Genomic DNA, 57,671 nt, shown 5'->3' with positions numbered 1-57,671 from the left:
CCAGATATTATTCATGTTCATGGTTGGTTGGCATCGTTATTGCCATTGTATTTAAAGGAATATTTTAAAGATGAGCCACTGTTTAACGAAAGTAAAATTGTTACTTCGGTTTATGATCAGGGTTTTGAGGGGACGTTAAATGAAGAAATGTACAATAAAGTATTGTTTGATAATGTTGATGAAAAAGCCATTGCGCCTTTGAAGGTTCCTTCATATAACAATATAATGAAAGTTGCAATCGATTTTTCAGATGCATTGATTGTAGGTTCTGAAACTATTCCTGTAGAATTACAAGAGCACCTGAAAGGGTGTGAAAAACCTGTTTTGGAATACAAAAATAAAGAGGAGTTTGGAGAGGCTTACGCTGAGTTTTATAATACAAAAGTTCTGAGCTAACTGTCCTAAAAACATTTTATGAGAAAAATTGCTGAAGCCCTAAAATTTATCGCTACTGCCCTATGTGTAACAGCTTTTTTGGTAAGCTGTAATGATGATTACAATACCATAGGAAGTGAAATAGTAGGAGACGCTACTACACATTTTGGAGAAGATAGTACCGTTGTAGATGTCACTGCTTATTCAAAGGCGATAGGACCTGTTCAAACCAATTTGTTGTCATCTTATCAACTAGGGGTGTATAATCATCCTTTTTATGGTCAAACGGTGGCGAGCCTGGTTTCTCAAATGACATTGTCTGCTTACAGTCCAGAATTTGGGACAGACCCAGTAGTGGATTCTGTGGTTTTGAATATCCCTTATTACAGTAAATTGTCTGACGAATCTCCAGATGAAAATGGTGTTCCTCAATATACAATCTCTGATTCTTTATATACAAAAGCGGGGACTTTAGAAAATGTTACTGGTTATAAGCTTTTGGTGTATCGCAACAATTATTTTTTAAGAGATTTTGATCCCGGTTCTGATTTTTCAGACCCTAAGAAGTACTATTCCAATGGAAACGAGACTATTAATTTTGATAGTTTTTCAGGGGAATTGCTTTACGAGTCGGACAATGATGAGCTGTTTGTGCCAAATGATGAGGCTGTAAAGATCAGAACATATGATGAGTCTACTGGTGATGTTGATGAAACATTAGAATATCTTTCTCCTGCTTTAAGAGTGAAATTAGATAAAGATGTGTTCACGCAATTGATAATCGATAAGGAAGGTGATTCGGAGTTAAGTACTGCAGAGGCTTTTGAAGATTACTTTAGAGGGATTTATATAAAAGTTGAATCCCAGGGCGGTGAAAACGAAAGTTTAGTATTGTTGGATTTGCTGAATACTAATTCAAATATCACAATATACTATCATAATCCAATTGAAAATGATGATAGTGAAGAGTCAGGAACTCTGAAGGAGACTTTTGTGATCAATTTTTCAGGAAATGCAGTAAACTTAATGGAGAACAGTTATGATTTTCAGAATGGAAATAACCAAACAGGTGATCCAAAACTGTTCTTAAGAGGTGGGGCAGGAAGTATGGCTGTAATTGATGTGTTTGACGAAGATGATGCCGACGGGAATGATGTGCCAGATGCTTTAGAAGAGCTCAGAGCTGAATTTGTTGATGAGAATGGTAAGCCCACAAAGCTGATAAATGAAGTGCAGTTGGTGGTTTATGAGGATGTAAATACTACTTCAAATGATGGTGAAGATTTTCATGATTCAGATAGGTTATATTTATACGACTTAAAGAATAATTCTGCCATATTGGATTATGCGATCGACCCTAGCGGAACTACTACTAATCCTATTAACTCTAAAGCAATTTTCTCTAGTAGAAGAGTTGAGGATGGAAATAATGCTAGATATAAAATAAGAATCACCGAGTACTTTAAAAGATTGATTATAGATGATTCTACAAATACAAAATTGGGTCTCGTAATTACAAATAATATTAATAGCATTGGAAATTATGCTATCTTAGATGCCCAAGAAAATGAGGAGGCAGACGCCTCTAACGTTCCAGGTGGGGCTGTAGTATCCCCTAAAGGAACTGTTTTGTATGGAAGTAATTACACTTCGGATGACAACAGGCGTTTGCGTGTTGTAGTGTATTATAGTGAACCTGAATAAAAAAAATGCTATTGACTTATGTGTGGAATAGTTGGATATATAGGATATAGAGAGGCTTATCCCATTGTGATGAATGGGCTTAAGCGTTTAGAGTATCGCGGATATGATAGTGCAGGTATTGCACTGTATGATGGTGCTAACCTTTGTGTGGCAAAAACGAAAGGTAAGGTAGCTGACTTAGAGAAGCGCGCTGAGAAAGAAATTTCAACCAGTGGAACCGTTGGTTTGGGTCATACGCGTTGGGCTACACATGGAGTGCCAAATGATGTGAATTCACATCCACATTATTCAAACTCTGGGGATTTGGTTATAATCCATAATGGGATTATCGAGAATTACGGAGCATTGAAAAAGGAGTTGACTGCTCGCGGTTATACATTCAAATCAGATACTGATACAGAGGTTTTGGTGAACCTTATAGAAGATGTTAAGAAGAATGAGAATGTAAAGCTAGGTAGAGCTGTTCAGATAGCATTAAACCAAGTTGTTGGTGCCTATGCTATTGCTGTGTTCGATAAGAGTAAGCCGGACGAAGTTGTTATTGCTCGCTTGGGAAGTCCTTTAGCTGTTGGTATTGGCGAGGGTGAATTCTTTATAGCAAGTGATGCATCGCCATTTATAGAGTTTACCAAAAATGCAATTTACCTTGAGGATGAAGAAATGGCTATTATCCGTTTGGGTAGAGAGATTAAAGTAAGAAACATAAAGAAAGACGGTTGGTTAAATCCATATGTTCAGGAATTGCAACTTAACCTTGAACAAATAGAAAAAGGTGGTTACGACCATTTTATGTTAAAGGAAATCTATGAGCAGCCTGAAGCGATAAAAGACACCTATAGAGGTAGGTTGTTGGCAGACGAAGGAATTATTAGAATGGCTGGAATAGATAACCATATAGATAGGTTCCTGAATGCTAACCGTATTATTGTTGTTGCTTGTGGTACTTCTTGGCATGCCGGATTGGTAGCTGAGTATATCTTTGAGGATATGGCAAGGATCCCTGTGGAAGTCGAATATGCTTCAGAGTTCAGATACCGAAATCCAATAATTACCGAGAAGGATGTTGTGATTGCTATTTCACAATCAGGGGAGACAGCAGATACTTTGGCAGCTATTAAACTTGCAAAATCAAAGGGAGCTTTTGTGTTTGGTGTATGTAATGTTGTGGGGTCCTCAATCGCAAGGGAAACAGATGCAGGGGCCTATACACATGCTGGTCCGGAAATTGGAGTAGCTTCAACAAAGGCATTTACAACTCAAATTACAGTATTAACTCTAATCGCTCTTAAGTTGGCGAAGGCTAATGGTAATATGTCTACTTCGGACTACCATATGCATTTGCAGGAACTTGAATTGATTCCGGAGAAAGTAGAACGCGCGCTTAAATCGGATAGCCACATTAAGATGGTTGCCGATATCTATAAAGATGCCAAGAACTGTTTGTATTTGGGAAGAGGGTTTAATTTTCCAGTAGCATTAGAAGGTGCTTTAAAATTAAAGGAGATATCATATATCCACGCTGAAGGGTATCCTGCTGCTGAAATGAAACACGGTCCAATCGCTCTTATCGACGAATCTATGCCGGTAATTGTTATTGCTACCAAAAATGGTCATTACGACAAGGTTGTAAGTAATATTGAGGAGATAAAATCCAGAAAAGGAAAGATTATTGGAATCGTAATGGAAGGTGATACCCATGTGACGGATTTGGCTGATCACGTTATCAGCGTTCCAGAAACTTTGGAGTCGTTGTCGCCATTGTTAACAACAATTCCATTGCAGCTATTGTCATATCATATTGCTGTAATGTTAGATAAAAATGTTGACCAGCCAAGAAACTTGGCTAAATCGGTTACGGTAGAATAATTATACCATATTATGCTATCTGAGCCCTTGTAGTTTCTACAAGGGCTTTTTTTGTTTTTATAGTGAAAGTATAAAGCGCATATTAGATGCCGTTAGTAGGTCTTGAAATACATCGTTTTAAGTGTAAATCTTTTTGTTTTTGAAAAAAAAGCTTGAAAAACCAATGGTTTTTTTAGGAATTTCGTTAAAAAACGTATATTGGCTAATATTAAACCAACTAACTAAATCTTCAAAATGAGAACAATCCTTTCTATTGTTTTGCTGTTTGTTTGTGCTTTTACGTTTGCCCAAACAACGGTTACAGGAACAGTTGTGGACGATAGTGATCTTCCCATTCCAGGGGCCAATATCATTGTGGTAGGAATGGCTAAGGGAACGGTAACCGATTTCGATGGGAACTTCACCTTAACCATTGATCAAGCGCCACCTTTTGTTATTCAGGCCAGTAGTGTAGGCTTTGATTCGGCAACACAGGAAATTACACAAAATAACCAAAACGTTAAATTTATCCTTAAGGAAGGTACTGAGCTTGATGAAATTGTAATTTCAGCTTCTCGTACCCCTGAACGTATTTTTGAATCTCCTGTAACAGTAGAGCGTTTTGGGTTGACTCAAATTAAAAATACTGCTTCAGCTGATTTTTACGATGGATTGGAGAACTTAAAAGGTGTTGACATCAATACAAACAGCCTTACGTTTAAGTCGATTAACACTCGTGGTTTTGCCACTTTTGCCAATACGCGCTTTATGCAGTTGGTTGATGGCATGGATAACTCTGCACCAGCACTAAACTTTCCATTAGGTAACCTTTTGGGAATGATCGAGACAGATGTACAGAGTGTAGAGTTGCTTCCGGGAGCGGCTTCCGCACTTTACGGGGCTAATGCTTTTAACGGGATTTTATTTATGAGAAGCAAGAGCCCATTCGATGTTCAGGGTATTAGCGGCTATATTAAACAAGGCTTAACGTCTCAAGAGGCTGCTGGAGATAATTCATATACCGATTTCGGGATTAGATTGGCAACTAAGTTCAGTGAAAAATTTGCTGCTAAAGTGAATTTTGGATATTTAAATGGTACAGATTGGTACGCTGTAAACGATGCTGATAAATTTTCAAGAGGATATACTCGTGCAGATTTAGATTACGATGGAATAAATGTGTATGGAGATGAGGTATCTACTAATATTCGTGCAGCTTCTGGTGGTCTGGGTATTGTTCCTGATGTTGAGGTAAGTAGGACAGGTTATAACGAGCGCGACTTAACAGATTATAAAGCAGAAAGTATTAAGGCCGATTGGGGGTTGTATTTCCGCCCTTGGGCTAACGATTTTGAAATCGCTTATGTAGGTAAAATTGGATCCGGGTCTACGATTTATCAAGGAGCTAACCGCTACCGCATAGATGGTTTCTTTTTACAACAGCACAAGTTAGAGGTGCGTAACGACAACTTCTTTGTGAGAGGTTATGTGACTGAAGATAAGGCGGGAGATTCATATGATATGGTGTTTACGGGGATTAATATTAACCGTAAGTGGAAAAGCGATGAGCAATGGTTTGGAGAGTATATTCAAACATTTGCAGCAGCCACTTTAAGTGGAGCTACAGAGTCAGAAGCGCATGCTGCAGCCCGAGCACAGGCAGAGAGTGGTAGGTATGAACCAGGTTCTTCAGAATTTAAACAAGCATTTAATCAGGTTACTAGTGAGCCAGATTTGACTTCTGGGTCAAAATTCCAAGATAATTCTAGAATCTATCATGCCGATGCCAATTATAACTTTGGTCATCTGTGGGATGTGGTAGAAATTCAATTAGGTGGATCTTATAGAAGATACCGTTTGAATTCTTTTGGGACTATTTATACTGATTATGATGGGCCTATTGATTATTCTGAACTAGGGTTCTATACTCAAGGACAAAAGACATTGGAGTTTAGCGAGGATCTCATGCTTAAATTAACAGGTTCTGTTCGTTACGATAAATCGGAGTTGTTCGATGGTTTCTTCTCCCCAAGGCTTTCAGCAGGTTTAACACTAAATCAGGATCATAATATCCGAGCCTCTTTCCAAACGGGATTTAGAAATCCAACCACTCAGGACCTATACATCGGTCTTGACGTTGGGCGCGCTATCCTTGTTGGAGGAGCGAATGACAACCCAGAGCGAGATGTGCGTAATTACTCGTTGAGTCCTCAAGGGGCGGCTATTGTTGGTCAGTCTAGTTTAGATGTTTCTGGTGTTGGTGCTTATGAAAATTCATTTTTTGCTAATTCAGTACAAGGATTTGCTGAGTCACAAAACCCGGCGGATTTAAGTGTCGCAAATTCAAACTATTGTGATCCAGAACAAGTTACTTCTTTTGAAGTAGGATATAGAGGTAAGTTAAAAGAAAATCTTACTTTAGATTTTAGTGCTTATTACAATAGTTATAAAGATTTCTTGGCAAACGAAAACGTAATTTCTCCATTTTATGGTGATGTAGCATTGCAGGAAACATTGCCTGATGGAACTCCATTGGCAGTAGCAGCAATTGCAAATGGGGATTATCAAGTATATCAAACCTACACGAATTCAGATGTAAAAGTAAATTCCTACGGAGCTGCATTAGAAGTTTCAACAAAAGTATTTGGTGACTATGATTTGATAGCAAACTATACTTATGCAAAATTAGATTACAACGAAAAGGCAAATACAGATTTTGAGACCAGCTTCAATACCCCAGAAAATAAAGTGAAAGTTGTTTTTGGAAACAATAACCTGTTTACCAACTTTGGGTTTAATGTGGCATGGAGATGGAGTGACGCTTACTATTGGGAAGCTTCCTTTGCAGACGGAAATATTCCTTCATACCATACATTAGATGCCCAAATTAATTACAAGTTCCCAAAGTTAAAATCTACGTTTAAATTGGGAGGGACTAATCTGATTGGTAATGAATATTATACAGCGATAGGAACAGGTTATATAGGGTCTCAGTACTATCTGTCATGGACAATCAATAACTTATAATAGCTGCAACTAAAAACTGAATTCAATATGAAAACAAAATATATATGGATGGCGTTTCTAGCTTTAGGTTTAACGGCCTGTGATAGCGATGACGATTCAACATCTTCAGGTAACAATTTACCAGAGCTTACGGCTGGAGAAGCTGACTTTTCTAATTACGTGTCTTTGGGGAATTCTTTAACAGCAGGATTTACTGATGGAGGGCTTTTTATAGCGTCTCAACAGAACTCTTTGCCAAATATTTTATCACAGCAGTTTGCATTAGCTGGCGGTGGAAATTTTGTTCAGCCACTTATGAACGATAATTATGGAGGGCTTGCAGTGGCAGGTACTAGAATTCAAGATCCAAGATTGGTTTTTGATGGTTCTGGACCAACTTCTTTAGAGTCCGTTATAGGTCCTGTTACAGTTTCAACAGATATAGCCTTAAACAACCCTTCGGGGCCTTTTAATAATCTTGGTGTACCAGGAGCAAAGAGTTATCACTTGCTTGCAAATGGCTATGGGAATATTGCAAATCTTCAAGCAGGCCTTGCGAATCCATACTTTGTTAGGATGACAGGAAGTACACCAGATGCTTCGGTATTGGAATTGGCAATGGTTCAAAATCCTACCTTTTTTACACTTTGGCCAGGGGAAAATGATGTCCTAGGGTATGCGCTTTCTGGTGGAGAGAGTAATCCAGATTCAAGTAATTACGATCCAATAACAGATCAGGCTCTTTTTGATACTGCAGTGACTACATTGGTAACAGCATTGGCTTCGACTGGAGCTAAAGGAGTAGTTGCTAATATTCCAGATGTAACTACCATAGCAAACTTAAATACAGTTCCTCACAATCCATTAGATCCTTCTAACCCACAGTTTGGTCCTCAAATTCCAACTTTGAATATGATTTTTGGAGCGCTAAACCAAGTTTATGTTGCATTAGGAGCTCCAGAGCGAACAGTTATTTTTTCTGCTGATGAGGCTAGTGCAGTAGTTATTATAGATGAAAGCCTGACTGATATAGCAGCTCAAATAACAGGAGCTTTAAATGCGAGTCCAACGTTTCCTGCCTTCATAGAACAATTTGGGTTGCCAGCAGAGGCTGCCCCGGCGGTTGCTAACCTGTTAGGGGTAACATATGGGCAAACACGTCAGGCTACAGAAGAGGATTTGTTGGTTTTAACTAGCAGTCAAATTATAGGCACGGTTAATACTGATTATGTAGGCTTTTTAATGTCTCAAGGTTTACCTCAGGATTTGGCCGGTCAGTTTTCTGTAGAAGGAATTACTTTACCGTTAGCAGATAAATGGGTGCTAATACCTTCTGAACAAGACGAAATAGCATCTGCAACATCTATGTTTAATTCAACATTAGAAACTGCGGCAGCTCAAGCTGGTTTGGCTTACGTTGATACACATGCTTTATTGAATCAGTTGGCTAATGGAGGAATACCTGCTAATAATTTTATCTTGACATCGGATTTAGTTACAGGAGGTGCATTTTCAGTAGATGGTGTACACCCTACAGCAAGAGGGTATGCGCTAATTGCAAACGAGTTTATGAGAGCTATTGATTTGACTTATGGTTCCAACTTTGAAGAATCTGGTAACTTGGTTGATGTAGGAGATTATCCAACAAACTATTCGCCATTGTTACAATAACTTACAATTAATATCATTGATAAAAACACCTTCAGATTGGAGGTGTTTTTTTATATCCAAAAAAGCTTTGAAAAAGCTGTTTTATTTTAAATTAAAACATATATCTTTGCAGCGCGAAAACCAAAAGTGTTTTCTTTCAATTAAATAGCATAATATTAAACATATTAAGTAATGTCAAAAGTTACAGGTAAAGTTGCACAAGTAGTTGGTCCAGTTATCGATGTAGAATTCGGTGCGGGTGTAGAGCTACCAAAAATTTACGATTCATTAGAAATTACAAGACCTGATGGCTCTACTTTAGTATTGGAGGTTCAATCACATATTGGTGAGGATACTGTTCGTACTATTGCGATGGATTCATCAGATGGTTTAAGTAGAGGAACAGAAGTTGTTGCTACTGGTGCTCCTATTCAAATGCCGATTGGTGATGATGTATATGGACGTTTATTCAATGTAATTGGAGATGCTATTGACGGTTTAGGTGATTTACCTAAAACAAATGAAAATGGACTTCCTATTCACAGAGAAGCTCCTAAATTCGAAGATTTATCAACTTCTACAGAAGTATTATTTACAGGTATTAAAGTAATCGACCTTATTGAGCCTTATGCAAAAGGAGGTAAGATTGGATTATTTGGTGGTGCCGGGGTAGGTAAAACGGTATTGATTCAGGAGTTGATTAACAATATTGCAAAAGGTCACGGTGGACTTTCGGTATTCGCCGGTGTAGGTGAACGTACTCGTGAAGGAAACGACCTTTTGAGAGAGATGCTTGAGTCTGGTATTATTAAGTACGGAGATGACTTTATGCACTCAATGGAAGAAGGTGGATGGGATCTTCAAAAAGTAGATAAAGCTGCTATGAAAGATTCTAAAGCTACTTTCGTTTTCGGACAGATGAACGAGCCACCAGGAGCGCGTGCACGTGTTGCCCTTTCAGGATTGACTATTGCTGAGTACTTCCGTGATGGAGCTGGAGACGGTCAAGGAAAAGACGTACTTTTCTTCGTAGATAACATCTTCCGTTTTACACAGGCTGGTTCTGAGGTGTCTGCACTTCTTGGACGTATGCCATCTGCGGTAGGTTACCAACCAACATTGGCAACAGAAATGGGTGCGATGCAGGAGCGTATTACTTCTACCAAAAAAGGATCTATTACATCTGTACAAGCGGTTTACGTGCCTGCAGATGACTTGACAGATCCTGCACCAGCGACAACTTTCGCTCACTTGGATGCAACAACGGTATTGTCTCGTAAAATTGCCGAGCTTGGTATTTACCCAGCAGTAGACCCATTAGATTCTACATCTCGTATTTTAACTGCAGATATCTTAGGTAACGAGCATTATGCTTGTGCGCAAAGAGTAAAAGAGTTATTACAACGTTATAAAGAACTTCAGGATATTATTGCCATCTTAGGTATGGAAGAATTGAGTGAAGAGGATAAATTGGCTGTATCTCGTGCAAGACGTGTACAACGTTTCCTTTCTCAACCATTCCACGTAGCTGAGCAGTTTACAGGTATTCCTGGGGTGTTGGTAGATATTAAAGATACCATCAAAGGATTTAACATGATTATGGACGGTGAATTAGATCACCTACCAGAAGCTGCCTTCAACCTTAAAGGAACTATCGAAGAAGCTATCGAGGCAGGAGAGAAAATGTTAGCCGAAGCGTAATCGATTAATAATTGTCAATTGTCAATTGTTAATTTTTAACTGAAAACACTATGCAATTAGAAATAGTATCACCAGAAGCAACTTTGTTCAGCGGGGCAGTAACCTCAATAGCTGTACCTGGCGTTAATGGTGAGTTCGAAATGTTGAATAACCACGCGCCTATAGTGTCTATCCTAAAAGCAGGATACATTAAGATTCATGGTAACGTTCAATTGGATGAAGCTGTTCAGGATAAGTTTAGAAAAGAAGGTAATGTAACCCTTTTGGCCATAAGTTCTGGGACGCTTGAGATGAAGGACAATAAAGTTATTATTTTGGCTGACTAAGTCAAGTTTTGTTCATAATAAAAAACGCGAAGTAGCAATACTTCGCGTTTTTTTGTTTGTCTTATTTTGTAATTTACTGTACACGATATTTGTTTTTCTATGACTAATAAAATTATACTTAGAAGGGCTACTCTTAATGATATGAACGAACTTCACGAGCTATTTGTTGATACTATAAAACAAACATGCAAGTCAGACTATGGTTCTGAGCAAATTAGGGTTTGGACAGCTTCAGTTAAGAATACCTCAAGATGGACTCAGGCTATTTCTGAGCAGTATTTTATTGTCGCTGAAATCAATGGTGTTATCGCTGGTTTTGGTTCTTTAAAAGACGGGAATTATATCGATTTTATGTATGTGCATAAAGATTATCAAGGTAAAGGTGTAGCCAATTGTATTTATAGTGACTTAGAATCGGAAAGTAAACGTTTTAAGACCAAAACATTAACTTCAGATGTTAGTAAAACAGCTCAACCATTTTTTGAGAAAAAAGGATTTGAAGTAGTCCTTGAGAATATCAATATTAGGGATGGTGTGGAAATTAATAATTATCTCATGAGGAAGTATATTACATTTTAAGTAAAATCATCAAAAGATTTCTTTGCATAGAGTATTCTATGTAGTATTGACTGTTAACTAATTAACAAATCCCCAGTACACAACTACTATTTCTTTAAAAATCATTAATTTCGCAAACTTATTGGAACGACTAATATTATGAGTATGCGATTTCCTGAATACAAAGGACTTAACCTACCAGTAGTGGCCGAAGAAATTCTAAACTATTGGCAAGAGAATAATATCTTCGAAAAAAGTGTTTCTACCCGTGAGGGCAACGAACCGTTTGTGTTTTTTGAAGGGCCACCTTCAGCTAATGGATTACCTGGGATTCACCACGTAATGGCACGTGCCATTAAAGATATTTTCTGTCGCTATAAAACCCAAAAAGGGTATCAGGTTAAGCGTAAAGCAGGATGGGATACTCATGGTCTGCCGGTAGAGTTAGGTGTAGAAAAGGAATTGGGTATTACCAAAGAAGATATTGGTAAAACCATTACCGTAGAGGAGTATAACGAAGCTTGTAAAAAGGCAGTAATGCGTTATACTGATGTATGGAATAACCTAACGGAGAAGATGGGATACTGGGTAGATATGGAAGACCCATACATCACCTACGAGCCTAAATACATGGAAAGTGTTTGGTGGTTGCTTAAGAAGATTTACGATAAGGATTTGTTATATAAAGGTTACACCATTCAGCCATACTCTCCAAAAGCGGGAACTGGTTTAAGTTCCCACGAGTTAAACCAACCAGGGACGTATCAAGATGTAACCGATACTACTGTGGTGGCACAGTTTAAAGCTGTTAGAGAAACATTACCGGAGTTTCTTCAAAACCTTGGGGATATCCATTTCTTGGCTTGGACAACTACACCTTGGACTTTACCTAGTAACACGGCATTGACTGTTGGTCCAAAAATCAACTACGTTTTGGTTGAAAGTTTTAACCAATATACGTTTGAGCCAATAAAAGTTGTTTTGGCCAAAAACTTAGTGGGAAGTCAGTTTTCTGGTAAATTCATAAAAGCTGAAGACCGTTCTGAGTTAGAGGCATACTCACAAGGGGATAAAAAAATCCCTTTTTTAGTTGCTAATGAATTTAAAGGAGCGGATTTAGTTGGTATCCGTTATGAACAGTTGTTACCATTTGCACAACCGTTTGAAAATCCTGAAAATGCCTTTAGAGTAATTTCTGGGGATTTCGTAACTACCGAAGATGGTACCGGTATTGTTCACACAGCGCCTACTTTTGGTGCAGACGATGCCTTGGTAGCCAAACAAGCTACACCAGAAGTGCCGCCAATGTTGGTGAAAGATGAGAATGGAAATCTTGTTCCTCTAGTAGATTTACAAGGGCGTTTTCGTTCAGAAATGGGTGAGTACGCTGGTAAATATGTAAAGAAAGAGTATTATAACGATGGTGAAGCTCCAGAGAAATCTGTTGATGTTGAATTGGCTATCCAACTAAAAGAAGAAAATAAAGCATTTAAGGTTGAAAAATACAAGCACAGTTACCCTAACTGTTGGAGAACTGATAAGCCAATCCTTTACTACCCATTGGATTCTTGGTTTATCAAGGTTACCGATGTTAAGGAGCGTATGCACGAATTGAACCAAACCATTAACTGGAAGCCTAAAGCTACAGGTGAAGGACGCTTTGGCAACTGGTTGGCAAATGCCAACGACTGGAACCTATCTCGATCAAGATATTGGGGAATCCCACTGCCTATCTGGAGAACAGAAGATGGTAGTGAAGTAATTTGTATAGGATCGGTTGAAGAGCTTAAGACAGAAATGCAAAAAGCTGTTGATGCTGGTGTAATGCAAGCCGATATTTTTGCTGATTTTGAAGTGGGTAACATGAGTGAGGATAACTACGATAAAATCGACTTGCACAAGAATGTGGTTGATGGCATTACTCTAGTGTCGCCGTCTGGAAAGCCTATGAAGCGTGAAAGTGACTTAATAGATGTGTGGTTCGATTCGGGAAGTATGCCTTATGCACAGTGGCACTATCCGTTTGAAAATAAAGAACTGATTGATGAAGGGAAGAGTTTCCCAGCCGATTTTATAGCAGAAGGAGTAGATCAAACTCGTGGATGGTTCTACACTTTGCATGCTATCGGAACTATGGTATTCGATTCTGTAGCGTATAAAAATGTTGTTTCCAACGGATTGGTATTGGATAAAAACGGGCAGAAAATGTCTAAACGTTTGGGTAATGCCACAGATCCTTTTGATACCTTGGCTACTTATGGTCCTGATGCGACACGTTGGTACATGATCAGTAACGCAAACCCATGGGATAACCTTAAGTTTGACGTTGAGGGAATAGATGAAGTGAAACGTAAGTTCTTTGGAACTCTTTACAATACCTATTCGTTCTTTGCTCTTTATACCAATTTGGATAATTTCAATTATTCGGAAGCTGAAATCCCGATGGAAGAACGTCCTGAATTGGATCGTTGGATTCTTTCAGAATTAAATACCTTGATAAAAAAGGTTGATGAATATTTTGCCAATTACGAGCCAACTAGAGCGGCAAGAGATATATCTGAGTTTACCCAGGAGTATTTAAGTAACTGGTATGTTCGTTTAAGCAGAAGACGTTTCTGGAAAGGTGATTACCAAAAGGATAAGATTTCGGCGTACCAAACGTTGTATACCTGTATGTTAACAATAGCGAAACTTGGCGCGCCAATTGCTCCATTCTTTATGGATAAGCTTTACAGAGACTTAACATCTGTAGCACAAAAAGAAAACTTTGAGAGTGTACATTTGGCCGAGTTTCCAAAGTATAATGAAGCATTTATAGACAAGGCTTTGGAGCGTAAAATGGAACGTGCACAGAAAATATCTTCTTTGGTGTTATCGTTAAGAGCTAAAGAGAAGATTAAAGTACGTCAGCCATTACAAAAGATTATGATTCCTATAGACAACACTACTCAAAAAGAGGAAATCGTTGCTGTGTCAGATTTAATCAAACACGAGGTAAACGTGAAGGAAATTGAACTTTTGGAAGACGCATCAGACATTCTTGTTAAACAAATTAAGCCAAATTTCAAAACTTTAGGGCCTAGATTTGGTAAGGACATGAAATTGATTGCCAATGAAATAAGGAATTTTACCGCAACCGATATCAAAAAAATCGAACAAAATGGAGCCTTAGACGTTGAAATTAGCGGAAAATATATTACTTTAGAACTAGAGGATGTAGAGATTACATCGCAGGATATAGAAGGCTGGTTAGTGGCCAATGAAGGAGCTTTAACAGTTGCTCTCGATATTACGATCACAGATGATTTAAGAAGAGAAGGAATAGCAAGAGAGCTTGTTAACAGGATACAAAACTTAAGGAAAGACTCAGGATTTGAGGTAACCGATAGAATAGATATTAAACTCCAAAAAGACGATCAAGTCGTAAAGGCTGTTGATTCTAATTTAGAATACATAAAAGCAGAAACACTGACCGCCGATCTTGAAATAATGGATCAACTTGACAGCGGTATCGATATTGTTTTCGATGACATCAATACTAAGCTGTACATTAAAAAACATTAGTTATGGCAACAGTAGAAACAAACAACAGGTATTCTGATGCGGATTTGGCGGAATTCAAAATGCTTATCAAAGATAAGATTGAAAAAGCAAAGCATGATTTAGAGCTTATTAAAAGTGCTTACATGAATGATCTTAATAACGGTACAGATGACACATCACCAACGTTTAAGGCGTTCGAGGAAGGTAGCGAAACAATGAGTAAAGAAGCGAACTCGCAATTGGCTATCCGTCAGGAGAAGTTTATTCGTGATTTAAAGAATGCTTTAATCCGAATTGAGAACAAAACTTATGGTATTTGCCGGGTTACTGGTAAACTTATAAGTAAGGAGCGTTTAAAGTTAGTGCCCCATGCTACATTAAGTATTGAAGCTAAAAATTTACAAAAGTAATTTGTTTCTAAATAATAAAAATTACGCCTCTACAAGTAGTAGGGGCGTTTTTGTTTATTTGTTGAAGCTATTCTTTATGGTGGTTTCGTTGTTTTCTGTCTGTAATGTTTTTGCACAAAAACATATGGAAAAGAAATTGGATGCTTACGGACTTGAACAAATAGATATTAATGCCAATGCCGTTTCTGAAATTAGCGTTTCTACAGCCGATATAAATGAAATAGCTGTTAAGGCTTATGTTGAGGGTGAGTACAATGAAAACATTGTTTTAAATGTGGTTAGGGAGTCTGAAAAGATAAGTTTGAACTGCCAGTTTCAGCCCATGTTTACTATGCCAGACGATAAGTTGGCCGCACATAAAGTTACAGCTATTGTAATGGAAATTGTATTGCCAGAATCCCTTTCAATTTATCTGATAAGTGATATCTCCCATGTCACTCTTAGTGGAGTTTACAACTCATGTATGGTTGAATTGATAAATGGCTATTTGGAAGTTGATGACTTTGAAGGAGAGTTATTAGCCAATACAATTAGGGCAAATATGTTGATTAAGACGAAGCTAGGTCAGATAGAAGCATCAACCAAAACAGGGGTTGTAGAGCTGGGACTGTTGAAAAAAGGTTCTTCAAAATTCGTGTTAAATTCTATAGATGGTAATATCACAGTTTTAAAAATCGAATAATATTCTATTTTTGCCTAAACACATGAATTAATGACCTTAAAGAAAGCCTCACTTATTATCCTGCTGATTATTCTGTTAGATCAAATCAGTAAGGTTTACATCAAGACCAACTTTGTAATAGGTGAAGATGTAACCATTTTCAATTGGTTTAAAATCTATTTTGTAGAGAACGATGGGATGGCATGGGGGACTAAATTAAGCGATTTGTTGCCTTTTATCTCAGACCGTGTGGCAAAGGTGTTCTTAACGGTTTTTCGTTTGGTTGCAATAGTCGGTATTGGTTATTGGTTATACGATTCTGTTAAGAAAAAAGGCAGTACAATTTTGATAACTGCGATTGCCCTTATTTTTGCAGGCGCTATGGGAAATATTATTGATTCTGTTTTTTATGGTGTTGTATTCAGTGATAGTTTTGGTCAGGTAGCTAGCTTTCTGCCAGAAGGAGGTGGTTACGATTCTGTTTTGCATGGTCGTGTTGTGGATATGCTTTATTTTCCAATATGGAAAGGCTATTTGCCTGAATGGTTGCCTGTGTGGGGAGGAAAATACTTCACGTTTTTCCAGCCTGTTTTTAATGTAGCAGATGTGGCTATTAGCGTAGGTTTTGGTTTATTGATTGTTTTCAATAAAAAAGCTTTTGCTAAAAACTCACCAACCAACTAAAAATTATAAACTTTATTTGGAGTAACACAATAATCCAATGTAATATCGCCCTCATAAGCATCTTTAATTTTGGTTTCTGCCTCGAAAAACGATAATCCAATTTTGATAGCTTCAGCTTTGCATTGCGATAAAAATCTATCGTAAAACCCTTTTCCGTATCCAACTCGATGACCAAATTCATCAAAAGCTAAAAGAGGAACGAATACAACATCGATAATTTCGTTGGGAATAGGAACGCCGTCTACTGGTTCAGGGATATTGTATGTGTTCTTTTTTATTAAAGTGCTGTCTGTAAGTAAAATATGCTGCATGGTCATGGTTGTAAAATCACTTTTTGAAAGCACGATATTTTTGTCCTTACCCGCCAAAACATTCAGAATGTATTCAGTGTTTACTTCATGTTGCTCAGAAATAGATAGATAAATATGGAAAAAGGAAGCATTCCAAATGTTTAATTTAAGCAGTTGGTTGGCTATTTCAATGCTTAAATCATCAATTTGTTCCTGAGTTAAGCTTTTGCGTTTTTTCTTGTACTTGATTCGAAGTTCCGTTTTTGTCATGGCTTAAAAGGGCTTTCAGTTTTGTCGTAATATGAAATAAAGCATCACCTTGATATACAATTGGCGATTCATTTACATTGATAATATAACCGGAATACTCTGCCTTTACAAAGTGATTGAACTTTCCATAGGGATCAGTAATGTTTCCAATAATTTCGCCTTTTTTAACCTTAGAGCTTATTATAGCCGAAGGTTTAAACATCCCAGAGAAATTAGCTCGTTGCCATCTGCTTTCTCTAATATAAACCGATTGTTTTTTAGGGATTGATGCCTTAAATCTTGAAGACAACATGCCTAAATGCTTTAAAATACGTTTAGCACCATTAACTCCTGTGTTGGTAACGCTAGAGTCGATATGGAATGATTTTCCACCTTCAAATAATAAAATTGGTTTACCTAGTTTAAAACAAGTATTTCTAAATGACTTATTGATATTCTTGGTGTACAGGACAAAGGGGGCTCCAAAAGCGTGAGCGAGACTGTCAAGGTTTGGGTCGTTTTTCACAATACGTATCTGTGGCGCATTAAAACGACCAGCTCCTCCAGTATGGAAATCGACTATAAGGTCAACTTCAGGAATAACTTCGTTAATAAGCTTGTAGGCTACTCGGCTAGCCAAAGACCCATTTTCTTTACCAGGGAAAACCCTGTTTAAATCCCTTCCATCAGGGAAGTCTCTGCTTAATGTAATAAACCCGAAAACGTTTATTACTGGAATACAAATAATTGTTCCCTTTTTGGGTTTGTTGATTCCCTTAGCTATTATTTGTCTAACAATTTCAACACCATTTACTTCATCGCCATGAATGCCGGCTGTAAATAGTACTGTTGGACCAGGTTTTTTGGCGCGTTCAATAAATACAGGTACATCTACTGATGATGTAGTGTGTAGTTTAGCAACGTCAAATTCCACCTCTTTACTGGTTCCCAAAGGAATGAGGTGTCCCAGAATTTCCATTGTCTGGTCATGTTTGGCCATTATTTGTTGTTTCTGTTGCGCTCGATATAGGTGATGATGTGCTTGGCGATATTTTTTTCGGTTGCAGCCTCGATGCCTTCCAATCCAGGAGTAGAGTTTACTTCCAGAATTAGCGGGCCTCTTGCCGATTGCAACATATCCACCCCACAAACGGGAAGTTTCAAAGCTTTAGCAGCATTTAATGCGGCATGAATTTCTTCGTCGTTTAATTTATAGTATTGAGCAGAGCCCCCTCTGTGAAGGTTGGAGCGGAATTCGCCTTCTTTGCCTTGCCGTTTCATGGCACCGACAACTTTGTTGTCAATAATGAAAGCCCTTAAATCAGCTCCCTTGGCTTCTTTTATGTATTCTTGAACAATTACTCTTGCTTGTAATCCGTTGAAGGCTTCCAATACAGACTCGGCAGCATTTTTGGTTTCGGCTAATACCACACCAAGTCCCTGGGTGCCTTCCAAAAGCTTAATAATTACCGGTGTCCCCCCTACATGATCGATAACTTCCTCAACATCTCTAGAGTAGTTGGTGAATACGGTTTTAGGCATACCCAATCCTGCTTTGGAAAGACGTTGTAAACTTTTTAATTTATCTCTTGAATGCAAAATCGCATCAGAAGTTACAATGGTAAACACACCCATCATTTCAAATTGTCTCACCACGGCACAGCCATAAAAAGTTACTGAAGCTCCAATTCTGGGAATAATGGCGTCTATGTAATCTAGATGACGGTTTTTGTAAAAAATTGTAGGCTTTTGCTTTTCTATAATAAGATCGCACTTCAAAGGATCTATAACCTCTACTTTATGGTTACGCCTTTCGGCCTCTTCAATGAGTCTGTTGGTTGAGTATAGATTAGTGTTGCGCGATAAAATTGCTATGTTCATGATTGCTTTGAGTTGTACGAAACATTTTCTAAATCGACATCCACCAAAAATTTGCTTTTTAGGAATCGTCGGCCAATTAGTACGGGGAATTTCATGTCGTCCCGAGTGCTTAAAGTTAAGTTAATCTTATAAGTTTTTCCAAAAAAGATGACCTCTGATTTTATTTTAAATCTGTCTTCAATTTGTCCGTTACTACTTTTAACAACAGTTTTAGAGTATTCGGTAAAAATAAAGTCGTCTGTTTTAAAGTTAGGGTGTCCTTCGCTCTCAAAACTGCAAATCAAAGTATTGTCTTTTTCTATTACTTTGCTACAGTGAATGGAAGAAGTGTAGGCTCCTGTATCTATTTTTACATCTATGTCGTTCAGGTTGAGCATCGGGAAGTCCACGCGATCAATCCTGCCAATGGTTTTCTTTGTCATTTTGGTTTCAAAAAAAGTGGCGCAATGTAGTATAAAGTTCCAGAAAACAAATCAAATTTTAAAGTATTTTTAATAAGAATTTCCACATTCTCAGATTTTGATATCTTACCTTTGAAAATATGAGCGAAACACCTCTAGACATACAGTTGAAGACTTTGCCCGAATCGCCTGGAGTGTACCAGTATTTCGATGCTAAAGGGCAGATACTTTATGTAGGAAAAGCGAAAAACTTAAAGAAAAGAGTAAGTTCTTATTTTACCAAAACCCACGACAGTGGAAAAACCAGAGTTTTGGTTAAAAAGATTGTGGAGGTTAAACATATTGTAGTTGATACAGAAACCGATGCGTTGCTATTGGAAAATAACCTGATAAAAAAGCATCGTCCTCGATATAATGTGCTGTTAAAAGATGATAAATCCTACCCCTGGATTTGCTTAAAAAAAGAACGCTTTCCTAGGGTGTTTTCTACTCGTCGCGTAATTAAGGATGGTAGTGAATATTATGGCCCATATACCAGTGGTAAAACAGTATCTACTTTATTGGAGTTAATCCGAGGGGTATATCCATTGCGTACCTGTAATTACGATTTAACAGAGCATAAGGTTGAGGCTGGGAAGTACAAAGTATGCTTGGAGTATCATTTGGGGAATTGTAAAGGCCCCTGTGAAGGACTGGAAACTGAAGAGGAATACAATGCAAGTATTAAATCCATAAGAGAGATTTTAAAAGGTAATTTTAAGGATTCTCTAGTGAGATTTAAAGAGCAGATGAGGCAATATGCTGATGATTTGCAGTTTGAAGAAGCGCAAAAGATTAAGGAAAAAGTAGATGTGTTGGAAAACTACCAGGCCAAGTCTACCATCGTAAACCCTAAAATTAACAATGTAGATGTGTTCAGTATTGTGAGCGATGAAACCTATGGGTATATTAATTTCCTTCAATTGTCCTATGGATCGATCATCCGTTCACATACTATGGAAATTAAGAAAAAGCTTGATGAGTCTGATAAGGAATTGCTGGAATTAGCTATTACCGAAATTCGCCAACGTTTCCATTCACAATCCAAAGAGATATATGTACCATTTAATGTTGATCTTGGTGAAGGTGTAAAAGTTAGTGTCCCACAACTAGGGGATAAAAAACATATTGTTGATTTATCTATACGTAATGCCAAATATTACAGAATGGAGAGGTTCAAGCAAATAAAAATGACTGATCCCGATAAGCACGCCAATAGAATTATGGCTCAAATGAAAGTTGATTTACGATTGGGTGTTGAACCTAGACATATTGAATGTTTTGATAATTCGAATATTCAAGGGACCAATCCCGTAGCTGCTTGTGTAGTGTTTAAAAACGGTAAACCGAGCAAAAAGGATTACAGGCATTTTAACATTAAAACGGTAGAAGGGCCTAACGATTTTGCTTCTATGGAGGAAGTAGTATACCGCCGTTATAAAAGATTGATGGATGAAGGAGAGGATCTGCCTCAGCTTATTATTATCGATGGAGGTAAAGGGCAATTATCATCAGCTTTAAAAAGTCTTGAGCAATTGGGTTTAAGAGGGAAGATTGCAATCATAGGTATTGCTAAACGGTTGGAAGAGCTTTTTTATCCAGGCGATCCCATTCCGTTATATTTAGACAAAAAAAGTGAAACACTTAAGGTAATTCAGCAACTAAGAAATGAAGCCCATCGTTTTGGGATTGAACACCATCGTAACCGCAGAAGTAAAAGTGCATTAAATACCGAACTGGAAACAATTCCGGGAATTGGTGAGAAAACGGTTGTCGATTTGTTAAAAGCCTTTAAGTCGGCATCAAGGGTTTCCAAGGCGAAGCTCGATGAGTTGGAGGTTGTTATTGGGAAATCGAGAGCCGAAAAAATTTATAGCTATTATCATGAGAATTAAACCACTAAGCTTTTTTGTTCTATTTTTAGCATTTTTGCTGGCTTTTAATCTTCAGGGCCAGGACCTTGGTGGTGGTATTAAGGAGGATCAAGACATCAAGATAGGTTTGGTGTTAAGTGGGGGCGGAGCCAAAGGGATGGCTCATATAGGAACTTTAAAAGTGTTGGACAGTCTGGGGCTCCAAGTAGACTATATTGCAGGAACAAGTATGGGCGCTATTGTTGGTTCACTGTATGCTTCGGGGTATACAGGGAAACAGCTTGATTCTATTTTTAATTCAGTTGATTATGACGATATGATCGCAGACCATATTCCAAGAGCATCAAAAACATTTTACGAACGCGAAAACTCTGAGAAATACGCACTTACTTTACCATTCGATAAGTTTAAAGTGAGCTTGCCTTCAGCTTTATCCAGAGGTCAAAATACTTTCAATATGTTGTCGCGTTTAATGCTTCATGTATGTGATATAAATGATTTTGAAGATTTACCTATTCCGTTTTTCTGTATTGCAACCAACATAGAATCTGGTAAACCTGTTGTCATGGAGAAAGGGAGCTTGCCTCAAGCGGTTATGGCGAGTGGTTCGTTGCCGTCGGTTTTTCAGCCCATGATACTTAACGATAAAATTTTGATTGATGGAGGAGTGGTAAATAATTACCCAGTTGATGAACTAAGAGATAGAGGAATGAACGTAATCATAGGGGTAGATGTTCAGGATACATTGGCTACCCGTAAGGAGCTGATTTCTGCAACCGATATCCTTCAGCAGATAAGTAATTACCGCACCATTAATCATATGAAGGATAAAGCTCTTAAAACAGATGTTTACATTAAGCCAAGCATCAAGGAATATGGGGTGTTATCCTTTAGCCAAGGAAGGCAGATTATAGATAAGGGAGAGGAAGCTGCTTTAGGAAAAATAGAGGAATTAAAAACCGTTTTGGCAATGAAGACCTATGAGCCGAGAGTAAAACCTCAAATTAAACCAACAGATAGTTTAATTATCAATGGTGTTTCCATTTATGGAATGGACAGATACACTAGGGCATATATAATGGGGAAACTCAAATTGAAATCGAACAAGAAAATCAGTTATGACGATTTCAGAAAAGGGGTGAATAACTTAGTGGCTACCAATAACTTTGATAGTTTTATCTATGAATTTAAACCATCTAAAGGGATGGAAGGTTATGATTTGATAACTCATCTTAAAGAAAGTTCTGTGGAAACGTTTCTTAGATTAGGGGTGCATTACGACGACCTTTACAAGAGTGCGGCGCTAATTAACCTCACAAAAAAACACTTGCTTTTTGATAATGATGTCGCCTCTTTGGATATTGTTTTAGGGGACAATATTCGTTACAATTTTGAGTATTTTATAGATAAGGGATTTTACTGGAGTTTAGGAGCTCGATCAAGGTTTAACCAATTTCACAGAAATGTACCGGTTGAAGCATTAGTCCCGGAGGACAATGGTGCTCTTGGATTAAATAAAATAGATGTAGAGCTTAAGGATTTTACAAATCAGTTTTATGTCCAAACGCTGTTTAGAAGGGATTTTGCTTTGAGCATGGGTGCTGAACATAAGTATTTGAATATAGAATCTGAGACCTTAACTAATCTAGATGGAGAGCAACGTCGTACTTTCGAGAATAGTGTGTATTTAAGCTTGTTTGGCTCTTTAAAGCTTGATACATATAATAATAAATATTTTCCGTCCAAAGGGTTTTACTTTGATGGTGACTTTCATCTTTATGTGTATTCTTCCGATTACAACAATAACTTTTCCGAGTTTTCAATAGCTAAAGCAGACATCGGCTATTCCCATAGTCTAACTAATAGATTGTCAATCAATCTTACTACTCAGGGCGGTTTTAAAGTGGGGGAAAACCCTAATCCATATCTTGACTTTGTGTTAGGTGGTTATGGAAACAATTTTATCAATAACTTCATTTCATTCTATGGTTATGATTTTTTAACTATAACAGGGGATAGTTTTGTGAAAGGAATCATAACTGCTGATTTCGAATTCTATAAAAACAACCATGTTAATCTTTCAGCAAATTATGCTAATGTGGCAAACGATATTTTTAAAGATGGCGAGTGGTTTACCAGTCCAGATTTTTCGGGTTATGCAATTGGTTATGGTCTGGAAACGTTTTTGGGCCCAATTGAGGTAAAGTACTCTTGGTCTCCGGAAATTAAGGATAGTATATTGTTTTTTAACCTTGGTTTCTGGTTTTAGTTGTAAATGAAAATCGTCAGGCAGGAGCTTTACTATACCTATCTTCAGCGTCTTTTTATGTTCATTTTGAAAATGAGATATGGAAAATTTCCAACTTGTAAACATCTAAAAGATAAGTTTGTTCGTACTTACTAATAAGTATAACTTAAAAACCCAAATTTATGAAGTATTTAAAACAAGTGAGATTAGCATTTCTTGCCATGTTGTCACTTAGCCTTTTTAACTGTAATGACGATTCTGGGAGTAATTCCAGCAATCCTGTGGAGCAAGGTTCTGCAGAACTTAGCTTTAGATTGGTCGATGAGCCAGGTGATTACGACAATGTTTTTGTAAATGTACAAGACGTTATGGTGAAAGTAAATGATGAAAGTGAAGGAGAATCAGGATGGCAGAGTCTGGAGGCGATCAATACAGGTGTTTATGATTTATTGGAGCTAACAGGTGGTATGGATGTCCTATTGGTTGATGGGTACGAAGTGCCAGCGGGAACATTAAATCAAATCCGTTTAGTTTTAGGAGAGGAAGGAAACGAGATTGTAGTTGATGGAGAAACCCATCCTTTATCTACTCCAAGTGCTCAACAGTCTGGATTAAAACTTCAAGTTAATGAAACTTTAGAGGATGGTTTTACTTATAATTTTCTTTTGGATTTTGATGTAGACCAATCTATTGTTGAAGCTGGTAACTCAGGTCAATATATTTTGAAGCCGGTTATTAATGTAAGTACCGAAGTGTCTTCAGGACAGGTTCAAGGAGCTGTAACTCCGTTTGATTTTCAGGTGATGGCCTCTATTGAGGTTGATGGACAAATTATCTCTGCTTATGCTAATGAAAATGGTGTATTCGTACTTAATGGTGTGCCTGCTGGAACATATAATGTGGTAATCACTCCAGATTCAGAATCAGGTTATGCTGAAACGGTTGTAGAAAATGTTACCGTTGTTAATGGAGAAATTGTAGATTTAGGAACTATTGAACTTCAACTTATCCCAGCTACGGGTTCAATTGGTGGAATCATTACAAATGAAGGTGTAGTTGTTACAGCTTCAGTTGAAGTAGATGGGGAAATTATTGCTATGAATACCGATGAGGCTGGTGCCTTTTTGTTAGAAAATCTTCCTGTAGGAATTTATACTGTAACCTTAGCCCCGGCAGAAGAGTCTGGGCTGACTGATACAGAAATTATAGATGTAGAAGTTACAGAAGGAATGGTTACTGATTTAGGAACCATTACGTTAGAATAATTTTAACGACTACATAAAAACAATTGTTAAAGCGCGGTGCCTAAAGGTGCCGCGCTTTGCTTTTTAACCAATCGTTAACAGCGCCTCAGAAAAAAAATTAACAATTTGCAATGCTTAATTATGCTAACTATATTCGGAGTCATAAAAAACATTCAAACATATGGAAGATTTAAGTACTGTTGACATCAAGAGTATAAACGAAAAAATAGAAAAGGAAAGTGCGTTTGTCGATCTTCTTACCATGGAGATGAACAAAGTAATTGTTGGACAAAAGTACATGATTGAACGTTTGTTGATAGGATTGTTGGGCCAAGGTCACATTCTGCTGGAAGGAGTGCCTGGATTAGCAAAAACCTTGGCTATTAATACTCTGTCTCAAGCTGTAGATGGTAGTTTTAGCCGTATTCAGTTTACTCCAGATCTATTACCAGCCGATGTTATTGGTACGCTTATTTACAACATAAAAGAAAACGATTTCTCGATAAAAAAAGGACCAATCTTCGCAAACTTCGTGTTGGCCGATGAGATTAACAGGGCCCCAGCTAAAGTGCAGTCTGCATTACTGGAAGCCATGCAAGAAAAGCAAGTCACGATTGGGGATGAGACGTTCATTTTGGATAAGCCGTTCTTGGTAATGGCAACTCAAAACCCGGTAGAACAGGAAGGGACCTATCCATTACCAGAAGCCCAGGTAGACCGTTTTATGCTTAAAACTGTTATCGATTACCCTAAACAAGACGAAGAACAGTTAATTATTAGAGCAAACCTTAAGGGAAGCTTTGAGAAAGTAAATTCGGTGGTTTCTCTAGAACAAATCCTTAATGCTCAAAAAGCGGTTAGGGAAGTATATATGGATGAGAAAATTGAGAAATATATTCTTGATATCATCTTCGCTACCCGATACCCAGAAAAATATAACCTATCAAGTTTAAAGCCTTTAATTTCATTTGGAGCATCTCCAAGGGGAAGTATCAATTTGGCTGCTGCTGCAAAATGTTATGCTTTCATTAAACGTCGTGGGTATGTAATCCCAGAGGATGTTCGTGCTGTGGTGCACGATGTATTGCGTCACAGAATTGGAATTACTTATGAAGCAGAAGCTGAAAACATCACTTCGGTAGATATTATCAATAGCATTGTAAACGAGATTGAAGTACCATAGATTACAGATTTAGATTAAAGTGCTACGGTTAAAGTAACTGTAAAACCTCAAAGCTCGAATCGTAAATTCACCCATGGATACTAAAGAACTACTCAAGAAAGTACGGAAAATAGAGATAAAGACACGCAGATTGTCTGATCACATTTTTGGAGGAGAGTACCACTCTACTTTTAAAGGCAGAGGAATGACTTTTTCTGAAGTGCGTCAGTACCAATTTGGGGACGATGTACGCAATATCGATTGGAACGTTACAGCTCGCTATAACGAACCTTATGTTAAGGTGTTTGAAGAAGAGCGTGAACTTACCATGATGTTAATGGTAGACGTTTCTGGTTCGGAATGGTTTGGAACTACCAACCAGTTTAAAAATGAAATCGTTACAGAAATTGCTGCAACCTTAGCGTTCTCGGCAACCCAAAATAATGATAAGATTGGGCTGATATTGTTTTCCGATGCTATAGAGCTTTATATTCCTCCAAAAAAAGGACGCTCGCATGTCCTTCGTATTATTAGGGAGCTCATCGAGTTTGAGCCTAAAAGTAAAAAGACTAATATTAGTGAAGCTTTAAAGTTTTTGTCGAATGTAATGAAGAAAAAAGCCATTGTGTTTTTACTTTCAGATTTCATTACGGATGAGTATAAACAAACCTTAAAAATCGCTTCCGGAAGACATGATGTTACCGGAATACGGGTTTATGATAAAAGCGAAGAGGCTATCCCCAATTTGGGAATGGTACAAATGGAAGACGAAGAAAGTGGAGAGTTACTCTTAGTAAATACGTCTTCAAAAAAGGTTAGACAGAACTATTCAAAATATTATAACGAAAGAGTAGAGTATTTTAAAGATAGCTTTGCTAAAGCTGGAGCTGGACAAATGAATTGCCGAGTAGACGAAAGCTATGTGAAAAAATTACTCGGGTATTTTAAACGCAGAGGATAAATGAGATACCTATTGAAAACAATGCACAGAACACATAAACCATTTACAAGCCCCAACGTTTTGCCGTTGGTTGTATTTTGTCTGTTTTCATCACTGTCCTTATTTGCTCAAGAAGTAAAGTCTTCAATCGATTCAACTTCGGTAAAAATTGGGCAACAAATAACTTATAGGGTTGAGGTAGAGACAGATTCTACAGACTACGTGGTTTTTCCAGAAGGGCAAACCTTTATGCCTTTGGAGATGATTGAGTCTTTTAAAATTGATACAACAAAACAGGATGCCAGATATAAATTGATCAAGAGATACGGATTAACCCAATTCGATTCTGGCCATTATACAATCCCACGACAAAAAATAACAATAGGCAGTAAAGAACTTTTTACAGACCCTGTTAAGGTTGAAATTCGAGAAGTTGCTATAGATACCACCAAGCAAGGGTTGTACGATGTCAAACCGATGATAGCAGTAGATAAGCCTATGGGTAATTGGTGGAAATACTTATTGATTGCCCTTTTGGTGTTTTCGGTTATTGGTGGGCTGCTTTACTGGTTTTTGTGGCGTAAAAAGCCATTGACCGAAGAAGAAGAAATAGCATTATTGCCTCCATACGACAGGGCTAAATTGGCGCTGAAAAAATTAGATGAAAGCGGGTATTTAGAGCGTTCTGAGCTTAAAAATTACTACTCAGAACTAACTCTGGCAATACGAACCTATCTTGACGAAAAAGTATACGATCACGCTTTGGAAAGTACAACCGAAGAATTGATAGGTCGTTTAAACTTGCTTCGTGAAGGACATAAAATAGAACTGAGCACTGAAACCATAAGGAATCTTGAGGCTATTTTAAAGCGTGCCGATTTGGTGAAATTTGCAAAATCTGAAGTGGATCTAGAGTTGGCAAAACTAGATAAGGAAACTATCGATTCTGAAATTGACCACGTTCGAGAAGTGTTGCCCGAACCAACAGAGGAAGAGAAGTTACAGGATAAAACGTATAAGGAAGAACAAGAGCGTAAACATAAGCGAAAGAAGATTATCATCACTTCAGTGGTTGTTGTGCTTATTGCTTTGATGACTTTTACAGGCTTTGCAATAAAATACGGAGCAGGTTATGTTAAAGACACCATTTTGGGGCATGATACCAAGGAGCTTTTGGAAGGCGATTGGGTAACTAGCGAATATGGTATCCCTCCAATCAAAATTTCTACACCCAAAGTTCTTAAGCGTGTGGAAATGTCACTTCCAGAAGAATTTAAGGATAAGGTTAAAACAACTACTTTTTCCTACGGAAGTATGTTAGACTTTTTTGGAGTTACGGTTTCTACCGCTCGTTATGATTTTTCTAAAGACCAGCAGCAAACCGAAGAAAAGGATAAACCTACAATAGACTTGAGGCAAGCTTCGGAAGCAGCCATCAGAGAATTGGAGGCTCAAGGGGTTAGTAATCTTATGGTAATGCAGGAAAAATATTCAACAACCAATGGTATAGATGGCCTTAAAACTTATGGTACTGCAAGTTTACCTATACCCAATAGCGATAATTTTGTTGAAGGCGAATATATAATTCTTCAATTTGCAGGAGAGAATGTGCTCCAGCAGCTTACTATGTATCGTAAGAAGGATGATGCTTATGCAGAAAAGATTATAGACCGAATTTTAAATTCTATTGAACTTAAAACAAGAGAAGAATAATGTTAGAAGGCATTGAGTTTGTAAATAAAGAGTTGTTTTGGTTGTTGCTGCTAATACCATGTGCTGTTGTATGGTATTGGTTCAAGCATAATAAGCAGACTGCAGAACTAAAAATGTCCAGCATAAAAGGATTTAAAGTAACTAATAGTGTGTTGCCCAAGCTAAGACATGCTTTATTTGTTTTTAGGTTAATCGCACTTGCGTTGTTGATTACTGCTATTGCAAGGCCCAGAACTGTAGATGTTTCCACAAAAACAAAAACAACCAGAGGGATAGATATTGTTATGGCTATAGATGTGTCGGCGAGTATGTTGGCACGTGATTTAAGACCAAACCGATTGGAGGCATTAAAGTTAGTGGCAGCCGATTTCATAAAAGGACGTCCAAACGACCGTATCGGATTGGTGGAATATGCAGGAGAAGCTTATACTAAAACCCCTATTACAAGTGATAAGGCTATTGTGTTGCGATCTCTTGATGAAGTAAAATACAATACAGTAATAGAGGGAGGAACAGCAATTGGGATGGGATTAGCTACGGCTGTAAATCGTCTTAAGGATAGTAAGGCTAAAAGTAAAGTGATAATTCTCTTGACGGATGGGGTTAACAATGCCGGACAAATAGATCCTAAAATTGCAGCAGAGTTAGCTGTGGAATTTGGCATTAAAACTTACACCATTGGTTTGGGAACAAATGGGATGGCGTTATCTCCTGTTGCTTTAAAGCCTAACGGAAGCTTCCAATATGGGAGGGTTCAAGTGGAGATTGATGAAGCTCTTCTTAAGGAAATTGCAGAAGCTACCGGCGGAAAGTATTTCCGAGCTACAGATAACCAAAAGCTTGAGGAGGTTTACGATGAAATCAATAAGCTGGAGAAAACAGAAATAGAAGAATTTAAATTCTACAATTACGAAGAAAAGTTCAGACCATTGGTATTATTGGCTGGACTGTTGCTTATTTTGGAATTGTTACTGCGCAACACAGTATTCAGAAGCTTCGTATAAGTAGTAACTAAAGTAGAATAGTACGATGGATTTTTATCAATTGGAACAGAAAGTATGGTTTTGGGCACTGGCGGTTATTCCTTTAGCTGTCCTGATCTTTTTGGTGCTTCAATTTTGGAAACGCCGTACCCAAAAACGATTTGCAAATTCAGATTTGCTGAACCGGTTAAGCCCTAACAAGTCGATCTTTAAACCCATTTTAAAGCTTATTGTTTGGTGTTTAGCAATAGCGAGTTTAACTATAGCTATGGTAAACCCTAAAATAGGTACTAAGGTTGAGACCGTTAAGCGTGAAGGGGTTGACATTGTATTTGCGGTAGATGTTTCCAAAAGTATGTTGGCTGAGGATGTTGCGCCCAACCGTTTGGAGAAAGCCAAGCAGCTGGTAACGCAAATCATCAACAATTTAGCGAGCGACCGTATTGGGATTATTGCTTATGCAGGGAAAGCTTTTCCTCAGCTACCTATTACTACAGATTATGCATCGGCAAAGATGTTCCTTCAGAATATGAATACCGATATGTTGTCATCACAGGGAACAGCTATCAACGAAGCGATTGAATTGGCTAAAACCTATTACGATGATGATGAGCAAACCAATCGGGTTTTGGTCATTATTTCAGATGGTGAAGATCACAGTGAGGTAGCAGCCGATGTAGCGGAAGAAGCCGCAAAAGATGGTATTCGCATTTTTACAATTGGTGTCGGAGATGTTAAAGGGGGGCCTATCCCAATTAAAAGAAATGGGGTTGTGCTTAATTATAAAAAAGACAAACAGGGAGAGACTGTAATAACACGTTTGAACGAAGAGACTCTCAAACAAATAGCCGATGAGGCCGATGGGGTTTATATCAATGGACGTAATACCAGTAAGGTGGTAGAAGAGATCAAAGAAATTCTCAACAAAATGGACAAAACAGAATTTGAGGCTAAACAATTTGCCGATTTTAAAGACCAATTCCAATGGTTTCTGGCATTAGGAATTGCTTTGCTGTTTTTGGATATTTTTCTTTTGGATCGTAAAACGGCCTGGCTTAAAAAGTTAAACTTATTTAACGAAGACAGTTAAGGTTAATCAATCATTGTAAGAACTTTAAGAAAACATTAAAATAAACTTAACCATTAGTTTTATAGCTTTATAAAGTAATCTGTATGAGATATTTAATAACATATATTGTCGTTTTTATTACATGGACTTCCTTTTCACAAGACGAGGATAAGCAAGAGCTTAAGGCCATTTTGAAAGCCGATGAGCATGTTTACGAAGGAAATGAAGCTTATGAGGAAGATGATTTTGTAAGTGCTGAGATTGATTACAGACAAGCCATTTCAGAACATTCAAACCATACAGCTGGAGCATATAATCTAGGGTATTCTTACTACCAAAAAGGGCATTTCGATGAGGCGCTTTATAGAAACCAGCAGGCCGCTCAATATGCTGAGAACAAAGCTGATAAGCACAAGGCTTTTCACAATATGGGAAATATATTCATGAAAGAGAAGAAGTGCAAATTAGCAGTTGAAGCTTTTAAAAATGCCTTGCGAAATGATCCTTCAGATGATGAGACCCGTTACAATTTAGCTTTGGCAAAAGACTGTGCCAAAAACCAGCAAGATCCTCCTCAGGAAGAAGATGAAGAAGGCGATAACAAAACGAAGAAAGAACAAGAGAAAGAGGAAAAGGATAATAATCAGCAAAATCAAGATCAGAACCAACAGCAAGATCAAAAAGACGACAACGATCAAGGCGATCAGGATAAACAAGAAGGAGAACAAAATAAGGACGAGGAAGGAAAACCTAAAGAGGATAAGAAGGATGACGGAAAAGGAGAGAGGGATAAGCAGCCTCAACAGCCTAAGCAACAGCCAGGGCAATTGTCTCCTCAACAGGTGAAGAATATCTTGGAGGCGATGAACAACCAGGAGCAAAAAGTTCAGGAAAAAGTTAATGCCGAAAAAATGAAAGGAGCCAAGCTTCCTACTGAAAAAGACTGGTAAACGATTACGAACCCAATATGTGGTTTTTGAAATATAAAGCGTATATGAAATTGATTAAACACATAGCATTACTTTTATTCATGTTGAGTTTTACGGTGGCTTCGGCTCAGGTGAAATTTGAGGCCAAAGTGAGTAAAACAAAGCTCGGCGTTAACGAGCGCTTACGTGTAGATTTTGAGATGAACGAGGATGGTGATAATTTTAATCCACCTGGATTTACAAATTTTACCGTTGTTGGAGGCCCAAATCAATCAGTTAGCCATTCATGGGTAAATGGAAAGCGAAGCTTTTCTAAAACGTACAGTTATTTCTTGGCACCGAAAGGTCAAGGGACATTCACTATCAATCAGGCTACAATAGAAATAGAGGGTCAAGTTTATAAAACAACACCTGTCACTGTAATTGTTACCAAAGCTGTTGACAAGCCTAGGGATGGCAATGATGCGGAATATATTGCTTCGGAAAACATCCACTTAGTTGCTGAGGTCTCAAAGTCTAATCCGTATTTAAACGAAGCTATTACTGTTATTTATAAGCTATACGTTGCTCCTAACACAGGTGTAAGCAACTGGAGGGAAATAGATAACCCAAGATATAATGATTTTTGGAGTCAAGCAATTGATGTAAAAGGGTTAAAAGTACAGAATGGAACTTATAAAGGTGAAGATTATCGTTATGTGGTTTTACGTAAAACAGTATTGTATCCCCAGCGGACGGGTAAACTCGAAATTGAACCTTTGAGTCTGGATATAACTGTTGAAGTGCCTACAAATCGTCGTGATATTTTTGGCAGTAGATTAACGCGACAAGTACATAGGACTATTTCTGCAGGTAGTCGAACTATTAATGTGAAACCATTGCCAGAACAAGGTAAGCCAGCTGATTTTACAGGAGCTGTGGGGAGTTTTGATTTTAAGGTAACACTATCCAAAGACCAGCTTAATGCTTCAGAGTCGCTTAAGGCAAAAGTGGAAGCGTCAGGTAACGGAAATTTAAAGCTTTTCGAACTTCCTAAGCTTACTTTGCCTAGTTCGCTTGAGGTTTACGAACCAGAGAAAAACGATAATATTAGAACCACTCTCAATGGAATGCAAGGTTACCGAAGTGAAAGCTATACGGTGGTGCCCCAGTTTAAAGGAAAGTACCCAATACCACGAATTTCGTTCTCGTATTTCAATCCTAAAACAGAAAGCTATAAGCAAATCTATTCTGATGAACTGATTATAGATGTTAAGCAAGGGCCGTTAAACGATTCAGGGGCTGGTAATTCAAATATTGCATCAGGTGGAATCAAACAGCCCGTTGAGTTGAATCAAGATCAGTTTTCATTCATCAAAACCAAAACCAATTTAAGATCAATGACAAACGGAGATTTCTTTAACTCAGGTTGGTTTTGGAGCAGTCTCTTGCTGCCGTTATTAGCCATTCCTTTGGCAATGGTCGTAAGAAAGAAAAAAGCCACTAGAGAAGCCGATGTGGTTGGTAATAAAGTGAGAAAAGCAGATAGGTTAGCCAAGAAATATTTAAGTGCTTCTAAAAAGGCGTTGGGCAACAAGGAATCGTTTTATGTTGCGTTGGAAAAAGCATTACATAACTATTTAAAAGCCAAATTACAGATAGAGACCAGCGAGTTCAGTAAGGAAAAGATAAGTGAATTATTGTTTTCAAAATCCGTTGAGAAAATTACGATAGATGAATTTATAGAACTGCTGAACAGTTGTGAGTTGGCGCGATATACCCCAACTACCAATGTAGCCATGAAACAGGATTATGATAAAGCAGCAAGAACCATTTCATTAATTGATAAACAGATTGTTTAAGATGAAACAGCTATTATACATTATTGTCATTTTGTTTGGAGCAGTAGGCTTGGCTCAAGAGAAATCATTGTTCGATGCTGGAAATACTCTGTATAATGAGGGTAAATATGCAGAAGCCATAGATAAATACAAGCAGGTTTTGGATGCAGGTATGCATTCGGAAGCTTTGTACTTTAATCTTGCCAACGCCAATTATAAACTAAACAATATTGCACCTAGTATTTATTATTACGAGAAGGCATTACAATTGGCACCAAACGATAAGGAGATAAAGAATAACTTGTCATTTGCCCAAAACATGACCATCGATGCAATCGATACCATTCCGCAGACAGGTTTGTCCAGAATTTTCAATAATGTTACCAATGTAATGGAATTTGACAATTGGGCCATTTTTGCAGTAGTTTTTATGGTATTGTTTGTTGTGCTTTATTTGGTATACTACTTTTCTTATTCTACAGCTAAAAAGCGTGTTGCTTTTGTGGGAAGTCTATTGGTTTTATTCTTTTCCTTAACGACCTTAGGATTGGCGTTTCGCAAATATAATTTGGATGCAAATAATAAGCCTGCAATTGTTTTTGTAGAGGAAACCCAAGTAAAAAGTGAGCCTAATTTAAGAAGTCAGGAGCTCTTTAAGTTGCATGAAGGGACCAAAGTGCAAATTTTAGATACTGTAAGCAACTGGAAAAAGATTAAGCTAAGTGATGGTAAAACAGGCTGGATATCCAAAGCAGATATAAAAGCTTTATAAAATACAATTTAGCCTATTGGATAATCAAGTTTTTGGTGATTCTTGAAGAGGCTAGCTTCGAAGTGAGGATGCCTAGTATTCCTATCGTCAGTGCTACGATAAAAAGGTTTTCCAATTTAAAACTTACCGGGTATGGTAAAGTTGAAGTAATCATCACTAAACTGAATGTTTTTTGCAGCCATACTATCATAACTCCTAAAAGTAACCCAAAAACACCTCCTAAAAGCGTCATTAGGCTGCCCTGAATAAAGAATATGCGTCTTATATTATTAACGGTTGCTCCGAGATTGTAAAGCGTGTGCAACGTTGCTTTCCGATCTAGTATCATCATGATTATTGAGCCTATCACATTGAATAAGGCAATAATCAAAATTAGGGTAAAAATCAGGTAAACGGCCAAATTCTCTGTGTTTAGCATTTTATAAAGCGCTTCATTAAGCTGAATGCGGTTTTTCAAAACTACTTTATCCCCTAAAACCGAAAGAATTTCTTCCCTTGCTTCTCCTTCGTCAACTCCAGGTTGTAGTTTAAATTCTAATGCAGTGAGTTGATTGGGAGCAAAGCCCAATAGCTCACGAGTCATTCCAATAGGAGCAAAAACATAGTTGTCGTTTAGGGTTTCGTTAATGTCGAATAGACCAACATTAAAACCACGAACACGATTAAAAGCTTGGCTGACAGAAGATATTTGTCCTGTTCCAGTTTTTGGAACGTAAACCCCAATGGATTTTCCATAATCCAAAACGCCCATGCCTAATTGGTAAGCAATGCCTACACCTGCAATAGTTTGGTAGGTGTCCTGGTGTAACCAGCCCCCTTGAAACATAATGGAATCTACAACACTTACTAGGGTATATGTGCTATCAACCCCTTTAATGTAAGCCGCCTTTTTTTTATTGTCGAAAACAAAAATGGCTCCTTCCTCAATTACCTGCGAAAAATTGGCAACACTTTTAAGTTTTTTAAGCTTGATTAATTCCTCAGGAGTAAGTGTATAGGATTTACCTGTTTTCGCTGTGGCCTTAAGGTCTGGGTCTACTAAAGAGGTAAATTGTAAGGAGAAATCCCTAAGCCCAGAAAAACCTGAAAGGACAATGAATAACGCTGCCGACCCTAGTACTATACCAATGGCTGCAATAATGGTTATATAGTTTATAGCATTATTGCTGCTCTTAGAGCGTAAATACCGTTTGGCAATGTATAAGGGGAAATTCACTTAGGATTTTTTTCTGTCATCCAATAAATCCGGATTGGTAATAGGGTTGTCTTTTCCTTTTAAAGACTGTTCTATACGGTCAATGTATTCCAAAGAATCGTCAATAAAAAACTCAAGTTGAGGCATTCGTCTCAATTGGTTTTTGGTACGCTGTGCCAATTCATGTCTTATGGCTGGTGTGTTGGCGCGAATATCAACAATTAAATCCTTGGCTTTATCGTTTGGGAAAATACTTAAATATGCTTTGGCTATGGAGAGATCTACCGTCACCTTCACTTTGGTTACCGAAATAATCACACCACGCAAACCACTATCGTTAGTTGCACGTTGAAGTACATCGGCTAGATCACGTTTTAAAACGTTTCCTATTTTCTTCTGTCTGTTACTTTCTTCCATAGCACAAAAATAGTCGATATTTAAAGATTATATTACTTTTGGAGCACAAAATTAAGTCTTAAGATATGAATAAAATAGAACATATAGGGATAGCGGTTAAAAGCTTGGAGAATTCTAATGAGTTGTTTTCGAAGCTTTTTGGTGAACCACACTATAAGGTTGAAGAGGTGGCTAGTGAAGGGGTGAATACTTCCTTTTTTAAAGTAGGGGAAAATAAAATTGAACTGCTTGAAGCTACAAAGCCAGACAGTCCCATTGCTAAGTTTATAGAGAAGAAAGGGGAGGGCATTCATCATATCGCTTTTGATGTTGATGATATTGAAGCAGAAATTTCTCGACTAAAAAATGAGGGCTTTACAGTGCTTAACGAAACACCTAAAAAAGGGGCAGACAATAAGTTAGTGGCATTTTTGCATCCTAAATCGACCAATGGTGTTTTAATTGAATTGTGTCAAGAAATAAAGTAATGGCAAAAAGCCTTGCAACATATCAAAAATATTGGTAATATTGCACTCCAATTTTGAGGTCCTATAGCTCAGTTGGTTAGAGCACCTGACTCATAATCAGGTGGTCCCTGGTTCGAGCCCAGGTGGGACCACTAATTACGTTTTAAAAGCCTTGTAAACCATGTGTTTGCAAGGCTTTTTTATTTCCAGGGGACGAATGAGGGGACGATAATAGTTGTTTATATTTAAAAAGAGTAATTTTTATTTTTTTGGTTTTTTATTCTCATTTTTAACATTGTTAAATGTGTTTAAATGGATTTTCAAAGTTTACTTAAGATTGATTTCAGGAATATTGAATTTTATAGAATAAGAACCATTCTTTTATTTGTCATTTTTTCTTCAATAATATTCCAGTTCGTTAACCCTTTTTTGAAGGATGTTTTTAATACTAATATTTATGGGGTTTTGATTTGGTTTGCTTTTGAAGTAGTCCTTATTATATATTGGAAATTTAAAAGAGAGCGGTTCCCTAAAACGGACTGTATAAGGCAAAATATTATTATTGCAATAGAGGCAGAGGATGATGAACAAGAAAGAAGAATAAAGAATGATTTTGCCAAGGGGATTAAAAAGCAATTAGAAAAATACAATCTCGACCAAGCTTATGAGGTGATTGTATTAAATAATCATCTTTCTTTAAAAGTAAAGAAAAAAATCAGCCATTTTAAAGGGAGTAAAGAATTTAATGAAAAAGAAGAATATGACTCTTTTATTCAGTTTTCTAATAAGCTAAATGCCTCTTTTTATGTTTTTGGGGATTTAGCAAAGAGGAAGTCAAAAGGATTAGTAAATTACTTTCTTGATATTGAAGCATTGATTTTACATTCCAAACTCTCACTTAATATGGAGAAAAAGTTTAGAATGGAGTTTTCAGAATTATGGAAAAGAGAGATTACTTTTTTAGAGGAAGACGAATTAAACGGTTTTAAGGACAATTCGGAGCATATATTTTTCACAGCAACTTACATGATTGGCTTGGCTACTTTTGCATCAAATGATTTTGAGAAATCTATTAAAATTTGGGATGCTCTAAACGATTATATCAGAGGACATTCAGATATAAGTAGCTATCACGAAAAAGTAAATCAACTAAAAAAATTCTCATTAATATTAGCTGCAAATTATTGTTATTTCAATGGGGAAATAGAAAAGTCAGTTAGTTATAGGAAGAAGTATTTGGAAATATCTCCTAATGCTTACAATGAGCAGTTGACAGAATCTATAAATTGTGTTATGCAAAATAAATTAGAATTGGCTCTTAAGCATATTGAAAAGGCAAGTGAGTTGGTTGAAGATGATGGAGATGGTACATGGAGATATAATAAGCTTTACGTGTTAATAAGTTTAAAGAAGAGTAGGGAAGCTATTGATACACTAAATTCGATTTTAAGTAATAGTTATGCAGGAGAGAAAGTAACAGTTGACCAAGTTATTCAATTCAATAGAACTATGCTTAGTCTAAAATCGGAGCATATACAATCGCATTTTATTTTGGGTGTTTTTCTTTTTAAAAAGGAAAATAATGCTGTTTTAGCTTATGGAGAGCTTGAGAGTTTCATTAGTTTTACTGATGAAAGTGGTTCTTGGGGATTGTTACATGCTCTGGCAAAGGAGTATATTAAAGAAATTGAATCAATCATTGGAGTTGAATCTTGATTTTGGTAAAAAAAACAGACTTTTTAAATAGTTAACTATGAGGAATCCTAAATGGCACAGAGATGAAATTATTTTAGCTTTAGACTTGTATTTTAAAATTGAGCCGGGTCAAATTCATTCTAATAATCTTAAAATAATTGAGTTGTCAGAAGTTCTAAATAAAATGCCGATTCACAGTAATAGACCTATTAGAAATAAGTTTCGTAATCCTAATGGCGTTGGTTTGAAATTGAGTAATTTCTTGGCAATCGACCCTGACTATAAGGGGAGAGGGATGAAGTCTTATAGTAAACTCGATTTTTTGCTGTTTAATGAGTTTGTAAATAATAGAGAGGGTTTAAATAGGATAGCAAATTTAATTAGGTCTTCTGTTTTAAATCAGGAATTATGTGTTGAGCTTTATGGGATTGAAAACGATGGTGAGGAGGTTGTTGTAAAAGAGGGTGAAGTGGTTTTTAAATTGCATAAATTAAGAGAGAGAAACTCTAAAATATCTAAAATGAAAAAGGAGGGATATTTTAGAGAAAATGGAAAGCTGGATTGTGAAGTGTGTTCATTTGATTTCTTTAACAGGTATGGGGAAATTGGAAAAGGGTTTATCGAATGTCACCACCGTAAACCCCTCTCTGAATTGGAACCTGATTCTGATACTAAGTTGTCAGACTTAGCTCTTGTTTGTTCAAATTGTCATCGCATGTTACATAGGCAAATTAGTACTTTGAGCATTGAAGAATTAAAAAAATCAATCATAAAATAGACATGTCAGGTCTTCAATTGAATTACAACTTCTAATTCCATAAGCTTCAAAAATTAATGCTTTGTGTTTTTCCAATAGTATATGGTCGGGAATCCTGAGTAATTCGTAAACATTAAACTGATTGGAAAATAAGAATTGTAATACTTGACCGTTATTCTCCCTGATGGAAACAAAGGAAAGTTTTTCTCCAATAGAAATTTTAAAATATTCATTTGTTGTTGGTAGAGAAGTTTCTAAGTCCTTACAGTTTTGAATGATTTTTTTTCTATCAAAAACAGTATAAAGCTCGTCTGCCAATTTATGGTCAATTAGAAAATTATGGTAGGAATTTGAGGTTTTACTAGATTTCGTTTTTCTCATAATGTTAGTTTTGAATTGCTGAATTTTTTTTGTCAAGTCTATTGTATAGTTTTAAAGTGGTTCGGTTTAAGTCAATCATTTTAATGTTTAGGAATGGACGATTGTTATCTTTTACCTCAAACTCTTTCAAGACTGCATCTAGGCGCTTGAATTGGTCTGTAAACTCTGATGTAGTGTAAAAGTCTGTGTAAAGCTGGGAAACTCTCTTAGAGCAGTTCCAAACTTGGCATCTGAACTTTGCGTTGTTTTTGGTTACGTACTTAGTAACGTAGGATGCAATAGACCTAATGTTATTTGAGTTTAATTGTTTTACGTCAAAAGCAGAAGAGGGTTTGAAATTTTCGTTACGTGGTTTTATGCCGTTTTTGATTTGTAAATCAATCCAATAATTCCACCACTTTTCAATTTTCCAATATTTATTGGTTATCATATGGAAATGTACATTTCCCTTGAATTCATCGTTTTTGGTTTGTCTTTCGGCAACCCAGACGTACTGGAAATCCTCACTTCTCTTTTTAGCATTGTCAACAAATTTTCTCAATAGATTAACTGCTTCTTCATCGTTTACCTTGTTTAAAAAAGTAAGTGTAACGAAGCTTAATCTTTTATAGCATCTAGCAAAACAGGTAATCTTTTTGCGAATCTTTTGCTTTGACCGCCTAGACAAGGAGCGTTCCTTTCGTACCTTGTCTTTACATTCCTTTTTTTTTGCTTTTGATTTTTTCGATGGCTCTTGCTTTTTTCTGTCTAATGCAGACCCTGTGAATTCTCTGCTTGGAATTTTACCATACATTCTAGTAGAAAAAGCTACGCTTGTGCCATATGTGTTTTTAACAATCATAATCTGAATCGTTGCACATTAATAAATACCATTAAAAGGTTATTATTAAAGGTCTTTAGGTTTTTAAAGGTTAAAAAAAAGAAACTATTGAATGAAAGGAGGGATAAAGTCGCTCTTACGGAACTGTTTCATAAAAGTTCCCTCTCTTCTGTTGTAAACGTTCATATATTCCCAAGTGGGATGATTCTTTTTTAGGAATAAGGAGAACCCGTTTAGTTTATGGACGTAAGCCCACTTTTTAGGTTTAGGAGAGTCTTCAAAAAAGACGATAACCGAGTAGTCGTTTTTCTTTTTTAGCATGGCAACCTCCTTTCTTTGTTTAGGGTTTGTATCTGTTTTAATGATTCTAAGATTTCGTACTCTTTGTAAAGTACTCTAGAGCCAATCCTGTGAGCTTTAATTATTCCTGTTTTTGTCCAGTCGTGTAGTGTTGGAAGTGATACACAAAGTAGTTTTGCTGTATCTTTTCGAGAGAGGAGGGTGTATTCCTTTTTTTGAGTTGTTGGAGTTTGAACCCCTTTTAGTTTTTGTTCTAGAACTTCTTCGATAACTTTTTTAATATCGGAGAGTTCAATAGTGTGTAACATGAATTTTGCCATAATTAACTTTATTTAATTGTTTAACTATGGTGCAAATGAAGCTTTTTAAAAAATGCACTTTTCCAAAAGTGCTCTTTTTCGACCCTTTTTAGCGCTTTTTAGCGCTTTTTAGGGTTTTTGAAGTATTGGTTAATAAGTTAAGGAAGGTGAATTAATACGTTATCTAAAAAAACTATGATTCAATAATTGGTCTGCGTTTTCTTCTTGGGTTATCCTTATGTACTGCATAAAAGAACGTTCTGTTTTGTGTCCCGTTATTTTCATTATTGCAATTGGAGGGACATTAGCTAAATAGGTGTTTGTAGCAAAGCTTCTTCTAGCTGTATGAGTTGAAACAAGTTTGTATTTTGGTAAAGTAGTTCTCTCAATTTCACCGGCTCTTGATATTGTTGTTTCGACTTCTTCTTTAATTCCAGCAAGAGAGGCAATTTCCTTTAGGTATTTGTTCATCGTTTGATTAACATAAGATTTAGGAAGTCGATTGTTGTATTTGTCCAATGTAGCCTTAACAGTTTTGTGCATTGGAATTGTTACTCTTTGCCCAGTTTTTTGAGTTCTAACTTGAATTATAGACTTTTGGTTGTTGATGTTAGAAGGGTTTATTTGGGTAAAGTCGGAAAACCTTAAGCCAGTGTAGCAACCTATTAAGAACAAGTCTCTAACCCTCTCTAATCTAGGGATTGCAGATAAATCGAGTTTTTCAATTTTTTTAAGTTCTTCAATGCTTAAATAAATAGAGTCCGATTCTTCTCTAATTGTTTTGAACTTTTTCTTTTTGAATTCAAGGTTGTTATTTATTCCACGATCCGTTGCTTCGTTAAGGAATGTTTTGATTGTTTTTATGTGCTTACCAACTGTATTTGCTGATAGGTTGTTTTCGTTCGATAAGTAATGCGTATAGTTATTGTAAAACTCCAAGTCTATTGTGTCAAAATCAATTCTATTTCTTGATGAGTATTCTTTAAGATATTTGAATGTGGTGTTGTAAACTTTTATTGTCCCTAGTTTCTTGTTGAGTTTACTTTCTTCAATGAACTTTTCCACGAACCCTAAGAAATTAGTTTTATTAGGTTTTACAATAGAGTCTGAAATTTCATCCTCTAAAGCTTCTTTTAAATTGGTGTTGTTCGGTTGAATGCCATCATTCAATAATTTCCTGAATGCTGTATTTATGCCATATTCAATTTTATCAAGTCGAGAGTTGAATTCAGGGTATTCAGGAAACTGTTTCGATTTTTTTGCTCGCTGTTCATTTCCGTTCCAAAACTTTGGGTTGATTTTCTCCCTTGTGGAATATTTAAACCTTTTGTATTGGTAATTATAAACTAGGTAAACCAATGTTTCTTCTTTAGAATTTGGCTCTTTTAATATGAACTTGGCTTTAGACATTTTGAAAGAATTTATTAATGAATAATGGAATCAGTTGCTTTTCCATTTTTGACTGAATAGGTTTTAATTAATTTTCCGGATTCGTCAAATTGCTTCATTGTTCCTTGAATTAAATCGTCTTTAAATGTCATTGCATATTGCAATTGACCATTTTCGAAATATGTTTTTCCATTACCTTCTTTGGAGGCTTGTTTGACAAAATAGTGCTGAGATAGATTTCCATTCTCATAATATATTTTGACTTCCCCATCAGCAATTTCATTTTTAGTGTCAAAAGTTTCCTTGAGAGCTCCACTTTCATAGAAACTTATAATATTGCCAGAGGATTTAAGGGTAGTAGTATCTAGGTTAGAGATTCTAATGTCTTTTAGTTTTCCTGACTCATAATAAAATTTAGCTGTGTCTATAGGTTTGTCATTCCAATAATATAATTCGGACCTTAATCTGCCATTGAGGTGATATGTTGTTGTCTTTCCATTGAACATATCATTTTTCATAAAGTCAATTTCTTTAATTTGTCCGCTTTTGTAATAATGAGTGTTTTTCCCATTAAAATTCCCCATAGTTATTTGCATAGCGACTTTTAAATTTCCATTTTCCCAATAATCTTCTTGAATCCCATTAATTGTATCATTTTTGAATTCTATAATGTTTTCTAAAGTTTTGCCATTTTCCCTATAATACTTCCATATTCCTTGTTGCATACCATTTTCAATTAAGCCTTCGCATGAAAGATTTCCGTAGTTAGAGTGGTACTCTTTATGGTAGCCATTTTCGAAAGTCTCTTTGAATATGGTGTCATTTTTATATCTGGTGATGTAGGTTAGTCGACCTGTTTTGTCAAAGTATTTGATTATTCTATTGGGAAAGGTGTCTAAAACTTCTAGTTCAGAGTGTCGACTTCCATTGGGGAAAAAATAAGTGGAATGTGACTTGGGAAGAACAAGTTTTAAGTTAGGATTTATTTTTCTCCATTCTCCTTGCTTACCATCCTCTTTATAAAAAACATAGTTTTCATTTCGGTATCTTTTATTTGAAATGTCATCTTTACAAGAAGAAAAGCATATTGCTAAAATTAATAGGTAAATTGGTTTCAATTAGTACGGTTTAAAGTAATACCGTAAATATATAAAAGATATCTAGGGGACGAATCAGGGGACGAATAATTTTAATTTCATTTAATCTTTAGCATTTTAGCTTAACTTTGAGTCTGCTTTAAAATAACGGTTAATCTCAGTAATATCAATAAAATAGAGTAAAATACAGTTAGATGTATTGGAGTCCAGGTGGGACCACAAATTTTAAAAGCCTAGTTATTTTTAACTGGGCTTTTCGTTTTATATGCCCTAATGGTTAACATTAGGTTAAAACTAACTGTAATATTACAGTTTTGTGGTGTAGGTTAGTGGTAAAGTTGTACTTTTGCAGTCCTTTTTTCAAAAGAGTTGGTTTTTTAAAAAGGAGTAAGGTTAGTTATAAGCCGGCAACTAGGTTGCCGGCTTATTTTTTTGTGAAGCCTTTATTTAAAGTGCATTCAAATAAAACCTGTATTATTTGTGAAGTTTTAACTGTATGCGTCTACGCTCCAAATCTACTTCTAGAACTTTTACGATAACTTGTTGATGTAGGTGTACATGCTCGCTTACATCAGATACATAACTGTCGGAAAGATTTGAAATGTGAATTAATCCACTTTCTTTGATTCCTATATCCACAAAACATCCAAAATTGGTAATGTTGTTTACAATACCGGGAAGCAGTTGTCCTGCTTGTACATCGTTTATGGTTTTAATGTTTTGGTTAAAGGTAAATACCTTGGCTTGTTCCCTTATATCCAATCCTGGTTTTTCAAGTTCCTTTACAATGTCTTCTAGTGTAGGTAGTCCAACTGTATCGCTACAATAGTTTTTTAGCTCAATACTGTTTAGAAGTGTTTTGTTGCCAATAAGTTCTGCTATGCTTTTGTTTTCATCCTTAGCAATCTGTTCAACCAAATGATAGCTCTCTGGGTGAACTGCCGAGTCGTCCAATGGATTTTCAGCGCCTTTTATTCTAAGGAAGCCTGCTGCTTGTTCATAGGCTTTACCACCTAATCTTGGTACGTTTTTAATGGCAGCTCTAGACTGGAAAGCGCCATTTTCATTACGGTAGATTACAATGTTTTCGGCCAGTTTTTCTCCAATTCCAGAAACGTATTGTAGCAATGACTTACTTGCAGTATTAACGTTTACGCCAACGGCATTTACGCAGCTTTCTACAACAGTATCCAGGCTGGTTTTAAGTTTGCCTTGATCAACATCGTGTTGGTATTGTCCAACGCCAATAGACTTAGGGTCAATTTTGACCAATTCGGCTAGGGGGTCGGCTAAACGGCGTCCAATAGATACAGCGCCCCGTACCGTAACATCGTAATTAGGGAATTCCTCTCTGGCAATTTTGGAGGCCGAGTAAATTGAAGCTCCAGCCTCGCTAACAACAAATACTTGAATGTCGTTTTTAAAACGGATGCGCCTTACCAACTGTTCGGTTTCCCTTGAAGCTGTACCATTTCCAATGGCAATGGCTTCTATGTTGTAAGCTTCTGTTAATGTGCTAATTTTTTTAATAGCACCCTTTGAGTCGTTTTTTGGAGCATGAGGATAGATAGTTTCGTTGTGTTCCAAATCGCCTTGTGCATTTAAGCAAACTATTTTACAGCCCGTTCGATATCCTGGGTCGATGGCCAAAATGCGTTTTTCTCCCAATGGTGACCCTAACAACAATTGTTTTAGGTTTTTTGCAAACACGTTAATTGCCAATTCGTCGGCTTTGGCTTTGGCGTTTTGCATGGCCTCATTCGAAAGTGAAGGCAATAGCAAGCGTTTGTAGGCATCGCTTATAGCTAATTCTATCTGTTTTGAGCAAGCATTGTTGGATCTGATTAAACGACTCTCTATTTTATCCAAAGCACGATCGTCGTCAATTTCAATTTTCACACGGATTATACCTTCTTGTTCTGCTCTTAGGATAGCCAGTAATCTATGGGAAGGACAGCGGTTTAATGGTTCGTTCCATTCGAAGTAATCACGATATTTCTGTGAAGCTTCCTCGTCTTTTTTTGTTTTAACGACTTTGGTTGAAATGATAGCAAAACGTTCTAGTTGATATCGGATTTGGTTACGGATATCAGTTCGTTCGTTGATCCATTCAGCAATAATATGGCGAGCACCTTCCAAAGCATCTTTTTCTGAAGCAACAACATCTGAGGTATAACGAGTAGCTACAGATTCAACATCATTGCTCTTTTGGCTCATTATAATTTTAGCCAAAGGCTCAAGTCCATTTTGTCTGGCCGTTTCTGCTTTGGTTTTGCGCTTCTTTTTATAGGGTAGGTAAAGGTCCTCTAATTCAATTTCGTCCCAACAGGCTTCAATTTTGTCTTTCAGTTCAGTGGTTAGAGCTTCCTGTTCTTCAATAGACTTTAAGATGCTATCTTTTCGCTTTTGAATGCTCTCAAATTGATCTTTATATTTTACGATGTCACCAATCTGCACTTCATCTAGATTTCCTGTTCTTTCCTTTCGGTAACGAGCAATAAATGGGATGGTAGAGGCTTCTTCCAAAAGTGTGATGGTGTTTTTTACACTTTGTTCTGGAAGTTTGGCTTTGGAGCAGACATATTGTAGAAGTTGAAACATGGTTATTGATTTTTAAAGAGCGTTTAAAGAATATTCTCTGTTTTTCAAATCGATTTTTCCATAATAGAGTTTGTTGTTGTGGAAAAACAAATTTTCAGCTGTGAAATATTTTATCCCTTTCTTATGGGAAAGCAGGTTTTCATATATGGTAGATTTGGAAGTGAGTCTAATTGGCTCAAAGTTTTTGTCTAAGGATAAGTTAAAGTATGTAGAAACAGTGTTGTTGTATGAGTAAAAAGAAGTGGTGGTAGGGTTAAAAGAAATAATAGGTGCTTGTTCGTTGTAATCTCCCATAAAAGCTGTTTGTGCCAATCCTCCATTTGCCTGCTTAAATCTATATGAACCACCTATTGTAAAATGATAAATATCACCTAAAGTAAGACAAGAAATAGCATTGTTTCCATATGAAACTTTCTTTAAAAATTTCTCTGAGTCTTTAAGTTCACGTTGACTATGAAATAAACTTAAATCTGGATCTGAGATAATATACGGAGAGCTTTTATCTTCTATTTCTTTTATGGAGCTGTATTTGAAATTTTTTAGGGTATTTCCTTGTAGATCTTTAACGTTTACTTCCATTTTTTCTTTTGAACTTGCTATTTGAAAAAGTGCGGTATCAGTAAGGAAAGAATTGAATTTTTCAAAAGATTCAGATTCCTGTTTTGGGTATTCTATTAAAAAGGTGTTAGTTGATGATTTTTCTAAGTTGATTTCAATAACCAGCGTTGAAGAGTCTACTTCTTCAAATGTTAAATATATCTTTTCATTAATACTGTAAATTTTATTGGGCATTGAAGCTATTTCGATAGGCGTAGGTGTCCTGTTGTCTATTTTATATATGTTGGACTTCATGGTGTCCATCCCTTTATAGCTTCTAAAGAATAAACTCGATTCAAGAAGGTTTCTCAGTAATTTAATGTTTTTGTCTTGACCTAGTTCAAATGTTTTTATTGGGGCGATTTCCAACGATGAGTCAAGTGTTGATATGGTTAAATTATTCTTTTCATCTGCACTAAGAATATAAGGAATGTTTTTTATGGTGACTGTTTCCAAGTATAGGTCCTCATAAAATTTATGTTCAAGTTCTTTAGTGTTGACTTTTTTAGATTTAAAATCCACCGTAAAAACAGCAAACTTTGTTTTAATAGTATTTGAATACAGCAAATGGTAAACGTCGCCATCAACCTTATACCCCAATAAGGTGGAGTATTTCTTTTTTATTTGGTTCGTTTGGAAATAGTGCTTTTCAGAAAAATCACCGTTGAATAAATAGGCAAACAAATCTTTGTTTTCTACTATCAGAATCACCAAGTCGTTATTGGATTGATTGCTAAGTGTGAGGGATGATTTAGTGAGGGCTCTGGAAAATTTATCGTTTTTGAAAGTTAGAGCAGCTGGGGATTGTCCATAAAAACTAATGGTGCTTACAACTGCAAGCACCATAGATATTAATTTTATTTTCATTTAATCTTATTTCTAAAATTAACTAATCTGCAATCCGTTGGCAACATTGGCCGTGTCAGGGTTTACAAAAGTTAGTTTGCCTTCTTCGGTTTCGGTCATTAAAATCATGCCTTCGCTTTCTATACCTCTAAGTTTTCGTGGAGCGAGATTTACTAAAACAGTAACCTTTTTGCCGATAACTTCTTCAGGTGAAAAATGCTCTGCAATGCCAGAGACAATGGTGCGCTGGTCAATACCGGTATCTACTTTTAATACCAATAATTTTTTTGCTTTTGGCATTTTTTCGGCTTCCAAAATGGTTCCTACGCGAATATCCAGTTTAGTGAAGTCTTCAAAAGTAATGGTGTCTTTTTGTGGTTCTACTGTTTTGTTGGCTGCTTCATTAGCTTTTTTAGTAGCTTCCAATTTATCCAGTTGAACTTGAATCTCTTGGTCTTCTATTTTGTTGAATAACAATTCTGCTTTCCCAATTTGATGTCCGGCACTTAAAAGCGCTTTAGTGTCTGAAACACTATCCCAACTTTTTGAATCTAGATTCAAAATATTCTTTAGTTTTTCAGAGGTAAACGGAAGGAACGGTTCGCTTAATACAGCCAATCCAGCAGCAATCTGAAGTGCTACGTACATGATGGTCTGTACTCGAGCTTCATCTTCCTTAATAACTTTCCAAGGCTCTTCGTCCGCTAAATACTTGTTTCCTAATCTGGCAAGGTTCATTAACTCTTGACTGGCTTCTCTAAATCTATAGCGCTCTATTGAGCTGGCGATGACCGCTGGATAAGCTCCAAGTGCTGCCAATGTTTCCTCGTCGATTGCTGTCAATTCGTTAGGTTGAGGAATTACGCCGTTGTAATATTTATTGGTCAATACAACTACTCGGTTAATGAAGTTTCCGAAAATAGCTACCAACTCATTGTTGTTTCTAGCTTGGAAATCCTTCCAGGTAAAATCGTTGTCCTTGGTTTCTGGAGCATTTGCCGTTAAGGTATAACGAAGCACATCTTGTTTATCTGGGAAATCCTTAAGGTACTCATGCAGCCAAACTGCCCAATTCTTTGACGTTGACAATTTATTGCCTTCAAGGTTTAAGAATTCGTTTGCAGGAACGTTGTCCGGAAGAATGTAGCTACCCTCAGCCTTAAGCATGCTCGGGAAAATAATACAGTGGAATACAATATTGTCCTTGCCAATAAAATGAACTAGTTTGGTATCCTTATCTTTCCAATAAGGCTCCCAGTCTTTTCCTTCTCTTTCAGCCCATTCTTTGGTGGATGAAATGTAACCGATTGGTGCATCGAACCAAACGTACAGAACCTTGCCTTCTGCTCCTTCAACAGGAACCGGGATTCCCCAGTCTAAATCGCGGGTTACAGCACGAGGTTTTAAGCCGTCATCAACCCAGGATTTCACCTGGCCATATACATTGGGTTTCCAGTCACCTTTATGACCTTCTAATACCCATTCTTTCATAAAACCTTCATACTGATCCAATGGGAGGAACCAGTGCTTGGTTTCTTTTAAAACAGGAATGCTTCCAGTTATGGTCGATTTCGGATTGATAAGGTCTGTTGCGTTCAGGGAACTTCCGCAGCTTTCACATTGATCGCCATAAGCTTCTTCGTTATGGCATTTTGGGCATGTGCCAATAACAAAACGATCTGCCAAAAACTGTTTGGCTTGGTCATCGTAAAGCTGCTCGGTAACTTCTTCTATAAATTTCCCATCTTCGTAAAGCTTTTTAAAGAATGCCGAAGCAGTGTCATGGTGCACTTGCGATGAGGTTCTCCCGTAATTATCAAAAGTAATTCCAAAATCTTCAAACGAATCTTTGATTATTTTATGGTATTTATCAATGATCTCCTGAGGTGTTACACCTTCTTTTTTAGCACGCATGGAAATGGCAACCCCGTGTTCGTCGCTTCCGCAAATGAAAGCCACATCGTTTCCGGTCGCTCTTAAATAACGTGAGTAAATATCGGCTGGCACATAAACTCCTGCTAAATGACCAATATGAATGGGACCATTTGTATAAGGAAGGGCAGCAGTAATGGTATAACGTTTAGGTTGATTCATTGATGTTTTATTGTTTTTAGATTGATGCTGTGGTTGTAATAATACAGCTTAATTTAGGCCAACAAAAGTACGGAAATTAATGTGCTTATTGAAAATATATAAAACTACAAATGCCGTGAAGTGTTGCAATGTAAGAAAATACTTTTTTGCTTGGTTAAATTATATATATTGCGGTTCAATTGTAAAACTATTTAATTTATTAAAAATGAAGAAAATTTTGCCCTTTACCCTAGCCTTGATGCTAAGTTTATTTATGTTTAATTGTGGTTCGGATGATGATAATTCTAATAGCGACAATAACGAGACTTCAACCAACTTTTTGAAAATTGGTGATGCAGAGTATGAATTGAAGGATGGAATAATAGAGTATTGGGGAGATTTAGGCTCGGGTGCTAAAAATTTTGACGTTACTTTAGTTGACAGTGAATTGACTAATTTTGAGGGAGAGCCATTCCCTGAGAACTCTGTTTTTACAGCGATATATTTTGAGTTGTTTACAAATAACTCTCAAGACTTAAGTTTGGGTGATTATAATTATGATGAAGATAGTATGGAGTCTTTTACATTTGATTTGGCAGACATTATGGTTGAATATGATATAGAGACTGATGAGGGAGACTTCTATGAAATTAATTCTGGAACATTCAAGGTAATGGATAATGGCAATGCTTATGAACTAGAATTCACTGGTGCAACTTTTGGTGGAACAGAGTTTTCAGGTTTTTATAAGGGAAATTTAATGAAAGTAGATTTTGATCAAGCTAGATTAAATGTTGCCTCTGGAGATAAGGAAAGAAGATTTTTCAATAAAAAATAATAATTTCAGATTGATTTAAAAGGAAGAGGTCTTTATAAGGCCTCTTTTTTGTTTGATGCCATTTACAAGAATTCTATTTAAAAACCGTTACATTTACAAAAAGCAGAGTATATGGTAAACTACAGTAGGGTTTTAATGTTGGTACTAGTAATAGCGTTTGTTGGAGCTATGCCGGTATTGGCACAAAAATCTACTAAGTTTAACTTTTCAAAATATCAACAATCCCTAATGCAGCCACCTTATTTAAAATCTGGAGATACTATTGCTATAGTAGCAACTTCTGGAGTCCTAAAAAACAGAGAAGACGCCATTGAAAAAGCAAAAGCGTTAATGGAAAGTTGGGGGCTTCATGTGGTTATGTCAAAACATCTCTATCATGATAATGGCCACTTTGCAGGTACTGATGCCAATCGAGCTGCTGACTTCCAAAAGGCTCTGGACGACCCAAAAATCAAGGCGATTTGGTGTGCCCGTGGTGGTTATGGGGCTGTGCGTATTTTGGACAAGATTGATTATAGTTCACTCAAGACCAATCCGAAATGGCTAATAGGGTTTTCTGACGTGACAGCACTCCACAATCAATTCAATATTTTAGGCGTGGAGTCAATCCATGGAATGATGTGTGTCAACTTGGAAGATCGAGGAAAGGCAGTTGAAAAAAGCATTGAATCGTTTCGCAAAGTATTGTTTGGCGAGCCTCTGGTTTATACTGTAGACGGATCAAAATACAATAGAGTTGGTGTGGCTTCAGGTCAACTAGTTGGTGGTAACTTAACGGTGATGCATACCATGCTAGGATCAAAAACCAGTATTGATACCGGCGGAAAAATTCTTTTTATAGAGGAAATAGGGGAGTATGCGTATCATATTGATCGTATGTTTCAGAGTTTAAAAAGAGCAGGATATTTTGATGGTTGTAGAGGTTTGATTATTGGAGATATTAGCAATATAAGACCAAATACTACCGAGTTTGGGAGAACCATTGAAGAATTGATTCTTGATGTTGTTGCCGATTGCGATTTTCCTGTGATGTTCAATTTTCCTGCAGGTCACGAACCCGATAACCAGGCTTTAATACTTGGAAGAAATATCGTTTTGACTGTCGGAAAAGATAGATCTACAGTGGTTTTCGATCAATAATTTTAGCTTTATTCAATTATGGCAGAGCACAACGATCTTGGAAAAAAAGGTGAGCAAATGGCAGTTGATTTTTTAGTTGATAAGGGATATTCTATCTTGGAGAGAAACTATCGCTATCTTAAAGCTGAGATTGATATTATTATCCAAAAAGATGAGGTAGTTTGTGCCGTTGAGGTAAAAACCAGAAGCACTTCTGATTTTGGAAACCCGCAGGATTTTGTAAAGCCAAAGCAGATTAAGTTACTTGTTGAAGCTCTCAACCATTACATTTTGGAAAACGATTTGGATGTAGAAGGGAGGTTCGATATTATTGCGATTCTAAACAATAAAAAAGGCACCCAAATAGAACACCTAGAGGATGCCTTTTTTCATTTTTAATTCAACTTATCAAAGTATTCTTTAACGTCATCAACAGTTTCCGGTTTGTCAACAATCACTTTGTTTTTATCCAAAACAAAATAGGTTGGTGTTGCAGTTACACCATAAGTGTCTCCAATAGGATTGTCCCACTTTCCATCGCCGTAAATATGAATGAAATTAGGGTATTTAGTGATGGTTTTTTTCCATTGATTGGGCTCTTCTTCAAGGCCAACGGCAATTACTTGAAGCTTACTTTTGTCAAAACCATCTGTAAATTTATTCAACTGCGGAATTTCCTCAAGACAGTGAGAGCAGCTGCTGCTCCAAAACACGATCACATAATTGTTGGATGTGTTTAAGCTATATAAATCATCTCCTGATTCGTTTAATCTAAAGTTGGGTGCTTTTGAGTAAAGCGATGTGTTTTTATAGGAAGTTAATGTTTCAAGTAGTTCCGTATCATTCTCCTCTTTAGCTATAGGTATGAGGTATGCATCGGCAATATAATTGGCGACTTCAGGATTGTCCTGCCCGCTAAATTGACTCCATAGGGTTTCCAGGATAATCTGTTTAGTTTCTTCTTGGCTTCCCATGGCTGCAACAGATTTATCGATGTTTTCAATGTATTCCTTATTAGGGCTTGATCCATTAACGTAGCCAAAAATATAGTTTACTGCAGACTCCATTAAAAATCCAGAGTTCTGTAATGCCGGATTATCAAAATCGATATTGCTATAGTAATTATTCTTGCTGTTTTTGTAAAAGGTGTTGGCGTCTTCATAAGATTTAGGAATATATGATTTGCCCGCTTTTATGAAATTTAGGGCCAAGGTGCCTTCAGCTGCTTTTTCGTATTCGGTTTGAGTTTGATGTAGTAGAGTGGTTAATTTTTCGAAGTCCTCTTTGTTTTGTTCGGGTGTTTCATAAAACTTAACTAAGGCGTCGTTAACCATACCCATACTTTTTCGATATGATGATAGTAATTTGTTTTCGTGTGATTTTAAAAAAGTAACACCTTCGTCAAAACTAAAGTTAAGTTCTACATCTTCCCTGTTGTTTAGGATAACGTCAAAATGGTAGTCTTCTTGAGGAATAGCATATACTAAGCGGTAAACTCCATTGGTTGCAGTAGAATCAACATAAATATCAAAATGTCCGGTTTTATCAATTTGAGTATTCCCAACATATTCGAGTGTCGAGGGTAGTACTTTGTAAAGAATTACAAAGCTAAACTCCTCTGGAGGGGAAAATGTTCCGGAAATACTATGTTGACTAAATCCTAAAAAGGGAAGCAGTAAGAGACTGAATAAAAAGTGTTTTAACATAACTGAAGGATTGCTCCATCAAATGTAAGCAATAGCTATTACACTACAACGCCTTCAATTAAACATTGAGCAATTAGTTCAGCAGTATTGGTGCAGTTGTTTTTTTGCAGGATGTTTTTTCTGTGGGTTCGTACTGTGTGTGAAGATAGGTTTAGAATTTTTGCAATAGCATCGGTTGTTAGACCCTGTGCAAGGTGGCGAACAACATCTTTCTCGCGTTTGGTTAACTGCAATTCACCTGACAAATTTTCTTTAGATGAATGAAATTTTGTGCAAGTACCAGTATCCGATTTTATGTTATGGTAAGACGTCCCTCCATTAAGATTAATAAAAGAAATGTTATCCTGCATTGAAATGTTCAAGTGTGTAACATCGGTATGAACCCCTAGTACATGTTTTAAATTGTAATCCTCTGTCTGGCTTAAAATAGTATTTTGAATTAAGATTGTTCGTACTCCTTTAGTTGGATGTTTTAGTTGATAAGTGTAGAGCATTTTGTAATCTCTGATATTCTCAAGTCCTATTTTGTTACTCAAGAAATTTTTTATCGTTTCTTCCTTTTTTAAAAGAGATTGACGGTTTTCTTCTGTAACAGTTTGTAATAGCCGTTCCATAGTAACATCCTTAACCGCCAAACCGGTAACATCCTCTACACTGGGATGTAGATATTCCAGTTGCAGATTATGAAAGTTAATGATATAGAAATAGGAGTGGCCAGGCGTGAATAAACTTGAAAAGGTTTTGAATTGCTCTATAGCTTGATAAGGAGTAAATGTTTTTACGTGATCCGAATATTGTTTTTTCCAAAGATTGAGAACTTGGGCAATATCTTGGCTCATAGATACAGTTATTGGGTTAGCTTTTAAAATTATAAAAAAATAACAAGAGAAATACCACTTTTTTGGTATTTGAGTGTATAAGAAAACATTTGTATTTCATTTTTGAAAATGAGCTAAGCTTTATAATTACATACAAGCTATGCAAGATAGATTAGGAATATGTCGCTAGTTTTAGTTATACAGTAAAACGGCTTTACCTATCTGGGTAAAGCCGTTTTTGTTATTTTTCTACAAGGGGTTTAATTGCCTTAAGGCCTTGATTAACCGATTTAATATTGTCGAATGTCAAGAGTAAGCGCAAACCATTGCGTGTTTGCTTTTCCTTCATTTTACAAACTTGTGGATTGGTTTGGATAAATCGTAAAATCTGTCCAAATTTTGGGCTCTGATAAAAAGCACTTTGTTGGTCGCTAATAAAATAGCCTACCATTTTGTTGTGTTTCATAACCAGTTTTTCCAAGCCTAATTTCGCGGCAATCCATTTTATGCGAACACTGTCCAATAAATCCTGAACCTGTATAGGAAGTTCTCCAAAACGGTCTTTAATCTCGGCTTCAAATTTTGCAAGCTCTTCTTCTGTTTTTAATTCGTTGAGTTTAGTATATAGATTAAGACGTTCACTAATGTTATTAACATAATCATCTGGGTAAAGAAGCTCAAAATCGGTGTCTATTGTAATGTCTTTTACGTATTCTTTTTCCTTGCCTTCGTCTTGGTACAAATCCTTGAACTCATTTTCCTTTAGTTCTTCAATAGCTTCATTTAATATTTTCTGATAAGTATCGAAACCGATATCTCCAATAAACCCACTTTGCTCTCCTCCTAAAAGGTCACCCGCTCCGCGTATTTCCAAGTCCTTCATGGCGATATTGAACCCACTGCCCAATTCTGTAAACTGTTCTAATGCAGTAATACGTTTTCTTGCATCGTTAGTCATGGCGGAATATTCGGGAGTGATAAAGTAGCAGAATGCTTTTTTATTGCTTCTTCCAACACGACCTCTCATTTGGTGAAGATCACTTAAGCCAAAGTTATTGGCGTTATTAATGAAAATGGTATTGGCATTAGGGACATCTAAACCACTTTCAATAATAGTTGTGCTCACCAAAACATCAAACTCTCCGTTCATAAAAGAGAGCATAAGCTGTTCCAGTTTTTTACCGTCCATTTGCCCGTGACCTATGCCTATTTTGGCATCAGGAACCAAGCGTTGGATCATGCCGGCAACCTCCTTGATGTTTTCAATTCGGTTGTGGATGAAGAATACCTGTCCACCACGTTGAATTTCATAGCTTACAGCATCTCTAATGGTTTCCTCGTTAAAGCGAATAACATGGCTTTCTATTGGGTAGCGGTTTGGTGGCGGTGTGGTGATCACTGATAAATCCCTCGCAGCCATCAGACTGAACTGTAACGTTCTCGGGATAGGTGTAGCTGTAAGTGTTAAAACATCTACATTTTCCTTTAGTGTCTTTAGCTTGTCTTTTACTGCTACCCCGAATTTTTGTTCTTCATCAACAATTAAAAGTCCCAAATCTTTAAACTTAACGCTCTTGTTTACCAATTGATGAGTGCCTATTATAATATCTACGCTGCCACTTTCCAATTGCTCTAACGTTTCACGTTTTTGTTTGGTGCTTCTAAATCGGTTCACATAATCCACACGAACAGGGAAATCCTTTAATCGTTCGCTAAAGGTTTTGTAATGTTGAAAAGCCAAAATAGTTGTAGGCACTAAAACGGCAACCTGCTTACCGTTGTCTACTGCTTTAAATGCAGCTCTGATAGCGACTTCGGTTTTTCCGAATCCAACATCACCACATACCAAACGGTCCATGGGGCGTTCACTTTCCATGTCGGCTTTTATGTCAGCAGTAGCGGTACTTTGGTCTGGAGTGTCCTCGTAAAGGAAAGACGCTTCCAGTTCCAATTGCATATAACTGTCGGGATTGTATTGATAGCCTGTTTCGGTTCTGCGCTTCGCATAAAGTTGAATAAGGTTAAAAGCGATTTCCTTAACCCGGCTTTTAGTCTTTTGCTTAAGTGTTTTCCATGCTTTGCTCCCCAGTTTGTAAACTTTGGGAGGTTTGCCGTCCTTACCGTTGAATTTCGAGATTTTATGGAGGGAGTGAATGCTAAGATATAATATATCACGTTCACCATAAATCAGTTTTATGGCTTCCTGCTTTTTGCCTTCAACATCTATTTTTTGGAGCCCACCAAATTTTCCAATTCCATGGTCTATATGAGTAACATAATCGCCAATTTCTAAATTGGTAAGTTCCTTTAGTGTAATTGACTGTTTTTTTGCATAGCCATTTTTAAGATGGAACTTATGGTAGCGATCAAAGATTTGATGATCTGTATAACATACAATTTTTTGGTCGTGGTCTACAAAGCCTTGATATAGTGACTGTACAATGGTTTTGTAGTGAACCTCTTCGTCTACATCTTCAAAAATATCGTGAAAGCGCTTAGCTTGTTGTTCACTCACACATGCGATATAATTGCTGTAGCCTTTATCGTGATTATCGTTAAGGTTTTTAATCAGCAGGTCGAACTTTTTATTGAAAGCTGGTTGAGGTGCTGTATTATAGATGATTTCATGAGATCCTCCATTGCTGAAAAAAGATGCATTTCCTAATTCAATAAGTGTAAAGTCTAGAAGTTGTTTTTTGAGCAGTTCAGAATTACAAAATAATTCTTTGGGGGAAGCGTGCTTGATATCTTCCGATAGCGTTTTAAATGCCTCCGTTGCTTTATCAAAAAGGCTATCAATTCTTGAAAACATTAAATCTACTTGCTTGGCAAAAACCACTGTTTTTGCTGCAATGTATTTTAGGAAACTCTCCCGAGTTTCTTCAAGGAATTTGTTTTCAACATTAGGGATAATATTGATTTTTTTTACCTGGTCGGTAGAAAGCTGGGTTTCTACATCAAAAGTCCTAATACTGTCCACTTCATCTCCAAAAAACTCAATGCGATAAGGTTGGTCGTGCGAGAACGAAAATACATCAACAATTCCTCCTCTTACAGAAAACTCACCCGGTTCGGTAACAAAATCAACCCGTTTAAATTTATATTCAAAAAGAACTTCATTAACAAAGTCTATACTGAGTTCATTATTTACAGCAATCTTGAGTGTGTTGCGCTCAAGTTCCTTTCTCGTAACCACTTTTTCGAAAAGGGCGTCTGGATAAGTCACTATTACCGCTGGTTTTTTTCGCGAATTAATACGGTTTAGTACTTCGGCACGAAGCAAGACATTGGCGTTGTCGGTTTCCTCAATTTGATAAGGACGCCGATAGCTTCCAGGGTAGAACAATACGTTCTTTTCACTGAGCAGTTGTTCTAGGTCGTTAAGGTAGTAAGCAGCTTCTTCCTTATCGTTAAAGATAAGAAGGAAAGGCTTGTCTGCTTCTTTAAAAGTTTCGGCAATAACAAAAGAAAGTGAGGAGCCTACAAGTCCCTTCAAATGGGCTTTACTTTGGCTTTCGGCAATAGCTCGCTGCAGATTTTGCGTTTGCAAAGCCTGAGAATATGCTTGCGAGAGAATGGTTTTACTCAAGACACTGTATTTTATGCAAATATATTCACTTATTATGAATTTATTAAACTCAATATAATGGTGAGAACCAGAAGTTCACTGAGTCGTAAATTTGATTCTATTTGTGGTTTTAAGGTGTCTTACAAAAAGCTAAAATTTTAATTTTAAAAGGCTTGAAGTTTAGTTATATTTGCAGGACTTTTAAACAAAATACAGTATGTCAATTTCAGATTTATTTGATAGCGGATTTAAAAAGCGCAACGAAGACCACTTTGCGGCTATTGTTAGAGTTGCTATGAGCGATGGGTTTATTTCGGAAGAAGAGCGTTTGTTTTTAGACCGACTAGCTAGAAATTTAGATATTAGCGAAGAAGACTATAAACTTATCCTTAAGAACTATCAGAAGCACCCAATTAACCCTCCAACAACTTATAACAATCGTTTGGAGCGTCTTTACGATTTAGCACGTATGGTTTATGTGGATCATATTAGAGGAGCAGAAGAAGAAGCTTTGATAAGAAAGATTGGTATTGGTTTAGGATTTACTCCAAGCAACGTAAAGTATGTTGTGGATAAGGCTTTAACTTTAGTGAGTGAAGGTGTGGATATCGATACCTTTATGGACGAAATAA

At 36.8% G+C, this 57,671-nt stretch carries 48 protein-coding genes and 1 tRNA gene (2 of these 49 cut by a window edge); 31 read left to right on the top strand and 18 right to left on the bottom strand.

The genetic code is table 11. The features are described 5' to 3' along the window. The 12 genes from PWU04_RS02640 to PWU04_RS02585 all read left to right on the top strand — a co-directional run. Positions 1-396, top strand: partial view of a glycogen/starch synthase gene (locus PWU04_RS02640; protein ID WP_274474247.1) — the 3' portion only. 414 nt of this gene lie to the left of the window's left edge; 396 of the gene's 810 nt are visible here — the last part of the coding sequence; its start codon lies beyond the left edge, outside the window; it ends in the stop codon at positions 394-396. 18 nt (positions 397-414) lie between these two features. Then, on the top strand, positions 415-2,079 hold the full coding sequence (locus PWU04_RS02635) for a DUF4270 domain-containing protein (RefSeq protein WP_274474246.1): 1,665 nt from the start codon (positions 415-417) through the stop codon (positions 2,077-2,079). 18 nt (positions 2,080-2,097) lie between these two features. After that, a complete protein-coding gene (gene glmS / locus PWU04_RS02630) occupies positions 2,098-3,945 on the top strand; it encodes a glutamine--fructose-6-phosphate transaminase (isomerizing) (protein ID WP_274474245.1) in 1,848 nt (615 codons plus the stop codon). A 234-nt stretch (positions 3,946-4,179) separates the two neighbouring features. Further along, positions 4,180-6,951 carry a TonB-dependent receptor gene (locus tag PWU04_RS02625; RefSeq protein WP_274474244.1) on the top strand — a complete coding sequence of 924 codons (2,772 nt, stop codon included), beginning with the start codon at positions 4,180-4,182 and terminating at the stop codon, positions 6,949-6,951. Positions 6,952-6,978: 27 nt separating this feature from the next. After that, the gene (locus PWU04_RS02620) at positions 6,979-8,601 is read left to right on the top strand and encodes an SGNH/GDSL hydrolase family protein (protein ID WP_274474243.1); all 1,623 of its coding nucleotides are present in this window, start codon (positions 6,979-6,981) and stop codon (positions 8,599-8,601) included. Positions 8,602-8,772: 171 nt separating this feature from the next. After that, positions 8,773-10,281: a F0F1 ATP synthase subunit beta gene (gene atpD, locus PWU04_RS02615; RefSeq protein WP_274474242.1), complete on the top strand. Its 1,509-nt coding sequence runs from the start codon at positions 8,773-8,775 to the stop codon at positions 10,279-10,281. Positions 10,282-10,331: 50 nt separating this feature from the next. After that, positions 10,332-10,607: a FoF1 ATP synthase subunit delta/epsilon gene (locus PWU04_RS02610; protein WP_274474241.1), complete on the top strand. Its 276-nt coding sequence runs from the start codon at positions 10,332-10,334 to the stop codon at positions 10,605-10,607. 99 nt (positions 10,608-10,706) lie between these two features. Next, the gene (locus PWU04_RS02605) at positions 10,707-11,186 is read left to right on the top strand and encodes a GNAT family N-acetyltransferase (protein ID WP_274474240.1); all 480 of its coding nucleotides are present in this window, start codon (positions 10,707-10,709) and stop codon (positions 11,184-11,186) included. A 138-nt stretch (positions 11,187-11,324) separates the two neighbouring features. Next, entirely contained in the window at positions 11,325-14,729 is a 3,405-nt protein-coding gene (gene ileS / locus PWU04_RS02600; protein WP_274474239.1) for an isoleucine--tRNA ligase, read from the top strand. Positions 14,730-14,731: 2 nt separating this feature from the next. Continuing rightward, the gene (locus PWU04_RS02595; protein WP_274474238.1) at positions 14,732-15,118 is read left to right on the top strand and encodes a TraR/DksA family transcriptional regulator; all 387 of its coding nucleotides are present in this window, start codon (positions 14,732-14,734) and stop codon (positions 15,116-15,118) included. Positions 15,119-15,242: 124 nt separating this feature from the next. Beyond that, complete coding sequence (locus PWU04_RS02590; protein ID WP_274474237.1) at positions 15,243-15,800, top strand: hypothetical protein; 558 nt, start codon at positions 15,243-15,245, stop codon at positions 15,798-15,800. Between the two features lie 30 nt (positions 15,801-15,830). Next, complete coding sequence (locus PWU04_RS02585; RefSeq protein ID WP_274474236.1) at positions 15,831-16,463, top strand: lipoprotein signal peptidase; 633 nt, start codon at positions 15,831-15,833, stop codon at positions 16,461-16,463. Here PWU04_RS02585 and PWU04_RS02580 read toward each other — a convergent pair. Genes PWU04_RS02580 through PWU04_RS02565 form a run of 4 tightly spaced genes read right to left on the bottom strand, consistent with a single transcriptional unit; the run spans position 16,460 to position 19,305 of the window. Next, positions 16,460-17,023 (bottom strand): 5-formyltetrahydrofolate cyclo-ligase, encoded by a 564-nt coding sequence (locus PWU04_RS02580; protein ID WP_274474235.1) that lies wholly within the window; start codon positions 17,021-17,023, stop codon positions 16,460-16,462. The two genes, PWU04_RS02585 and PWU04_RS02580, sit on opposite strands and share 4 nt — an antisense overlap. Continuing rightward, positions 16,956-18,002, bottom strand: a complete 1,047-nt coding sequence (locus PWU04_RS02575) for a succinylglutamate desuccinylase/aspartoacylase family protein (protein WP_274474234.1) — start codon at positions 18,000-18,002, stop codon at positions 16,956-16,958. The genes PWU04_RS02580 and PWU04_RS02575 overlap by 68 nt, the downstream gene beginning before the upstream one ends. After that, the gene (gene rimK, locus PWU04_RS02570; RefSeq protein ID WP_274474233.1) at positions 18,002-18,883 is read right to left on the bottom strand and encodes a 30S ribosomal protein S6--L-glutamate ligase; all 882 of its coding nucleotides are present in this window, start codon (positions 18,881-18,883) and stop codon (positions 18,002-18,004) included. The genes PWU04_RS02575 and rimK overlap by 1 nt, the downstream gene beginning before the upstream one ends. After that, positions 18,880-19,305 (bottom strand): ATP-dependent zinc protease family protein, encoded by a 426-nt coding sequence (locus tag PWU04_RS02565; protein ID WP_274474232.1) that lies wholly within the window; start codon positions 19,303-19,305, stop codon positions 18,880-18,882. The genes rimK and PWU04_RS02565 overlap by 4 nt, the downstream gene beginning before the upstream one ends. A gap of 119 nt (positions 19,306-19,424) precedes the next feature. Between PWU04_RS02565 and uvrC the strand changes: the two genes are divergently transcribed. The 11 genes from uvrC (at position 19,425) to PWU04_RS02510 (ending at position 34,077) form a co-directional block, all read left to right on the top strand. Next, positions 19,425-21,218, top strand: coding sequence for an excinuclease ABC subunit UvrC (uvrC, locus tag PWU04_RS02560; RefSeq protein ID WP_274474231.1), 1,794 nt, complete (start codon positions 19,425-19,427; stop codon positions 21,216-21,218). Then, positions 21,208-23,466, top strand: coding sequence for a patatin-like phospholipase family protein (locus tag PWU04_RS02555; protein WP_274474230.1), 2,259 nt, complete (start codon positions 21,208-21,210; stop codon positions 23,464-23,466). Before uvrC ends, PWU04_RS02555 begins: the two co-directional genes overlap by 11 nt. Positions 23,467-23,627: 161 nt before the next feature. Further along, positions 23,628-24,710, top strand: coding sequence for a DUF4382 domain-containing protein (locus PWU04_RS02550; protein ID WP_274474229.1), 1,083 nt, complete (start codon positions 23,628-23,630; stop codon positions 24,708-24,710). Between the two features lie 160 nt (positions 24,711-24,870). After that, positions 24,871-25,872 (top strand): AAA family ATPase, encoded by a 1,002-nt coding sequence (locus tag PWU04_RS02545; RefSeq protein ID WP_274474228.1) that lies wholly within the window; start codon positions 24,871-24,873, stop codon positions 25,870-25,872. A gap of 73 nt (positions 25,873-25,945) precedes the next feature. Continuing rightward, positions 25,946-26,812 carry a DUF58 domain-containing protein gene (locus tag PWU04_RS02540; RefSeq protein ID WP_274474227.1) on the top strand — a complete coding sequence of 289 codons (867 nt, stop codon included), beginning with the start codon at positions 25,946-25,948 and terminating at the stop codon, positions 26,810-26,812. A gap of 21 nt (positions 26,813-26,833) precedes the next feature. Continuing rightward, positions 26,834-28,504 carry a BatD family protein gene (locus PWU04_RS02535; RefSeq protein ID WP_406600936.1) on the top strand — a complete coding sequence of 557 codons (1,671 nt, stop codon included), beginning with the start codon at positions 26,834-26,836 and terminating at the stop codon, positions 28,502-28,504. After that, the gene (locus tag PWU04_RS02530; protein ID WP_274474225.1) at positions 28,504-29,508 is read left to right on the top strand and encodes a vWA domain-containing protein; all 1,005 of its coding nucleotides are present in this window, start codon (positions 28,504-28,506) and stop codon (positions 29,506-29,508) included. Before PWU04_RS02535 ends, PWU04_RS02530 begins: the two co-directional genes overlap by 1 nt. Before the next feature lie 25 nt (positions 29,509-29,533). Continuing rightward, positions 29,534-30,577 carry a vWA domain-containing protein gene (locus PWU04_RS02525; RefSeq protein ID WP_274474224.1) on the top strand — a complete coding sequence of 348 codons (1,044 nt, stop codon included), beginning with the start codon at positions 29,534-29,536 and terminating at the stop codon, positions 30,575-30,577. An 83-nt stretch (positions 30,578-30,660) separates the two neighbouring features. Then, on the top strand, positions 30,661-31,506 hold the full coding sequence (locus tag PWU04_RS02520; protein WP_274474223.1) for a tetratricopeptide repeat protein: 846 nt from the start codon (positions 30,661-30,663) through the stop codon (positions 31,504-31,506). A 44-nt stretch (positions 31,507-31,550) separates the two neighbouring features. After that, complete coding sequence (locus PWU04_RS02515) at positions 31,551-33,326, top strand: BatD family protein (RefSeq protein WP_274474222.1); 1,776 nt, start codon at positions 31,551-31,553, stop codon at positions 33,324-33,326. Between the two features lies 1 nt (position 33,327). Then, positions 33,328-34,077: a tetratricopeptide repeat protein gene (locus tag PWU04_RS02510; protein ID WP_274474221.1), complete on the top strand. Its 750-nt coding sequence runs from the start codon at positions 33,328-33,330 to the stop codon at positions 34,075-34,077. A gap of 13 nt (positions 34,078-34,090) precedes the next feature. On the opposite strand, the gene PWU04_RS02505 is transcribed toward PWU04_RS02510, so the two are convergent. Both PWU04_RS02505 and rbfA read right to left on the bottom strand, forming a co-directional pair. Then, complete coding sequence (locus tag PWU04_RS02505; RefSeq protein WP_274474220.1) at positions 34,091-35,293, bottom strand: ABC transporter permease; 1,203 nt, start codon at positions 35,291-35,293, stop codon at positions 34,091-34,093. Further along, positions 35,294-35,689 (bottom strand): 30S ribosome-binding factor RbfA, encoded by a 396-nt coding sequence (gene rbfA / locus PWU04_RS02500; RefSeq protein ID WP_274474219.1) that lies wholly within the window; start codon positions 35,687-35,689, stop codon positions 35,294-35,296. A 65-nt stretch (positions 35,690-35,754) separates the two neighbouring features. Here rbfA and mce point away from each other — a divergent pair, with 65 nt between their 5' ends. The 4 genes from mce to PWU04_RS02480 all read left to right on the top strand — a co-directional run bounded on the left by mce (position 35,755) and on the right by PWU04_RS02480 (position 38,608). Next, positions 35,755-36,156, top strand: coding sequence for a methylmalonyl-CoA epimerase (gene mce, locus PWU04_RS02495; protein ID WP_274474218.1), 402 nt, complete (start codon positions 35,755-35,757; stop codon positions 36,154-36,156). 57 nt (positions 36,157-36,213) lie between these two features. Continuing rightward, positions 36,214-36,287 (top strand) — tRNA-Ile (locus PWU04_RS02490). 160 nt (positions 36,288-36,447) lie between these two features. Further along, complete coding sequence (locus PWU04_RS02485; RefSeq protein WP_274474217.1) at positions 36,448-37,851, top strand: tetratricopeptide repeat protein; 1,404 nt, start codon at positions 36,448-36,450, stop codon at positions 37,849-37,851. A gap of 37 nt (positions 37,852-37,888) precedes the next feature. After that, positions 37,889-38,608, top strand: coding sequence for an HNH endonuclease (locus PWU04_RS02480; protein WP_274474216.1), 720 nt, complete (start codon positions 37,889-37,891; stop codon positions 38,606-38,608). On the opposite strand, the gene PWU04_RS02475 is transcribed toward PWU04_RS02480, so the two are convergent. The 9 genes from PWU04_RS02475 to metG form a co-directional block, all read right to left on the bottom strand. Continuing rightward, positions 38,594-38,968, bottom strand: a complete 375-nt coding sequence (locus PWU04_RS02475) for a hypothetical protein (protein WP_274474215.1) — start codon at positions 38,966-38,968, stop codon at positions 38,594-38,596. The genes PWU04_RS02480 and PWU04_RS02475 overlap by 15 nt on opposite strands. A 4-nt stretch (positions 38,969-38,972) precedes the next feature. Then, the gene (locus PWU04_RS02470; protein ID WP_274474214.1) at positions 38,973-39,809 is read right to left on the bottom strand and encodes a rolling circle replication-associated protein; all 837 of its coding nucleotides are present in this window, start codon (positions 39,807-39,809) and stop codon (positions 38,973-38,975) included. 84 nt (positions 39,810-39,893) lie between these two features. After that, complete coding sequence (locus PWU04_RS02465) at positions 39,894-40,109, bottom strand: hypothetical protein (RefSeq protein WP_274474213.1); 216 nt, start codon at positions 40,107-40,109, stop codon at positions 39,894-39,896. Next, positions 40,103-40,408, bottom strand: a complete 306-nt coding sequence (locus PWU04_RS02460) for a helix-turn-helix domain-containing protein (protein ID WP_274474212.1) — start codon at positions 40,406-40,408, stop codon at positions 40,103-40,105. The genes PWU04_RS02465 and PWU04_RS02460 overlap by 7 nt, the downstream gene beginning before the upstream one ends. A gap of 159 nt (positions 40,409-40,567) precedes the next feature. Next, positions 40,568-41,797 carry a site-specific integrase gene (locus PWU04_RS02455; protein WP_274474211.1) on the bottom strand — a complete coding sequence of 410 codons (1,230 nt, stop codon included), beginning with the start codon at positions 41,795-41,797 and terminating at the stop codon, positions 40,568-40,570. A 14-nt stretch (positions 41,798-41,811) separates the two neighbouring features. Beyond that, positions 41,812-42,894 carry a toxin-antitoxin system YwqK family antitoxin gene (locus PWU04_RS02450; protein ID WP_274474210.1) on the bottom strand — a complete coding sequence of 361 codons (1,083 nt, stop codon included), beginning with the start codon at positions 42,892-42,894 and terminating at the stop codon, positions 41,812-41,814. Between the two features lie 453 nt (positions 42,895-43,347). Next, positions 43,348-45,474 carry a Tex family protein gene (locus PWU04_RS02445; protein WP_274474209.1) on the bottom strand — a complete coding sequence of 709 codons (2,127 nt, stop codon included), beginning with the start codon at positions 45,472-45,474 and terminating at the stop codon, positions 43,348-43,350. 12 nt (positions 45,475-45,486) lie between these two features. Continuing rightward, positions 45,487-46,938, bottom strand: a complete 1,452-nt coding sequence (locus PWU04_RS02440) for a hypothetical protein (protein WP_274474208.1) — start codon at positions 46,936-46,938, stop codon at positions 45,487-45,489. Positions 46,939-46,956: 18 nt separating this feature from the next. Continuing rightward, positions 46,957-49,011, bottom strand: coding sequence for a methionine--tRNA ligase (metG, locus tag PWU04_RS02435; protein ID WP_406600932.1), 2,055 nt, complete (start codon positions 49,009-49,011; stop codon positions 46,957-46,959). 205 nt (positions 49,012-49,216) lie between these two features. Here metG and PWU04_RS02430 point away from each other — a divergent pair, with 205 nt between their 5' ends. The 3 genes from PWU04_RS02430 (at position 49,217) to PWU04_RS02420 (ending at position 51,346) form a co-directional block, all read left to right on the top strand. Then, on the top strand, positions 49,217-49,828 hold the full coding sequence (locus tag PWU04_RS02430; protein WP_274474207.1) for a hypothetical protein: 612 nt from the start codon (positions 49,217-49,219) through the stop codon (positions 49,826-49,828). A gap of 111 nt (positions 49,829-49,939) precedes the next feature. Then, positions 49,940-50,968: a S66 peptidase family protein gene (locus tag PWU04_RS02425; protein WP_319946473.1), complete on the top strand. Its 1,029-nt coding sequence runs from the start codon at positions 49,940-49,942 to the stop codon at positions 50,966-50,968. Positions 50,969-50,986: 18 nt separating this feature from the next. Next, positions 50,987-51,346, top strand: a complete 360-nt coding sequence (locus PWU04_RS02420; protein ID WP_274474206.1) for a YraN family protein — start codon at positions 50,987-50,989, stop codon at positions 51,344-51,346. Here the strand turns inward: PWU04_RS02420 and PWU04_RS02415 are convergent. From PWU04_RS02415 to mfd, 3 genes are all read right to left on the bottom strand, one after another. Then, entirely contained in the window at positions 51,343-52,653 is a 1,311-nt protein-coding gene (locus PWU04_RS02415; protein ID WP_274474205.1) for a TlpA family protein disulfide reductase, read from the bottom strand. The two genes, PWU04_RS02420 and PWU04_RS02415, sit on opposite strands and share 4 nt — an antisense overlap. A 38-nt stretch (positions 52,654-52,691) precedes the next feature. After that, entirely contained in the window at positions 52,692-53,492 is an 801-nt protein-coding gene (locus PWU04_RS02410; protein WP_274474204.1) for a helix-turn-helix transcriptional regulator, read from the bottom strand. Between the two features lie 220 nt (positions 53,493-53,712). After that, positions 53,713-57,060 (bottom strand): transcription-repair coupling factor, encoded by a 3,348-nt coding sequence (gene mfd / locus PWU04_RS02405; protein ID WP_274474203.1) that lies wholly within the window; start codon positions 57,058-57,060, stop codon positions 53,713-53,715. 196 nt (positions 57,061-57,256) lie between these two features. Here mfd and PWU04_RS02400 point away from each other — a divergent pair, with 196 nt between their 5' ends. After that, positions 57,257-57,671, top strand: the 5' portion of a protein-coding gene (locus PWU04_RS02400; protein WP_274474202.1) for a TerB family tellurite resistance protein. 17 nt of this gene lie beyond the right edge of the window; 415 of the gene's 432 nt are visible here — the first part of the coding sequence; the start codon lies at positions 57,257-57,259; its stop codon lies beyond the right edge, outside the window.

It is taken from the genome of Mangrovimonas aestuarii (assembly GCF_028767185.1).
GTDB lineage: Bacteria > Bacteroidota > Bacteroidia > Flavobacteriales > Flavobacteriaceae > Mangrovimonas_B > Mangrovimonas_B aestuarii.
Note: the sequence above shows the minus strand (reverse complement) of the source record. Positions and strands in the feature narration are given on the sequence as shown.

Coding starts and splice junctions, on each gene's coding strand:
- PWU04_RS02480 (WP_274474216.1), top strand. CDS start 37,889: ATGAGGAATCCTAAATGGCACAGAGATGAAATTATTTTAGCTTTAGAC.
- PWU04_RS02460 (WP_274474212.1), bottom strand. CDS start 40,408: ATGGCAAAATTCATGTTACACACTATTGAACTCTCCGATATTAAAAAA.
- PWU04_RS02610 (WP_274474241.1), top strand. CDS start 10,332: ATGCAATTAGAAATAGTATCACCAGAAGCAACTTTGTTCAGCGGGGCA.
- PWU04_RS02555 (WP_274474230.1), top strand. CDS start 21,208: ATGAGAATTAAACCACTAAGCTTTTTTGTTCTATTTTTAGCATTTTTG.
- PWU04_RS02585 (WP_274474236.1), top strand. CDS start 15,831: ATGACCTTAAAGAAAGCCTCACTTATTATCCTGCTGATTATTCTGTTA.
- PWU04_RS02470 (WP_274474214.1), bottom strand. CDS start 39,809: ATGATTGTTAAAAACACATATGGCACAAGCGTAGCTTTTTCTACTAGA.
- PWU04_RS02590 (WP_274474237.1), top strand. CDS start 15,243: ATGGAAAAGAAATTGGATGCTTACGGACTTGAACAAATAGATATTAAT.
- PWU04_RS02430 (WP_274474207.1), top strand. CDS start 49,217: ATGAAGAAAATTTTGCCCTTTACCCTAGCCTTGATGCTAAGTTTATTT.
- atpD (WP_274474242.1), top strand. CDS start 8,773: ATGTCAAAAGTTACAGGTAAAGTTGCACAAGTAGTTGGTCCAGTTATC.
- PWU04_RS02595 (WP_274474238.1), top strand. CDS start 14,732: ATGGCAACAGTAGAAACAAACAACAGGTATTCTGATGCGGATTTGGCG.
- PWU04_RS02535 (WP_406600936.1), top strand. CDS start 26,834: ATGCACAGAACACATAAACCATTTACAAGCCCCAACGTTTTGCCGTTG.
- PWU04_RS02440 (WP_274474208.1), bottom strand. CDS start 46,938: ATGAAAATAAAATTAATATCTATGGTGCTTGCAGTTGTAAGCACCATT.
- rbfA (WP_274474219.1), bottom strand. CDS start 35,689: ATGGAAGAAAGTAACAGACAGAAGAAAATAGGAAACGTTTTAAAACGT.
- PWU04_RS02580 (WP_274474235.1), bottom strand. CDS start 17,023: ATGACAAAAACGGAACTTCGAATCAAGTACAAGAAAAAACGCAAAAGC.
- PWU04_RS02410 (WP_274474204.1), bottom strand. CDS start 53,492: ATGAGCCAAGATATTGCCCAAGTTCTCAATCTTTGGAAAAAACAATAT.
- PWU04_RS02510 (WP_274474221.1), top strand. CDS start 33,328: ATGAAACAGCTATTATACATTATTGTCATTTTGTTTGGAGCAGTAGGC.
- rimK (WP_274474233.1), bottom strand. CDS start 18,883: ATGAACATAGCAATTTTATCGCGCAACACTAATCTATACTCAACCAAC.
- ileS (WP_274474239.1), top strand. CDS start 11,325: ATGAGTATGCGATTTCCTGAATACAAAGGACTTAACCTACCAGTAGTG.
- glmS (WP_274474245.1), top strand. CDS start 2,098: ATGTGTGGAATAGTTGGATATATAGGATATAGAGAGGCTTATCCCATT.
- PWU04_RS02520 (WP_274474223.1), top strand. CDS start 30,661: ATGAGATATTTAATAACATATATTGTCGTTTTTATTACATGGACTTCC.
- PWU04_RS02565 (WP_274474232.1), bottom strand. CDS start 19,305: ATGACAAAGAAAACCATTGGCAGGATTGATCGCGTGGACTTCCCGATG.
- mce (WP_274474218.1), top strand. CDS start 35,755: ATGAATAAAATAGAACATATAGGGATAGCGGTTAAAAGCTTGGAGAAT.
- PWU04_RS02625 (WP_274474244.1), top strand. CDS start 4,180: ATGAGAACAATCCTTTCTATTGTTTTGCTGTTTGTTTGTGCTTTTACG.
- PWU04_RS02425 (WP_319946473.1), top strand. CDS start 49,940: ATGGTAAACTACAGTAGGGTTTTAATGTTGGTACTAGTAATAGCGTTT.
- uvrC (WP_274474231.1), top strand. CDS start 19,425: ATGAGCGAAACACCTCTAGACATACAGTTGAAGACTTTGCCCGAATCG.
- PWU04_RS02550 (WP_274474229.1), top strand. CDS start 23,628: ATGAAGTATTTAAAACAAGTGAGATTAGCATTTCTTGCCATGTTGTCA.
- PWU04_RS02605 (WP_274474240.1), top strand. CDS start 10,707: ATGACTAATAAAATTATACTTAGAAGGGCTACTCTTAATGATATGAAC.
- PWU04_RS02620 (WP_274474243.1), top strand. CDS start 6,979: ATGAAAACAAAATATATATGGATGGCGTTTCTAGCTTTAGGTTTAACG.
- PWU04_RS02420 (WP_274474206.1), top strand. CDS start 50,987: ATGGCAGAGCACAACGATCTTGGAAAAAAAGGTGAGCAAATGGCAGTT.
- PWU04_RS02530 (WP_274474225.1), top strand. CDS start 28,504: ATGTTAGAAGGCATTGAGTTTGTAAATAAAGAGTTGTTTTGGTTGTTG.
- PWU04_RS02575 (WP_274474234.1), bottom strand. CDS start 18,002: ATGGCCAAACATGACCAGACAATGGAAATTCTGGGACACCTCATTCCT.
- PWU04_RS02545 (WP_274474228.1), top strand. CDS start 24,871: ATGGAAGATTTAAGTACTGTTGACATCAAGAGTATAAACGAAAAAATA.
- PWU04_RS02485 (WP_274474217.1), top strand. CDS start 36,448: ATGGATTTTCAAAGTTTACTTAAGATTGATTTCAGGAATATTGAATTT.
- PWU04_RS02465 (WP_274474213.1), bottom strand. CDS start 40,109: ATGCTAAAAAAGAAAAACGACTACTCGGTTATCGTCTTTTTTGAAGAC.
- PWU04_RS02540 (WP_274474227.1), top strand. CDS start 25,946: ATGGATACTAAAGAACTACTCAAGAAAGTACGGAAAATAGAGATAAAG.
- PWU04_RS02445 (WP_274474209.1), bottom strand. CDS start 45,474: ATGTTTCAACTTCTACAATATGTCTGCTCCAAAGCCAAACTTCCAGAA.
- metG (WP_406600932.1), bottom strand. CDS start 49,011: ATGAATCAACCTAAACGTTATACCATTACTGCTGCCCTTCCTTATACA.
- PWU04_RS02525 (WP_274474224.1), top strand. CDS start 29,534: ATGGATTTTTATCAATTGGAACAGAAAGTATGGTTTTGGGCACTGGCG.
- PWU04_RS02515 (WP_274474222.1), top strand. CDS start 31,551: ATGAAATTGATTAAACACATAGCATTACTTTTATTCATGTTGAGTTTT.
- PWU04_RS02415 (WP_274474205.1), bottom strand. CDS start 52,653: ATGTTAAAACACTTTTTATTCAGTCTCTTACTGCTTCCCTTTTTAGGA.
- PWU04_RS02635 (WP_274474246.1), top strand. CDS start 415: ATGAGAAAAATTGCTGAAGCCCTAAAATTTATCGCTACTGCCCTATGT.
- PWU04_RS02475 (WP_274474215.1), bottom strand. CDS start 38,968: ATGAGAAAAACGAAATCTAGTAAAACCTCAAATTCCTACCATAATTTT.
- PWU04_RS02455 (WP_274474211.1), bottom strand. CDS start 41,797: ATGTCTAAAGCCAAGTTCATATTAAAAGAGCCAAATTCTAAAGAAGAA.